General features: G+C 72.0%; 48 protein-coding genes and 1 pseudogene. 29 read left to right on the top strand and 20 right to left on the bottom strand.

Going from position 1 to position 57,671, the window contains the following annotated elements:
* Positions 1-290: 290 nt before the first annotated feature.
* The 3 genes from ACFXKZ_RS19680 to ACFXKZ_RS19690 all read right to left on the bottom strand — a co-directional run bounded on the left by ACFXKZ_RS19680 (position 291) and on the right by ACFXKZ_RS19690 (position 7,364).
* On the bottom strand, positions 291-545 hold the full coding sequence (locus ACFXKZ_RS19680) for a hypothetical protein (protein WP_380002112.1): 255 nt from the start codon (positions 543-545) through the stop codon (positions 291-293).
* A 170-nt stretch (positions 546-715) separates the two neighbouring features.
* Entirely contained in the window at positions 716-6,241 is a 5,526-nt protein-coding gene (locus tag ACFXKZ_RS19685; protein ID WP_380002114.1) for a carboxyl transferase domain-containing protein, read from the bottom strand.
* A gap of 244 nt (positions 6,242-6,485) precedes the next feature.
* Complete coding sequence (locus ACFXKZ_RS19690) at positions 6,486-7,364, bottom strand: SDR family NAD(P)-dependent oxidoreductase (RefSeq protein ID WP_380002116.1); 879 nt, start codon at positions 7,362-7,364, stop codon at positions 6,486-6,488.
* A gap of 396 nt (positions 7,365-7,760) precedes the next feature.
* Between ACFXKZ_RS19690 and ACFXKZ_RS19695 the strand changes: the two genes are divergently transcribed.
* Genes ACFXKZ_RS19695 through ACFXKZ_RS19705 form a run of 3 tightly spaced genes read left to right on the top strand, consistent with a single transcriptional unit; the run spans position 7,761 to position 10,772 of the window.
* Positions 7,761-8,093 (top strand): acyl carrier protein, encoded by a 333-nt coding sequence (locus ACFXKZ_RS19695; protein WP_380002647.1) that lies wholly within the window; start codon positions 7,761-7,763, stop codon positions 8,091-8,093.
* 1 nt (position 8,094) lies between these two features.
* Entirely contained in the window at positions 8,095-9,339 is a 1,245-nt protein-coding gene (locus ACFXKZ_RS19700) for a beta-ketoacyl-[acyl-carrier-protein] synthase family protein (RefSeq protein ID WP_380002118.1), read from the top strand.
* The gene (locus tag ACFXKZ_RS19705) at positions 9,336-10,772 is read left to right on the top strand and encodes a hypothetical protein (RefSeq protein WP_380002120.1); all 1,437 of its coding nucleotides are present in this window, start codon (positions 9,336-9,338) and stop codon (positions 10,770-10,772) included. The genes ACFXKZ_RS19700 and ACFXKZ_RS19705 overlap by 4 nt, the downstream gene beginning before the upstream one ends.
* A 245-nt stretch (positions 10,773-11,017) precedes the next feature.
* On the opposite strand, the gene ACFXKZ_RS19710 is transcribed toward ACFXKZ_RS19705, so the two are convergent.
* The 3 genes from ACFXKZ_RS19710 to ACFXKZ_RS19720 all read right to left on the bottom strand — a co-directional run bounded on the left by ACFXKZ_RS19710 (position 11,018) and on the right by ACFXKZ_RS19720 (position 14,036).
* Positions 11,018-11,407: a chaplin gene (locus tag ACFXKZ_RS19710; protein ID WP_380002122.1), complete on the bottom strand. Its 390-nt coding sequence runs from the start codon at positions 11,405-11,407 to the stop codon at positions 11,018-11,020.
* Positions 11,408-11,788: 381 nt separating this feature from the next.
* On the bottom strand, positions 11,789-13,312 hold the full coding sequence (locus tag ACFXKZ_RS19715) for a carotenoid oxygenase family protein (protein ID WP_380002124.1): 1,524 nt from the start codon (positions 13,310-13,312) through the stop codon (positions 11,789-11,791).
* Between the two features lie 184 nt (positions 13,313-13,496).
* Entirely contained in the window at positions 13,497-14,036 is a 540-nt protein-coding gene (locus ACFXKZ_RS19720) for a putative immunity protein (protein WP_380002126.1), read from the bottom strand.
* Positions 14,037-14,180: 144 nt separating this feature from the next.
* Here ACFXKZ_RS19720 and ACFXKZ_RS19725 point away from each other — a divergent pair, with 144 nt between their 5' ends.
* The 3 genes from ACFXKZ_RS19725 to ACFXKZ_RS19735 all read left to right on the top strand — a co-directional run bounded on the left by ACFXKZ_RS19725 (position 14,181) and on the right by ACFXKZ_RS19735 (position 17,367).
* Positions 14,181-14,456: a hypothetical protein gene (locus tag ACFXKZ_RS19725; RefSeq protein ID WP_380002128.1), complete on the top strand. Its 276-nt coding sequence runs from the start codon at positions 14,181-14,183 to the stop codon at positions 14,454-14,456.
* Entirely contained in the window at positions 14,457-14,891 is a 435-nt protein-coding gene (locus tag ACFXKZ_RS19730) for a tetratricopeptide repeat protein (protein WP_380002648.1), read from the top strand.
* Positions 14,892-15,009: 118 nt separating this feature from the next.
* Positions 15,010-17,367, top strand: a complete 2,358-nt coding sequence (locus ACFXKZ_RS19735; protein WP_380002130.1) for a collagenase — start codon at positions 15,010-15,012, stop codon at positions 17,365-17,367.
* 112 nt (positions 17,368-17,479) lie between these two features.
* Here the strand turns inward: ACFXKZ_RS19735 and ACFXKZ_RS19740 are convergent, their stop codons facing one another.
* Together ACFXKZ_RS19740 and ACFXKZ_RS19745 are read right to left on the bottom strand one after the other, a co-directional pair.
* Complete coding sequence (locus tag ACFXKZ_RS19740; RefSeq protein WP_380002132.1) at positions 17,480-17,665, bottom strand: antitoxin; 186 nt, start codon at positions 17,663-17,665, stop codon at positions 17,480-17,482.
* Between the two features lie 39 nt (positions 17,666-17,704).
* Positions 17,705-18,310: a helix-turn-helix domain-containing protein gene (locus ACFXKZ_RS19745; protein ID WP_380002134.1), complete on the bottom strand. Its 606-nt coding sequence runs from the start codon at positions 18,308-18,310 to the stop codon at positions 17,705-17,707.
* Positions 18,311-18,439: 129 nt separating this feature from the next.
* On the opposite strand from ACFXKZ_RS19745, the gene ACFXKZ_RS19750 reads away from it, so the two are divergent.
* From ACFXKZ_RS19750 to ACFXKZ_RS19760, 3 genes are all read left to right on the top strand, one after another.
* Positions 18,440-20,032 carry an MFS transporter gene (locus tag ACFXKZ_RS19750; protein WP_380002136.1) on the top strand — a complete coding sequence of 531 codons (1,593 nt, stop codon included), beginning with the start codon at positions 18,440-18,442 and terminating at the stop codon, positions 20,030-20,032.
* Between the two features lie 147 nt (positions 20,033-20,179).
* Positions 20,180-20,395 carry a hypothetical protein gene (locus ACFXKZ_RS19755; protein WP_380002138.1) on the top strand — a complete coding sequence of 72 codons (216 nt, stop codon included), beginning with the start codon at positions 20,180-20,182 and terminating at the stop codon, positions 20,393-20,395.
* A gap of 145 nt (positions 20,396-20,540) precedes the next feature.
* Positions 20,541-21,515 carry an alpha/beta hydrolase gene (locus ACFXKZ_RS19760; RefSeq protein WP_380002140.1) on the top strand — a complete coding sequence of 325 codons (975 nt, stop codon included), beginning with the start codon at positions 20,541-20,543 and terminating at the stop codon, positions 21,513-21,515.
* A gap of 124 nt (positions 21,516-21,639) precedes the next feature.
* Here ACFXKZ_RS19760 and menC read toward each other — a convergent pair whose 3' ends face one another.
* A complete protein-coding gene (gene menC / locus ACFXKZ_RS19765; protein WP_380002142.1) occupies positions 21,640-22,749 on the bottom strand; it encodes an o-succinylbenzoate synthase in 1,110 nt (369 codons plus the stop codon).
* Complete coding sequence (locus ACFXKZ_RS19770; protein WP_380002144.1) at positions 22,746-23,552, bottom strand: GNAT family N-acetyltransferase; 807 nt, start codon at positions 23,550-23,552, stop codon at positions 22,746-22,748. The genes menC and ACFXKZ_RS19770 overlap by 4 nt, the downstream gene beginning before the upstream one ends.
* A 700-nt stretch (positions 23,553-24,252) precedes the next feature.
* On the opposite strand from ACFXKZ_RS19770, the gene ACFXKZ_RS19775 reads away from it, so the two are divergent.
* The 8 genes from ACFXKZ_RS19775 to ACFXKZ_RS19810 all read left to right on the top strand — a co-directional run bounded on the left by ACFXKZ_RS19775 (position 24,253) and on the right by ACFXKZ_RS19810 (position 35,512).
* Entirely contained in the window at positions 24,253-25,284 is a 1,032-nt protein-coding gene (locus ACFXKZ_RS19775; RefSeq protein ID WP_380002146.1) for an ABC transporter permease, read from the top strand.
* Positions 25,285-25,364: 80 nt separating this feature from the next.
* Positions 25,365-27,194 carry an ABC transporter substrate-binding protein gene (locus ACFXKZ_RS19780; protein WP_380002148.1) on the top strand — a complete coding sequence of 610 codons (1,830 nt, stop codon included), beginning with the start codon at positions 25,365-25,367 and terminating at the stop codon, positions 27,192-27,194.
* 72 nt (positions 27,195-27,266) lie between these two features.
* Positions 27,267-28,265, top strand: coding sequence for an ABC transporter permease (locus ACFXKZ_RS19785; RefSeq protein WP_380002150.1), 999 nt, complete (start codon positions 27,267-27,269; stop codon positions 28,263-28,265).
* Positions 28,262-29,359 carry an ABC transporter ATP-binding protein gene (locus ACFXKZ_RS19790; RefSeq protein WP_380002152.1) on the top strand — a complete coding sequence of 366 codons (1,098 nt, stop codon included), beginning with the start codon at positions 28,262-28,264 and terminating at the stop codon, positions 29,357-29,359. The genes ACFXKZ_RS19785 and ACFXKZ_RS19790 overlap by 4 nt, the downstream gene beginning before the upstream one ends.
* A 23-nt stretch (positions 29,360-29,382) precedes the next feature.
* Complete coding sequence (locus ACFXKZ_RS19795) at positions 29,383-30,522, top strand: ABC transporter ATP-binding protein (RefSeq protein ID WP_380002154.1); 1,140 nt, start codon at positions 29,383-29,385, stop codon at positions 30,520-30,522.
* 44 nt (positions 30,523-30,566) lie between these two features.
* The gene (locus ACFXKZ_RS19800) at positions 30,567-33,608 is read left to right on the top strand and encodes a LuxR C-terminal-related transcriptional regulator (RefSeq protein ID WP_380002156.1); all 3,042 of its coding nucleotides are present in this window, start codon (positions 30,567-30,569) and stop codon (positions 33,606-33,608) included.
* A gap of 172 nt (positions 33,609-33,780) precedes the next feature.
* Entirely contained in the window at positions 33,781-34,653 is an 873-nt protein-coding gene (locus ACFXKZ_RS19805; protein ID WP_380002158.1) for an NAD-dependent epimerase/dehydratase family protein, read from the top strand.
* Positions 34,646-35,512 carry an MBL fold metallo-hydrolase gene (locus tag ACFXKZ_RS19810; protein WP_380002160.1) on the top strand — a complete coding sequence of 289 codons (867 nt, stop codon included), beginning with the start codon at positions 34,646-34,648 and terminating at the stop codon, positions 35,510-35,512. The genes ACFXKZ_RS19805 and ACFXKZ_RS19810 overlap by 8 nt, the downstream gene beginning before the upstream one ends.
* Positions 35,513-35,577: 65 nt before the next feature.
* Here the strand turns inward: ACFXKZ_RS19810 and ACFXKZ_RS19815 are convergent, their stop codons facing one another.
* On the bottom strand, positions 35,578-36,693 hold the full coding sequence (locus ACFXKZ_RS19815) for a serine hydrolase domain-containing protein (RefSeq protein WP_380002162.1): 1,116 nt from the start codon (positions 36,691-36,693) through the stop codon (positions 35,578-35,580).
* Positions 36,694-36,991: 298 nt separating this feature from the next.
* Between ACFXKZ_RS19815 and ACFXKZ_RS19820 the strand changes: the two genes are divergently transcribed.
* The 7 genes from ACFXKZ_RS19820 (at position 36,992) to ACFXKZ_RS19850 (ending at position 45,366) form a co-directional block, all read left to right on the top strand.
* A complete protein-coding gene (locus tag ACFXKZ_RS19820) occupies positions 36,992-38,605 on the top strand; it encodes a PucR family transcriptional regulator (RefSeq protein WP_380002164.1) in 1,614 nt (537 codons plus the stop codon).
* 42 nt (positions 38,606-38,647) lie between these two features.
* Positions 38,648-39,631, top strand: a complete 984-nt coding sequence (locus ACFXKZ_RS19825) for an STM4015 family protein (RefSeq protein WP_380002166.1) — start codon at positions 38,648-38,650, stop codon at positions 39,629-39,631.
* A gap of 115 nt (positions 39,632-39,746) precedes the next feature.
* Entirely contained in the window at positions 39,747-40,724 is a 978-nt protein-coding gene (locus tag ACFXKZ_RS19830) for an STM4015 family protein (protein WP_380002168.1), read from the top strand.
* Positions 40,705-41,910 carry an STM4014 family protein gene (locus tag ACFXKZ_RS19835; protein WP_380002170.1) on the top strand — a complete coding sequence of 402 codons (1,206 nt, stop codon included), beginning with the start codon at positions 40,705-40,707 and terminating at the stop codon, positions 41,908-41,910. The genes ACFXKZ_RS19830 and ACFXKZ_RS19835 overlap by 20 nt, the downstream gene beginning before the upstream one ends.
* A 56-nt stretch (positions 41,911-41,966) precedes the next feature.
* Positions 41,967-42,776, top strand: a complete 810-nt coding sequence (locus ACFXKZ_RS19840) for an STM4013/SEN3800 family hydrolase (RefSeq protein ID WP_380002649.1) — start codon at positions 41,967-41,969, stop codon at positions 42,774-42,776.
* Positions 42,777-43,072: 296 nt separating this feature from the next.
* A complete protein-coding gene (locus ACFXKZ_RS19845; protein WP_380002172.1) occupies positions 43,073-44,416 on the top strand; it encodes an STM4012 family radical SAM protein in 1,344 nt (447 codons plus the stop codon).
* Positions 44,413-45,366 carry an STM4011 family radical SAM protein gene (locus ACFXKZ_RS19850; protein WP_380002174.1) on the top strand — a complete coding sequence of 318 codons (954 nt, stop codon included), beginning with the start codon at positions 44,413-44,415 and terminating at the stop codon, positions 45,364-45,366. The genes ACFXKZ_RS19845 and ACFXKZ_RS19850 overlap by 4 nt, the downstream gene beginning before the upstream one ends.
* Positions 45,367-45,394: 28 nt before the next feature.
* On the opposite strand, the gene ACFXKZ_RS19855 is transcribed toward ACFXKZ_RS19850, so the two are convergent.
* The 4 genes and pseudogenes from ACFXKZ_RS19855 to ACFXKZ_RS19870 all read right to left on the bottom strand — a co-directional run bounded on the left by ACFXKZ_RS19855 (position 45,395) and on the right by ACFXKZ_RS19870 (position 49,269).
* Positions 45,395-46,612: a DUF6745 domain-containing protein gene (locus ACFXKZ_RS19855; protein ID WP_380002176.1), complete on the bottom strand. Its 1,218-nt coding sequence runs from the start codon at positions 46,610-46,612 to the stop codon at positions 45,395-45,397.
* 46 nt (positions 46,613-46,658) lie between these two features.
* Positions 46,659-46,985, bottom strand: coding sequence for a hypothetical protein (locus ACFXKZ_RS19860; RefSeq protein ID WP_126637880.1), 327 nt, complete (start codon positions 46,983-46,985; stop codon positions 46,659-46,661).
* Positions 46,969-48,104, bottom strand: a pseudogene (locus ACFXKZ_RS19865) (arylamine N-acetyltransferase). The gene ACFXKZ_RS19860 and the pseudogene ACFXKZ_RS19865 overlap by 17 nt, the downstream one beginning before the upstream one ends.
* Positions 48,004-49,269, bottom strand: a complete 1,266-nt coding sequence (locus tag ACFXKZ_RS19870) for a glycosyltransferase (RefSeq protein WP_380002178.1) — start codon at positions 49,267-49,269, stop codon at positions 48,004-48,006. The pseudogene ACFXKZ_RS19865 and the gene ACFXKZ_RS19870 overlap by 101 nt, the downstream one beginning before the upstream one ends.
* A gap of 242 nt (positions 49,270-49,511) precedes the next feature.
* Between ACFXKZ_RS19870 and ACFXKZ_RS19875 the strand changes: the two genes are divergently transcribed.
* Entirely contained in the window at positions 49,512-50,165 is a 654-nt protein-coding gene (locus ACFXKZ_RS19875; protein ID WP_380002180.1) for a hypothetical protein, read from the top strand.
* Positions 50,162-50,908: a hypothetical protein gene (locus ACFXKZ_RS19880; RefSeq protein WP_380002182.1), complete on the top strand. Its 747-nt coding sequence runs from the start codon at positions 50,162-50,164 to the stop codon at positions 50,906-50,908. The genes ACFXKZ_RS19875 and ACFXKZ_RS19880 overlap by 4 nt, the downstream gene beginning before the upstream one ends.
* Before the next feature lie 63 nt (positions 50,909-50,971).
* On the opposite strand, the gene ACFXKZ_RS19885 is transcribed toward ACFXKZ_RS19880, so the two are convergent.
* Both ACFXKZ_RS19885 and ACFXKZ_RS19890 read right to left on the bottom strand, forming a co-directional pair.
* A complete protein-coding gene (locus ACFXKZ_RS19885) occupies positions 50,972-51,907 on the bottom strand; it encodes an NADP-dependent oxidoreductase (RefSeq protein WP_380002184.1) in 936 nt (311 codons plus the stop codon).
* A gap of 82 nt (positions 51,908-51,989) precedes the next feature.
* Positions 51,990-52,397 (bottom strand): DODA-type extradiol aromatic ring-opening family dioxygenase, encoded by a 408-nt coding sequence (locus ACFXKZ_RS19890; protein WP_380002650.1) that lies wholly within the window; start codon positions 52,395-52,397, stop codon positions 51,990-51,992.
* Between ACFXKZ_RS19890 and ACFXKZ_RS19895 the strand changes: the two genes are divergently transcribed.
* Entirely contained in the window at positions 52,396-52,869 is a 474-nt protein-coding gene (locus tag ACFXKZ_RS19895) for a MarR family winged helix-turn-helix transcriptional regulator (RefSeq protein ID WP_380002187.1), read from the top strand. The two genes, ACFXKZ_RS19890 and ACFXKZ_RS19895, sit on opposite strands and share 2 nt — an antisense overlap.
* A gap of 58 nt (positions 52,870-52,927) precedes the next feature.
* On the opposite strand, the gene ACFXKZ_RS19900 is transcribed toward ACFXKZ_RS19895, so the two are convergent.
* Positions 52,928-54,091 (bottom strand): CynX/NimT family MFS transporter, encoded by a 1,164-nt coding sequence (locus ACFXKZ_RS19900; protein WP_380002189.1) that lies wholly within the window; start codon positions 54,089-54,091, stop codon positions 52,928-52,930.
* A gap of 71 nt (positions 54,092-54,162) precedes the next feature.
* Positions 54,163-54,873 carry a FadR/GntR family transcriptional regulator gene (locus ACFXKZ_RS19905; RefSeq protein WP_380002191.1) on the bottom strand — a complete coding sequence of 237 codons (711 nt, stop codon included), beginning with the start codon at positions 54,871-54,873 and terminating at the stop codon, positions 54,163-54,165.
* Positions 54,874-55,661: 788 nt separating this feature from the next.
* On the opposite strand from ACFXKZ_RS19905, the gene ACFXKZ_RS19910 reads away from it, so the two are divergent.
* A complete protein-coding gene (locus ACFXKZ_RS19910) occupies positions 55,662-56,087 on the top strand; it encodes a hypothetical protein (protein WP_380002193.1) in 426 nt (141 codons plus the stop codon).
* Positions 56,084-56,716: a hypothetical protein gene (locus tag ACFXKZ_RS19915; RefSeq protein WP_380002195.1), complete on the top strand. Its 633-nt coding sequence runs from the start codon at positions 56,084-56,086 to the stop codon at positions 56,714-56,716. Before ACFXKZ_RS19910 ends, ACFXKZ_RS19915 begins: the two co-directional genes overlap by 4 nt.
* Before the next feature lie 23 nt (positions 56,717-56,739).
* Here ACFXKZ_RS19915 and ACFXKZ_RS19920 read toward each other — a convergent pair whose 3' ends face one another.
* Complete coding sequence (locus tag ACFXKZ_RS19920; protein ID WP_380002197.1) at positions 56,740-57,495, bottom strand: DeoR/GlpR family DNA-binding transcription regulator; 756 nt, start codon at positions 57,493-57,495, stop codon at positions 56,740-56,742.
* Between the last annotated feature and the right edge of the window lie 176 nt (positions 57,496-57,671).

Here is a 57,671-nt window from a genome sequence, read left to right on the forward strand (position 1 = left end):
TCGCCGAGGGACGGGTCGACCTCGCCCGCGCCGGGGGGACAGGCGGGCGAGGGGGACCCGTCCCTTGCGGCGCCGCCCCCCCCCGCCCCGCGCCCCGGCGGGCCAGCCCCCCCCCGCCCAGGGCCCCCCCCCCCCCGACGTTCGCGTGCGGCGTCAGGAGACGAACGAAAGGACCACACGGCGGCGGAGACGAAGCGATCCGACGCCGGCGTACCGAACGGCCGCCGCTCGGGCGGACGCACGGCCGGGTCGCGCCCGGCCGTGCGTCCGCCCGGACCACCACATCGGCCCTAGCCGGCGGCGTTCCAGCCGCCGCCACCGCCGAACGGGCCCCAGCCGCCGCCACCGCCGCCGCCGTGCTCGTCACCGCCGCCGTAGCCCCAGCCGCCCAGGCCGCCGCCACCACCCCAGCCACCGTCCTGCGGAACCGACGCCGGCGCCGCGTGGTCGGCGTGCGCCGTCAGGGCAAACGCCGGGCCGGCGGCCACACCCGCCATGAGCAGCGCGGCGGCAACGGTGCCGGAAGCGCGCGTGATCCTACGCATGAGATCCCCTTCTCTTCGAAGAGACCACCTCGCCCGAGGCGGTCGGGTTCATCCTGAACGCGGATCCGCGTGCGGCGGGCATCCGAACCGCCTCGAATAACCCGACGAATACCGAGACTTCCGGCATCGTCGCTGCTCACGACGCATGTCGGCGATTTTCGAAACCACCCCTACGGACGCGCTCCGCACTGCTGCATTCGGGCGACCGGTGACGAGGACCGGTCGTCGTCGGTCGGGCGGCGCAACCCGCGTTCGATGGCCTCGATGATCCGCGGGCGCAGTTCCTCGGCGCGGATGACGGCGTCGACGGAGCCGACCTCGACGGCTCGCCGAATGTCGTGCACCCGGTCGAACTCCGCCGCCACCTCGCCGAGTTTCTCCGCTCGCACCGTCGCGCGGATCTCGTCGAGCGCCGCCTTCGCCGCGGCGCGCTCCGCGCCGAAGACGGTCGCGACATGCGCCTCCTGCGCCCGCACCCGCGAGTCGGCGATCGTCCGGGCCCGCACATCGCCCGCGAACACCACCGCGGCGGCGGGTGCGCCGCCCAGGACCGAGGCGAAGGAACCCTCCAGCGCAAGCACGGTCATGTTCGGGTTCAGCGCCTTGGAGAACACCACGAACGCGCCGCCGTGGTAGCGCGAGATCACGCAGAACACGATCGGCCCGCGGAAGTTCACGACCGCCCGGCCGATCTCCGCGCCGTACTCCAGTTGCAGCTTCCGCATCGACTCGGGCGAGCCGTCGAACCCGGACAGGTTCGCCAACACCACCAGCGGCCGGTTGCCCGACGCGGCGTTGATCGCCCGCGCGACCTTTTTCGACGACTGCGGGAACAACGTACCGGCGGTGTAGGTGTCGGGGCCGTCCGTGGGCGGGAATCCCAAACGCGGCACCGCTCGCGACTCGATCCCGATCAGGCACACCGGCACACCGCCCAAGCGCACGTCCTGCACCGCGGCGGTGTCCGCGTCGGCCATGCCCGCCCAGCGCTCCGACGCGGGGTGATCCCGGTCGGACAGCGCGCGCATCACGGTGCGAATGTCGAACGGCTTCTTGCGGTCCGGGTTGTGCTCCGCGGAGAAGATCTCACCGACGGTGGTGAAGTCGCTGCCCGCCCACGTGTGCGGGAAGTCGCGCACGTCCCGGTCGACGGGGTCGCTCGTCGGCGCCCGTCGCGGCATCGTCTCGCCGGGTACCACGTGGGTCCGGTCGTAGTGCTCCATCAACACATCCCGCGCGGCGCCCAGGTTCGGCGCCCAGTACTGTGCCTGCCCGTTCGGGCCCATCACCCGGTCGTAGCCGCCGATGCCGAAGTTGTCCTCGGCCGACACGCCCCCGGAGAAGTCCAACGACTGCTTGCCGGTGAGCACCATGGCCGAGTCGGGGGTCATCACGAGGATGCCCTTGGTGTGCATGAGCATGGTGGCCTCGGCATTCCAGTACGGCTGTGCGCCGACGTTGATGCCCGCGACCACGATGTTGATCTCGCCGCCGTCCTGGGTGAACGTGACGATCCGCTTGAGCGCGGCGGCCACCCAGTCCATGTTCTCCGTGCCCGACTCCATCGAGATCCGCGCACCCGACGACAGCGCGTACCACTCCACCGGCACCCGCATGCGCTCCGCCAGGTCCAGCGCCGCGATCACCCGACGGCACTCCGGCTCGGACAGCGCCCCGAGCGACTTCGTCGGGTCGCCGAGCAGGACGACCCGGTCGATGCCCTGCGGGTGCAGCTCGGTCGGCGTGGTGACCACGCCCGCCACGATCGCCGCCGTGTTGGTGCCCCTCGGTCGGTCGACCGGCGCCAGGACGTGCTCGTCGTCGAGGTCGTACTCGACGAAGTCGCCGAGCAGACGCACCAGTTCATACGGGTAGACGGTATTGCGTGCAGCCGCGCGGAGCACCTTGCGCCGGTATTCGTCGATCGGCTCGACGGGTTCGAACGAGCGTTCGCCGACGGTGAGTTCGGTACCGCCGGAGGCGTCCATGGAGATCCGTACGGCGATCTTGTCCAGTTCACCGGTGTGCCGGCTGCGCATCCGAGCGATGACCAGGATCTCCTCCAGACCGGCGCCCTCGGTCGTCGGCAATACACGGTCGACGAGCGTTTCCAACTCGGCACGGGTGATCTCGGTCGGCGGCCAGACGTAGATCACGATCCGGTTCGTGTCGGCGTACCCCCGCCCGGGTCGCCGGGACTGGGCGCGGCGGATCGAGTCGAGGCACGTGGCGACGACGTTCTCGGCGGTCGGCAGTGCGACCAATCGGCCCTCGTGGTCGCGCATTTCGGTGAGGTCGCGGACCTGGGCGAAGGCGACCAGGCGGTCGTCGGCGGGGTTTTCCCGGGCGACGCACTGGAAGAGGTAGACCTCCTCGTCCGAGGACGGCAGCCGGGTGAGGTCGAACTTGCTCAGCCGCTCCAACTGCATACGCTGCGCGATGTACGGGTGCAGGCCCCGGATCAACCGCTCCTCGACCATCCCGGTGTCCGACGGGCGGAACGTGAAGTGGTGGTGCATCACCGCGCCGCCGCGACCGGCCACCGTGGTGGTCAGTCGGCGCACCCGGTGTGCCAACGAGTGGGTGTCCACGACCTCGTGCAGCGCGGCGGCCATCGCGTTCGGGTTCGCCGGCTGCTTCTCCCACGCGAGATAGATGTCCGCCTCGACCGCGCCCTCGCCGTCCGCGAGTTCCGCGAGCCCGCGCAACGCGCCGCCGAGTTCGTCGAACCGCACCGCCGCGGAGACCAGGCGCGTGGCCGCCCGTTCGGCGACCACGAACGTGCAGCCGGCGACCTCGCTCGAACGCACGCCGGTGAGACCCTTGTTGCCGTAGTACCGGCGGGTCAGCACCTCCAGCATGGTCGTGTTGTCCAGACCGTCGCGGACGAGCCGCCGGCCGAGCAGGCACACCAGCGGTTCGGTGCTGCGCACCATCGACGCGATGCGCTCGGCGCGGTCCGGGGTGTCCGGGTGCGCGTCCAGATGCCGCAGATGCCGACGGACGTCGGTGTAGACCCGGGCCCGGTTGCGGCGCAACAACGGCTGGGCCAGCCACGCGAACACCAGCCCGCGCGCGAGGTCGGCGACCACCGGGAAGCGCACCTGGGTCGCCGCGACCAGGCGCTCCAGGGCGAGGCCGACCGGCTCGCGCAAGGTCGCGTCCGGCGGCGCCTCGCGCAACCACACCCGCAGCAGCGCCGAGACGACCGCGGCATCGGCGGATGCGCGTTGCCGGCCGAGGAAGATCCGGAACACCGCGGCTTCGAGCTCCGGGCACGGCTCCGGCTCGGTGACGCCGTAGTGGGCGAGTGCCTTGGCCAGTTTGGCCCGGAACGCCTCGGGCAGCCCGGCCCGTTCGACGTCGAGGCTCTGCAGGTAGGTGTGGAAGTGTTCACGGGCGCTGTGCACGTGCCCCTCACCACCCACGTCCTCGCCCGCCGGGCGGTTGCGGCCCAGTTCGGCGAGGTCGGTGAACATCTCGACCAGTTCGAGCTCGTGGGCCAGCGGCCGTTCGTCGCCGTCCGACAGCGCCGCCCGGCGCGCGGCGAGGTAGTCGTCGAGCACCCGACGCTCGTCGTGCGGATCCACGTCGAAGCCCAGCAGCAGGCCGCGCAGGTCCTCCCGGCCGCGTGCGGCGCGCTCCCGGGTCGGGATCGCCTCCGGCGCGGCCGGCAGGTCCAGCTCGACGGACGCGGTGTCCTCGGCTTCGGCTTCGGCGGCGGCGAGCGGTTCCAGGCGCAACAACGCCGCTCCGACGTCGACCTGGCTGCCCACGGAGACCGAGCATTCCTTCAGGCGTGCCCGGAACGGTGCGCGCAGCACCGTTTCCATCTTCATGCTCTCCAGCACCAGGACCGGTGCGCCGGCCTCGACCTCGTCGCCGACCGCCAGGGGGGTGGCGACGACCAGGGCGGGGGCGGGGGAGCGAACGACGCCGCCCTCGTCGCGGCCGACCCGGTGGGTGACGCCGTCGACCTCGACCAGGTGCGTCGGCCCGTGCGTGGCGGTGAGCAGCCGGTAACGGGTGCCGTTCACCACGATCTGGCCGGTGTGCCGGTCGAACCGGTCGAGCTCGACATCGGCGGTACGCACCACCTCGCCCGCCTCGATGCCGACCCGGAAGCGGTGCGGGCTCACCCGCGCCACCCGCACGCGGTAGCCCACACCGCGCAGCTTCAGGTCCAGGGGGCGACCGCTCTCGTGCCGCACCTGTGGTCGCCCGCCCGCGGCGGTGGACAACAGCCGCTGCCGCTCGGCGTGTTCCTCCTCCTCGTACGCCTCGATGGCGGCGGCGGCGAGTGCGACGGCGGAGTGGCGGTGCGAGACGAGTCGGCCCTCGCCGCGCACGCGGTCGATCCAACCGGTGTCGGCGCTGCCGTCGATCAGCTCGGGCTGGTCCAGCAGGTCGAGCACGAAGCTCTTGTTGGTGGCGCCGCCCTCGATGATCACCGTGGTCTGCGCCATCGCCCGCCGCAACCGGCCCAACGCCTCGTCGCGGTCGTGCCCGTACGCGATGATCTTGGCGATCATCGAGTCGAAGTCGGCGGGAATGGTGTCGCCCTCGCTGACGCCGGTGTCCACGCGGATGCCGGGCCCGGCCGGCAGGTCCAGGCGGGCGATCCGACCCGGGGAGGGGGCGAAGTCGCGGTCAGGGTCCTCCGCGTTCAGCCGGGCCTCGATCGCATGCCCGCGCTCCGCGGGCGGCGTGCCGTCCAGCCGCTCCCCCGCCGCCACCCGCAACTGCGCCTTGACCAGGTCGAATCCGGTGGTGGACTCGGTGATCGGGTGCTCGACCTGGAGCCGGGTGTTGACCTCCAGGAACGCGAACCGCCGCTCCCCCGGGTGGTAGAGGAACTCGACGGTGGCGGCGCCGCGGTAGCCGACGGCCAGCGCCAAACGTTCGGCGGACGCCTTGAGTTCGGCCACCTGGTCCGGCGCCAGGACGGGGGAGGCGGACTCCTCGACGACCTTCTGGTTGCGCCGCTGGATCGAGCAGTCGCGCACACCCAGCGCCCACGCGGTGCCCTGGCCGTCGGCGATCACCTGGACCTCGACGTGTCGGGCACCGGTGACCAGGCGCTCCAGGAACACGATGCCGCTGCCGAACGCGCGCGCGGCCTCCTGGCTGGTGCGCTCGTAGGCGTCGACCAGCTCGGCGTCGCTCGTGATCACGCGGATGCCGCGTCCGCCGCCGCCGGCGGTGGCCTTGAGCATCAGCGGGTAGCCGATCTCGGCCGCGGCGGCCAGGGCCGCATCCAGGGTCTCCACGGCGCCGCGGCTCCACGGGGCGACGGGGACGCCGACCTCTTCGGCGATCAGCTTCGAGCCGATCTTGTCGCCGAGTTTGCGCATGGCCTCGGCGCTCGGGCCGACGAAGGCCACGCCCAGTTCGCGGCACAACTCGGCGAACGCCGGGTCCTCCGCGACGAAACCCCACCCGACCCACGCGGCGTCGGCGCCGGTGGCCACCAGCGCGCGCTCCAGGGCCTTCAGGTCCAGATACGGGCGCGCCGACGCCGGCCCCAGGTCAAACGACAGATCGGCCTCGCGCACGAAGGTGGCCGTACGGTCGACGTCGGTGTACAGAGCGACCGTCTCGATCCGGATCCCCGTTTCCGCAGCCAGCTCCCGGACGGCGTGGATCAACCGCATCGCGGCCTCTCCACGGTTGACGATGGCAACACGACTGAACACCGGACCGAACCTCCTGTGAGTCAACGATGTGCGCGCCGCGACGGGGCGGTTCCGGCGGTGACGGCATTTCCGTCCACCGGCCGCGGCCACGTCGCAGACCGGGCAGGCTACCGGGCGCGGCGCACGGGAAATGCCCACGAGTCATCGTGCGCACGCGCCTGACCAGGGCTTATCGACGAGAGCCGAGTTCCGGGGCGTGATGATCGCCTGATTGGCGGTCGCTCGTTCGGCGCAGTAGCACCCCTCAGGATCGAGCCCGGCCGTCCCGGCGGCCCTCGACGGCGGATACCTCGTCGGCGCCTTCGTCGCGGGGCGACACCACCCGACCGGCGTCGAGGCCGCCGAGTTCGGCCGGGCCGGCGGTGAAGTCCTTGGCGAAGCCGGGGACGGTCAGCGACCGGTACGGGGCATGGCGCAAAAGCCCGGCCAGCACCCGGTAGCGCAGGCTCGGGACGCATACCACCGGCGGACGTCGCCGATGGATGGCCCGTACCGCCCGCTTCGCCACGTAGGCCGATGCGAGCGTGAGCGAGGGGGGTGGTGCGGTGATGCCGGCCCGCACGTGGAACTGCGATGCGGTGTAGCCGAGTACGAGTGCGGTGAGCGCGACGGGCGAGGTGCGGATGCGACGGGAGTAGGCCAGCGATTGGGTCATGGCCAACTCGTACGACTTGGTCGCGCCGTACGCGGTGCCCTGCCAGGCGGGCCCGAGCGCGGCCACCGAGGAGACGACCAGGATCCGGCCGAAGCCGCGCCGGAGCATGTGCGGCAGCGCGGCGTGGACGAGCCGCGACGGGGCGACGACGTTGAGCGCGAGCATGCGCTGCTCGTCCGCCCACGTGGTGCGGTCGAAGGGTGTGCCCAGGGCGGCGCCGGCGTTGTTGATCAGGATGTCGCTGCCGCACGCCGCCTCGGCCACCCGTTCGAGGTCGCCCTCGACGGTCAGGTCGGCGGGCAACGCGCGGGCCTCGACGTCGTGTTCGGCGGCCAGTTCGCTCGCGAGGCGGTCGAGGGGTTCGGCGCTGCGGGCGACCAGGATCAGATCGTGGCCGCGGGCGGCGAGGGCGCGGGCGAGGTCGGCGCCGAGGCCACAACTGGCGCCGGTGACCAGGGCCGTGGACATTACTGCCTCCTTCTCGAAACGGGCGGAAGCGAACCACCCGGCACCCGGGGGACGTCCTCGGGTGCGGAGGGACGAGCGAGTGCACCTCGTACGGGCCGGTTAACCGCACGGACTCGGCAAAGGTCACGCCACGTCCGCGGTCGTGCGTTCGCGGCCCTGATGGTTGCGTACTTGCGGGTGAACATCCGGGCGGGCTCTCGGTGCCGTTCCAAATGCATCGCCCCAGGTGAAGGGCCGGTTCGGGGGTGCGGGGGCGGTCGCGCGGGAGTTTTGCCCCCGACCTCGTCACCGATACACAAGATGCTCGATCGCATACCCGATCGGGGTTGCTGTACGGCGACGCGCCGCCGGGTGTGCCCGGTCCGACCGAGCAGGAAGGCATTCCCCGTGTACGCGATGCTGTGTGAGTTGCTGGTCGAGGAGTTCGGCATCGACGCCGCAGATATCGTTCCCGAAGCGACTTTCGCCACGCTGGAGTTGGACTCGCTGTCACTGGCGGAGCTGGCGGTCATCGTCGCGGACCGGACGGACAAGGACTTCCGCGGGCTCGGCAACCTGGACAAGGACACCACGTTGATCGAGGCCGCCGCGGCGTTCGAGGCGGCCCCGCGTTGCGAGGCGGTCGTCCCGGGCGCTCGCGGCGCCGCGGCCCCGTCAGACGCACCCGGTGGCGCCGGCGTTCCCTCCGGCTCGGCCTCCGTTGCGGGTGCCCCGTCCTCGGAGGGCTGAGGTGGCCTCGGTCGAGGTCGCGGTCACCGGTCTGGGCCTGGTCACCGCCGGCGGGATCGGCGTCGAAGCCACCTGGCGGACCCTGTGTGCGGGCGTTTCCACGGCCCGCCGCGACCCGGTCCTCGCCGGCCTGGCCGTCGACGTCTCCTGTAGCGTCCCCGACTTCGACGGGGACGCCCTCCTGGGTCGACGGTTGTCCCGTCGCATGGATCGCACGGCTCGCATGACCGTCGCCGCCGCGCGCGAGGCCCTGACCGACGCCGCCCTGGACCCGGGTGCCTGGGACCCCACCCGCGTCGGCGTGATCATCGGCTCGGGCGGTCCGGGCATGGAGTCCCTGACGGAGGCCATCGCGAGACTGACCGCGGATCGGGCCACCACCATCTCCCCCGCCGCGCTGCCCCGTTCCCTGCCGAACAACCCGGCCACCGAGGTCGCCCTCGACCTGGGCGCCCAGGGCACCAACTTCGCGCCCGCGGCCGGCTGCGCGTCGGGCGCGACCGCGCTGGGTGTCGCCCGCGACCTGGTGCGCGCGGGCACCCTGGACGTCGTCTTCGCCGGCGGCGCCGACACGATGTGCAACCGCATCACGGCGGCCTCCTTCGCCCAACTGGGCGCGCTGTCCACCCGGTCCGACGACCCGGAGCAGGCGTGTCGGCCGTTCGACGCCGACCGCGACGGCTTCGTGCTGGGCGAGGGCATCGGCGTCCTGGTCCTGGAGCGGCTGGAGCACGCACGTGCCCGTCGGGCCCGGGTGCGGGCCCTGCTGTCCGGGTACGGCTCGGCCAACGACGCCCACCACGTCACCGCGCCGCACCCCGACGGCCGCGGCGCCCGACTCGCCACGCGCGCGGCGCTGGCCGACGCCGACTGGGGCCCGGGCGACGTCGACCACGTCAACGCGCACGGCACCGGCACGGTCCTCAACGACGCCGCCGAGGCCCGCTTCCTCGCGGCCACCTTCGACCGCTGCCCGCCGGTCACCGCCGTGAAGAGCGTCCTGGGTCACTCCGGGGGCGCGGGCGGCGCGATCGAGGCGGCCGTCACCGTCCTGACCCTCGAACACGGGAGCATCCCACCCACGGCCAATCACCATCGCACCGACCCCGACATCGATCTGGACGTGGTTGCCAAGGCCCCGCGCCGCCCCACTCGCCTGAACACCGCGATCTCCACCTCGGTCGCGTTCGGCGGCCAAAACGCCGTCCTCGCCTTCCGCGCAGCAACCTCAGGAGCCCCCGCATGACCGTGACCCGAGCGGAAACAACGTCGGCGTACTGCGCCGCCCCGGCCTCCGGGCGGCGGTTGGAAGAGTTGGACTGGTGGCGTTCGTGCAGTGTCCGGGTCGTCGACCCGGCCCCCGAACTCTCCGGCGTGGTGCGGTCGTTCCTGGACGACCTGACGGCGGCGTTCGTCCGCGGCGGGCACCGGCTGATCCCGTCGGCGGATCGCGAGACCCGGCTCGACGTGGTCCTGGTGGGCGTGTCCGTACCCGATGGCCCCGCCCCGCTGGCCGACCGGATCGTGGAGGAACCCACTCCGCTGCTGCTCAGGCTCCGCAAGGACCAGGGTCGGCAGGGCATGGTCGGGCGACTGGTCGCGGTCGCGGAAGTGCCCGAGCGGATGAGCGAGATGGCGCACCCCGAGGTGGTGCGCGTCGCCCGGATCCTGATGGCCAGGGTCGGCGTGTTCACCGTCGTGTTCATCACCCCGGGCACGCTGCCCGGGGAGGTCGCCGAGGCGACGCTGTGCACGATGGAGGGCGGCCACCCCACCGAGACCGAGCACGTCGCCCAGGGCATCTGCGATCGGCTGGTCGCCGCGGCGTGTGCGCACGAGGTGGCGGGCCGGCACGACGTGGTGCGCGACGCGATCACCGCCGAGGCGTGGGCCGCGGCCCGCGCACCGCGAAGCCTGGTGGCGGCCGGGACCCGGATGGGGGACCTCGGGCTGCTGCCCGCGCCGCACGCGATGCGCGACTTCGTCTCGCCCCGGCTGAGCCGCACCTACGCGATGTATCTCAACCTCCAGGGCTTCAGCGAGGGCATGCTCTTCGCGTTCGATCCCGACCTCGACGCGCTCGTGGTCACCGCGTCCGGACGCTGGGGGGTCGACAAACGCGACCTGTCCACCGGCGACCTCGTGGCCGTCGACCATCACCTGGACCGGGGCCGGGTGCGCGTTCTGGCGCCCGAGGGCATGCAGCCGATGGCACCGTCGGTGGAGGCGTGGGAGGTCTGCGCGCTGTTCGAGGCGGCGCCCACCGTACGGGTCGGCAAAAACGCGGCGGGGCACTGGCAGTGGGATCCGAACGGTACCCGCGAGGTGCCGGCCATTCGGGCGGGCCTGCACGCGCACGTCGGTGTCTCGTACGCCGACCCGGCGCTGATCGAGAGCATCCCGCCGGACCGGGACCGCTATCCGTACGGGTTCGGCTGTGGCACCGACCTGATGATCGACGTGGCCCGCTCCACGCTGGCCGACTCGCGGGCGCTGCACGATCCCGAGGACACCCGCCACTACGTGCGCTGGCCGATGCTCTACCACGGCGAGATGGCCCTGGAACTCTGGGGCCCCGACCAGCCCGACGAGCCGCTGCGCGGGCTCCTGGACGTGTTCGACCCGCAGGTGCTGGGAGCCGTGCACTTCCACGCGGACCACATCGACCAACCCTGCTGAGCGGTACCCCGCACGCGCACGTGACGACGTCGGCCTCCGAGACCACGATTCGGGTCTCGGAGGCCGACGTCGTCGCGTGGACCGGATGACGAACGCCACGCACCGTCACCCACCAACCGATTCGCCCCGTCGGATCCGGGTGGGATCCGACGGGGCGAGGCAACGGGAACCGAATTCAACCAACGGCGTCCGTTTCGATGGTCGGGGCCGATCGCGCGAGCGCCGGCTCCCGGGTCGGCGGGTCGTCAGACCCCGACACGCTCCAGGAGCGAGCGGTGGCCGTCGTCGTGCTGGTAGCCACCGCCGCCGTGGGGGCGGTGGCCATGGGGACGGTGGTGGTCACCCTCGTGGTCGTAGTCCTCGTAATCCTCGTCGTCGTAGTCGTTGTTCTCGATCTCGGCAATGACGCATTCGCTCCCGAACGCCGGGTTGAGCGCGGCGACCGCGTTGGCGGTATTGGCGCATCCCTCGGCCGGCGTATGGAACGGAGACTGGCCGATGTTGCCGGAAAAGACACCCGAGGACTTCACCGCGGCGGCGTCGGCCTCGGAGCTCGCACTCGCGGCACCCGTGCCCGCCATCACGAGAGCGGCGGTACCGACGGCCAGGGCTCCGGCCTTTTTGAACGAGTTCACGACAATCTCCCGTATAGCGCAACATCCGCGCCGCCGGACCGCGACGCGCACCCGGTTCAACGAGAGCACCCGCCTCCGGCAACCACTATCGCCCCGGTTCACCCGAATGACTCACACCCGCGCCTTCCGGACGCCTCGACCTCACCAGAGGGTGGGATACCCGAATCATCCCCGGCGTGAGTGCCGTGAAGCGACCGGTTCGGGATGGACGCGGCCCGACGGTCGGACGGGGGTCAACCGATGTCGGGCCGCGCGGGTGCCGGCCACGGGGGGAGCCGGCACACCCGTACAACTACCCCAGTCACACAGGGCAATACACCAACAACCTTATGTATTCGCGATGTTCGTGATCGCACACCCGGCGGGCGGCGCATCGCGGCGTCAGTCCGTCGGGACCCAGCTCCCGTGGAAGCCGAGCGGGACCCGGACGGGGAGGTGGACGCGCGCCACCGGCTTGCCGGTGAAGTCCTGCGCGGACAGGACGACCAGGTCGGTGGCGTCGCGCTCGGGATTGTTCACGTAGGCGAGGATGTAGCCGTCGTCCTCGGCACGTCCCGCGGACGCGCCCCGCTCGGCCGGAACGAACACCGGCTCGCTCGCGTCCGCGCCGCGCGGAAGGCGGTGCACCGCGGTCGTACCGCGCAGCAGGTCGTGCTTGACCAGCCCATTGCCCGCCCGGATGCCACTCTCGCTCACCGCCGGCCCGTAGGCGCGGTACAGCTCGACGGACGCCGCGGTGTAACCGTATCGGTGCCGCCTGCCCAGGTACGCCTCGTTGATCCGGGGGAACTCCTGCGGGCGATCGTCGACACGTTCGGTGCGCACGACCCCGCGCACGGGGTCGATCGTCCAGCGGTGCAGCGAGGGCGGTCCGGCCGCGGCCGGACCGCCGAGTCCGCGTCCGGCCGGCTCGAAGGGCGCGGGCATGCGCGTGAAGTCGACGACGACACGGCCGGCGCCGTCGTCGTAGGCGTTGAGCGTGTGCGAGAAGTAGAACGGCGGGATGTCGAACCATGCCGTCGGGCCGCCCGCTCGTGGCAACAGGCCGACGCGCGCCGGGTGTCGTGCGTTCCAGACGTAGGGCACCAGGGCCCCCGCAGCGGCGGCGTCGGCGTCGAAGGTGATGGGGTTGTCGAAGAGGACGACGTACTTCTCGGTGAGGCCGAAGTCGTGCATCATCGGCGAGTCCGCCACCGGGACGCGCGTGGTTCGGGCGACGTGGCCGGCCCGGTCCAGCACGATGTGGCGCACGTGGTCCCAGTCGATGGCGTACGTCACTGCGTGCAGTTCGCCGGTGTACGGGTCGAACTTGGTGTGCGCCGCGAAGGATCCGTCGAGGGTGCGGTCGAAGTCGCACAACCCGACGGTGTTCAGATCGCCGTCGAGCGCGTAGGGCAGCGGCCCGCCCTCTTGACACGCCAGAATACGTCCGCGATACCCGATCACGTGTGTGTTGGCCGGGAAGTCGTCGACGGGGGGCGGCTGGGGGCCCCGGTACGGTTCCCCGAGCCGGGCGGCGACGTCGGCCGAACGCACCCAGCGACTGCGGTACCACTCGGCCCGACCATCGCGCAGCCGCACGCCGTGGACCATTCCCGCGCCGATCATCCAGTGGTGCGCCCGGGGGTCTTCCAGGCCCAGGACGTTGGGTCCGTTGCGCAGGTAACGACCGTCGAGCGCGCGCGGCAGACGACCGGTGACGGGCAGGTCGAAGGCGGTGACCTCCTCCCGCTGCGGGGCCAACGCGCCTTCCAGAAACGGGAATCGACGACGGTCGACGGCGTCGGGATCGGCCTGCGGCGCGGCGGCGAACGCCGGGCCGGTCGCGCCGAGGGCGCCCGCGGCGATCCCGCCCGCCGCGAGTGCGCCACCGCGCAGGACGGTCCGGCGTGTGGGGCTGTTCATGACGACCCTCCGTTTCGTGGGCTGTGCGTCCAGCGTGCCGCCGCCCCGGCACCACGACGATGACGCTGCCCCCCGGAGCCCGGTGGGCCTGTACCCACCCCCGGCGGGGCCCGGGCGCCGACGCCCGCCACTTTTCGATCGCATCACTCCCCCGCCTGTTGTCCAGGCCCACGCCCCGCGTGGTTCAGGCGCCCGCCCGCAGAGCGGCGTCGAGGGCGCTCATGAGCTGTCCGACGCGGTTTCTCGAGGTCGGCGCGAGGGGGTATCGCCGCAGTACGGAGACCAGTTCGGGCGTGGCGCGTCGCCGAGCCTGTTCGATCAACGCGTCCCCGACCGCCGGGTTGCCGCCCGCGCCCAGTTCGCCGATGCGGGCGGCGCTCGCTGCGGCGCGCAGGATGTGTCCGACCTGGGTGGCCCGCGATATCGGGTGCAGGTAGGCGGCGGCCGCCGCGTCGCCGGCGGACCGCGCGGCAAGGCGGGCCGCTTCGATGCCCGCGTCCTTGGCGGCCCGGTGCGCGTCCAGGGACGTGACGCGCTGCAGCCTGGTCCGCCGCGCACCGTCGACGAACTCCCAGGCGGCGTCGAGCGCCGCGCGCGGGCGAGGGTCGCCGGGAACACCTTCCTCGAACACGTGCAGGACGTCCCGCGCGCTCTCCGCCGCATAGCGCGTCACGACGCGCAACTCGTCCATGGTCAGCTCGAAGTCACCGAAAACGCTCGCCATGGCTTCGATCCTGCCACCGCCGGCCGGCGGGCGAGTTCCCCGGATACGGGCCCTGCCCGTCGGTATGGTGACGTCCGCAGGTCCGTTCGACACGCCTCTCGGATCGAGTCGACGACCGACCGGGGAAACGACGAGGAGCCAACCATGGTCGCGGACGGTCGGATCGAACGGGCCAAGGGCTCCTACGAACGCAGCGTATTCGGCGGCGACCACGCCGAACTCGATGCCGCCGATCGCGAACTCGACGCGGTGGAAGCTGAGTTGGAGCTGTCTCGCGGACGCGTACGGCACGCCCGGTTCCTGGCCCGGCGGGACGTGGACGCGAGCGAGGACCCGGCCGAACTGCCCGCGTTCGAACGCGCGTTGGCGTTGTTCCGGGCCCTGGGCCAGGTCCGGGGCGAGGCCGAGGCGCTGTTCTGAATCGGCGCCGTCCATCAGGTCGTCCGACGCGACAACGCCACGGCCGTACCGTTCCTCGAACGCTCCCGCGACCTCGCGGCACAGGTCGACGACCGGGAGACCCTGGCCGAGGCGCTGCGCCACCTCGGCGTCGCCGACCACGCCGCCGGTCGCCTGGAGGCGGCCCGGGAGCACCTGACCAGGTCATCCGAGATTCGCCGGACGGCCGGACACCAGGCGGCAGTCGCGGCGAACATGGTGGGCCTCGGCTACATCGCCGCCGCAGCGGGGCGCCGCGACGACGCGCTGCGCATTCTCACCGAGGCGGATGCGCTCGCACGGACCCACGAGGCGCACGCCATCGTGCGCCAGGTCGCGCAGGCCCGAGCGCACCTTGGCCAGTCACCACCCCAACCCCCGTACGGGGCCCGCAATGTGACGGCGTTTCAGGCGTAGCGGGTGGCATTCCGGTCGAGACTCTTCCGGCGCGGTGCGACATGTGCCATGTTACATGTCGCACATCGGAAGGCTGCGTCCCGGTACGCGGCCACAACAGCTCCGGAGGCCCCCGCACATGCGTCTCTCCCGGATATCTACGGCCCACGCGCGAAGACTCCCCGCGCTCGGCGTAGCCCTGTTCCTGACCCTCGGCCTGTTCGCTCCACAGGCCCAGGCCCAGGCCCAGACCCAAGCCCAGGCCCAGGCCCAGTCCCAAGCCGCCACCGCCCCGGCCGCGGCCCGCGCAAGCGCCGGCAAAACCCCGCCCACCGCGCCCCGGTCGATCCCGGTCCCCAAGTCACCCGACGCCCGGGCCGACGCCTCCGGCTTCAACATCTCCTCGCAGGAAGGCACCGAGGAGCACGCCCGGTCGGCCCCGCCGACCACCGAACCCGGCGCGGACGCCAGGCAGTTCTCGGCCGCCGCCAACGGATGCGGCGACCTGTCCGCAGTGATCGACGCGAGCGGCCCCGAGCTGATCCGACAACTGACGGCCCTCCCCGACGTCACGTGCACGTACCCGCTGTTCAACCTCACCGGCCCGACCGCGGGAACGGCCTTCCGCGAAGCCAAGATGGTCACCGTCGCCGACGCGCTCCGCGACGCCTCCGCGGCGTACCCCGGCACCAACGACACCTCCATCGGGCAGCTCGTGCTGTTCCTGCGCGCCGGCTACTACGTGCAGGACAACAACACGAACGCCGTCGGCGCCTACGGCCCGGCACTGGACACCGCCGCCCGCGCCGCACTGGACGCCTTCTTCGCCTCCCCGCACAGCAAGGACGTCACCGACGCCAACGGCGCGACCCTCAACGAGGTCGTCACGCTGATCGACAGCACCGGCACCGCCGGCCGGTACGCCGGCGTCGTCAAGTGGCTCCTCGCAAGCTACGACGCCACATGGCCCGACGCGATGACCCTCGCCGTGGCGCACGTCGAGTGGATCGCCGAGAACGGCTTCAAGGCCAAGAACGACGCCCGCGGTTGGCGGGCCGCCCTCAAGGCCGACCCCACCATCACGAACACCTGGGCCGACTTCATCACCCGCAACAACGCCCAACTCAACCGCCTGGACGTGGTCAGCAACGTCGGCCGCTTCCTCGGCTACGCCCTCGACATCCCCGAGTTGAAGGATCGGGTCCGACCGCTGCTGAAGGACCTGATCAACCGCTACCCGAACATCGGCCCCACCGGACCGATCACCATGAACCTGGCCTGGTACACCCGCGCGTTCGACCGGAACAACTGTGCGGCGTACGCCATTTGCGACCTGGGTGCCCGGGTGCTCCCGGTCGTATTGCCGACCCAACACACGTGTAGCCCGAACCTGAAGATCCGCGCCCAGGACATGTCCCCCGCGCAACTGACCGGCACCTGTACCAGTCTGATCAACCAGGACGCCTACTTCCACCGGGTGATCGGCGACAAGGGCGCGATCCCGGGCGATGTGAACACCAACCTCGAGGTCGTCGTCTTCGACGACTACACCCAGTACTCGCTGTACGGCTGGGCCATCTACGACATCGACGTCGACAACGGCGGCACCTACGAGGAGGGCAACCCGAACCTGGCCGGCAACCAGGCCCGCTTCATCGCCCACGAGGCCGACTGGCTGCGTCCGTCCTTCCAGATCTGGAACCTCAATCACGAGTACACCCACTACCTCGACGGCCGCTACAACATGTACGGCGACTTCGAGGCCGGCATGACCACACCGACCATCTGGTGGGTCGAGGGCATCGCCGAGAACATCTCGTACGGCTACCGCAACCAGCGCAACGCCGACGCGATCGCCGCGGCCGGACAGAAGACCTACACGCTCAGCCAACTCTTCGACACCGTCTACGACCAGGACGACAACCCCGACGTCAACTCGGCCCGGGTCTACCGGTGGGGCTGGCTGGCCGTGCGCTACATGCTCCAGGCGCACCCCGCCGACGTCGAGACCGTGCTCGCCAAGTACCGCACCGGCGACTGGGCCGGCGCCCGCACCTTCCTGAAGCAGACCATCGGCACCGGCTACGACGCCGACTTCGCCGGCTGGCTGACGACCACCTGCGCCACCGCCGACTGCGGCCCGCTGCCGGAGGCCGCGGCCATTGCGCTGTGCACCAACGCCGATCCCCGGCAGTTCGACAAGAACTGCCGCCGGGACAATCTCGCGGCCACCACCGGCAACGCCGCCTACCACTTCCTGTACCTGCCGGCCGGCGTCAAGGAGTTGACCATCACCACCACCGGCGGCACCGGCAACGCCGACCTGTACTACGGCGGCGGCACCTGGGCCACCACCACCGACTACCGGGCGAAGTCCACCAACGCAGGCAACGCCGAGACCCTGACGATCGCCGATCCCCCGTCCGGCTGGGTCTACTTCACCCTCGCCGCCGCACAGAGCTTCACCGGCGTGACCGCGAGCACGCAGTACCGGTGAGCCGGTCCGCCGGCCATCGTTGATCCGGGGTGAGCCGGCACAACCCCGAGCACGACGGCGGTCCCCGCCATCCGATGTCGGATGGCGGGGACCGCCGCGTGGCTCTCCACCGTTACTGCGGCGGAGTGTCCTGATCCCCGCCGAGTCGGTCCTTCAGCTTGTCCTGGGCAGTGTCGACCTGACCGCTGTACCTGCCCTGGGTCTTGTCGTCGACGAAGTCGCCCGCCTTGTCGACGCCCTGCCCGGCCTTGTCCTCGTGGCCCTTCAGCATCTGCTTGAGCTTGTCCATGACGGACATCGTGGCCCTCCTCGAACGTGGTGGTCCCGCACTCCAGCGTCACACTCGTTCGAGCGGGGTGCATCCGGAGTCGCCGCCCTCGCGCTGGTGGCTGCGCCGGGCGTCGCGGTCGAAGATGCCCAGGATCTCGCAGGGCCCGCCGGCCGTACCGATCGCGTGCGGCAACATCGTGGGGAACTCGGCGGCCTGATTCGTCTCGATGCGGAGGCGGCGGTGGCCGAGCATCAGGATCGCCGTGCCGGACAGCACGACGAGCCATTCCCGGCCCGGGTGGGCGCGCATCCGCGCGGGATTGTCCGGCGGCGGCTCCGTCATGCGCTGACGCACCACGCTCATGCCCGGATCGCCCTTGATGGGCCAGCGCATCAGGCCGTGCGCGCCGTCGATCATCGGACTGACGACGACGTCGTCGGTGGCGGTCTCCACGAGCTGGTCCAGCGTGGTGTCCAGTGCGCGGGCGAGGGTGACCAGCTGATCCAGCGCGAGCCGGCGCCGCCCGTTCTCGATCCGGCTCAGCGAGGACTGACTGAGGTTGGCGCGCCCGGCCAGCTCCTCCAGGGACCAGCCCTGCGCCACCCGCAGGGCACGGATGCGTTTGCGCACGAGGCTGTCCAGCTCCCCATCTTCTTGCGTCATGGGCAACATCGTATGCCTGTGATGCAAATCGGGCCTAGCGTCGAGAGTGCTTGACCCCCAGCCTTCGGCCCCACCCGCCGGCAACCCGCCACCGGTCCTACCGGCGTCTGTTCGGCATGCCGTTTTCGAGAGGACCCCATGAGTACGAACCAGCCCGAACCGACCGCAGCGGCCGGCGGGGACGGTGTACCCGACACGCGTCGGCTGCGCGCCATCCTGATCGCCGTATCCGTCGCCCTCATGGCCGTCATCGCCTCGGTGTCCGGGTTGAACGTCGCCCAGACCCACATGGCGGTCGCGTTCGACGCCTCGCAGGGCACGGTCCTGTGGATCATCAACATCTACACCCTCGCCCTGGCCGCGCTCCTGCTGCCGCTCGGCGCGATCGGCGACCGTCTGGGCCGCAAACCGATGCTGATCGCCGGGTTGGGCGTCTTCGCCGCCGCGAGCGTCGCGGCGGGCCTGGCCCCGACGGCGGAGGTCATGCTGGCCGCGCGCGTGGCCGCCGGTGTCGGAGCCGCGATGATCATGCCGATCACCCTGGCCGTCATCACCGCCACCTTCCCCGAGGCGCAGCGCGGCAAGGCGATCGGCGTGTGGACCGGTGTCGCCGGGGGCGGCGGCATCCTGGGCATGTTCCTGTCCGCGCTCCTCGTCGATGTCGCGGACTGGCGTTGGTTGTTCGTACTGCCCGTCGTGCTGAGCGTCGTGGCGCTGGCGATGACGCTGAAGTCGGTCCCCGACTCCCGGGAGAAGTCGGCCCATCGTTTCGACACGGTCGGCGCGCTGGTCTCCGTCGTCGCCGTGGTCGGCCTCATCTTCGTCCTGCAGGAGGGTCCCGAGCACGGTTGGACGGCTCCGGCGACGGTGATCGGCCTCGCCGTCGGCGGGATCGCCGCCCTCGGTTTCGTGGCCTGGGAATTGCGCCGGCGGGACGCCTCGCTGCTGGATGTACGGCTGTTCCGCGAGCGTGGCCTCGCGGGCGGGTCGCTGACGCTGCTGGTGGTCTTCGGGGTCCAGGCGGGTATCGCCGTGGTCCTGTTCCCGTTCTTCCAGGCCGTGCTCGGGTGGTCGGGCCTGCTGTCCACGCTCGCGCTGATGCCGATGGCCGTGATGATGATGACGGCCTCGGGCCTGGCCCCCGGGCTCGCGGCACGGATCGGCTCCCGCGCGACGATGGCCGTGGGCATCGCGGTGGCCGGGATCGGCCTGGCCCTGATGGCCCTGTTCGTCTCCGCCACCGGCGGCTATCCGACCGTCCTGCCCGGCATGCTCGCCATGGGGATCGGCATGGGCCTGTCGATGACGCCCTCCACCGAGGCGATCACCGGATCCCTGCCGCGCGAGAAGCAGGGTGTCGCCTCCGCGCTCAACGACGTCACCCGCGAGTTCGGCACCGCCCTCGGCGTGGCCCTGCTCGGCGCGCTGCTGTCCGCGGGATACCGCAGCGCCATCGCGGACCGGCTGACCGGCATCCCCCAAGGGCCCGCGGACACCGCCCGGGAAGGCATCGCCAACGCCGTCGAGGTGGCGGACGACACCGGCCCGCATGCGCCGGACCTGCTCCACGCCGCCCGGCAGTCCTTCGTCGACGCCTGGCAGCAGGCCATGTGGGCGGGCGCGGCCGTGCTGGGCGCGCTCTTCCTCTACATCGCCCTCCGCGGCCCGCAAACCCAAGCCCCCACCGCCGTACACGAGCCGGAGACCCCCGACACGGTCACCACCCGATGAACCTCGAAGCGCCAGGGCTCGCCGCCCTTGCCCGCTGGCATCAGCAGCAGGTCGTCCGGGACGAAGTCGGCACGCAATCGTCCCGCCCCCTGGGCACGCGCGGCCGGGTCACCGACCGCCCACATGGCGACGACACGCTCCCCGGCGATGTCCGCCGCCCCCGAATCGGACGCGCGGGCGGTCGCGAACCCACCGGAGGTGGCCCGGGCGTTGGCACACCGCACGGTGGTGCTCATGGACGGATTCCGCCAGGACATGTCCTCGAACGGACTGCGCCCCGAGCACCTGCTCACCACGTTCGCCGAGCACGCCCACCCCACGACCCACCCCCGCCGCTGCTTCACCCCGAGCCGGCAACCGTAGCGACCGCCTCGAAGGCGAACCCGGCCGATATGTACCAGGATGGACCGGGGGGCTCGTCCCGTGAGCGGCCGTCCGCACCCGAGCGGTCGGCCGTCGGCGCGGGACCGACATTCCAGGCCACGCAGTGCTCGTGATCGGAGCCGACATGACCCCGCTTCCCCCGCCGATCAAGCCTTACCTCGAACCCGCCGCGCAGGAGTTGTGCAACGCCACCGCCCCGCATCCGCGAATCTACGAAGTGCCTCCGGAGAAGGGCCGCGAGATCCTGCTGGGGCTGCAGAGCGACCCGACGGTGCCCCGGCCGGACGTCGACGAGGAGTGGGTCGACGTGGACGCCGGCGAGTGGGGCACCGTCCGCACCCGCATCATCCGGCCCAAGGAAGCCGTCGGCCCGCTGCCCGTGGTCTTCTACATCCACGGCGCCGGCTGGGTCTTCGGCGACGACAAGACGCACGACCGCCTCTTCCGCGAACTCGCCGTCGGCGCCGGCGCCGCGGGCGTCTTCCCCGTGTACGACCGGGCGCCCGAGGCGAAGTACCCCACCCAGGTCGAGCAGAACTACGCCGTGGGGCGGTGGGTCCTGGAGCACGGCGCGGAACACGGCCTGGACACCTCACGGATCGCCGTCACCGGCGAATCGGTCGGCGGCTGCATGTCGACGGTGTTCGCGCTGATGAACAAGGAGCGCGGCGGCATCGACCTCAAGGCCCAGGTCCTGCTCTACCCGGTGACCGACGCCGACTTCGACACCCCCTCGTACCTGCAGTTCGCGGAGGGCTACTACCTCACCCGCGACGGCATGAAGTGGTTCTGGGACGCCTACACCACCGACCCCGCCCAACGCGCCGAACACCACGCCTCTCCCCTGCGGGCGAGCCTCGACCAGCTCAAGGGCCTCCCGACCACCCTGGTCATCACCGACGAGGCCGACGTGCTGCGCGACGAGGGCGAGCAATACGCCAACAGGCTGCGCGAGGCCGGCGTCGACGTCACCTCCGTCCGCGTGGCGGGCATGGTCCACGACTTCCTCCTCCTGGACAGCCTGCGCGACACCCGCGCCGCGAACGTCGCCCGCACACTCGCCGTCAACGCCCTGCACACAGCCCTGCACGGCAACTGACCCGCCGCGGCGCACCCCACCACACGCCGAGACCGGACCCGGCGCCTTCCCGGGCCCGGTCTCGCGGCCCCGTACCGCCACTACGCCGACCGGGTCGACCGCAGGGCGATCGGGGCCGCGGCCCCTACATCTTGATCCACTCGACCGACGTGGTCACCGCGTCGAGGACGTCGGGCAGGGGTTCTACGCCGAGTCCGGGGCCGGTGGGGACGTCGAGGTGGCCGTCGGAGAGCACGAATGGCTTCGTGATGTCGGTGGCGAAGTATCGGCCGGACGCGGATGTGTCGCCCGGGAGGGTGAAGCCGGGCAGCGCGGCCAAGGCCACGTTGGCGGCGCGGCCGAGGCCGGTCTCCAGCATCCCGCCGCACCAGACGGCGACGCCGTGGGCCCGGGCGAGGTCGTGGATGCGGCGGGCTTCGAGATAGCCGCCGACGCGCCCCGGCTTGATGTTGACGACGGAGCAGGCGCCGAGGGAGATGGCCGCCGCCGCGTCGGCCGCGGACGTGATGGATTCGTCCAGGCAGATCGGAGTGCGCAGCCGCTTGGCCAGTGCGGCGTGCCGGACCAGGTCGTCGTTGGCCAGGGGCTGTTCGATCAGCTGGAGGCCGAAGTCGTCCAGTGCGGCGAGGTGTTGCGCGTCCGAGAGGGTGTAGGCCGCGTTGGCGTCGACCTGCAGCGGCAGTTCGCCGCCGAAGCGCTCGCGCACCGCGCGGACCGGAGCGAGGTCCCACCCGGGCTCGATCTTCAGCTTGATCCGCACATAGCCCTCGGCGATGTACCGCTCCACGGCGTCGAGGAGTTCGGGCACGGAGTCCATGATCCCGACCGAGACACCGCAGGGGACCCGGTCCCGCGCGGCGCCCAGGTAGGAGCCGAAGGACTCGTCGGCGGCGCGCAGATGCGCGTCCAACACCGCCGTCTCCAGCGCGGACTTCGCCATGCGGTGGCCGGTGAAGGGTGCCATGACCCGGGCCGGCTCGTGCACGTTCAGGCCGTCCTTCGGCAGGGCGGGGATCAGGAACCGGCGCAGCACGTGTTGCACGCTGTCCACGTACTCGGAGGAATAGCGCGGCTCGGACATGGCCCCGCACTCGCCCCACCCTTCGTGGTCGGCGGTGACGACGCGGACCAGCAGCACGTCGCGGGTGGTCTCCACGCCGAAGGAGGTGCGGAACGGGGTGACGAGCGGCATCGCGATCCGACGCAGTTCGATGCCGGTGATCTTCGTCTTCATGACTGGTGCTCCTGTACCGGGGGTCGGACACGGGTGGTGCCGGTGGCGGTGGTGCGTTGCACCACGTAGCGGCGGCGTTCGTGGAAGCCGACGACGCGGGCGCCTTCGGCGAGCAGACCGCCCAGGGTGGCCCGTACGGCCAGCCGCCAGGCCCGGGCGGTGCCGGGGTCGGTCAGGCGCAGCGCCTCGATGTCGTCGGGGAGGTCGACGAGTACGGTCTCGGCGTCGGTCGAGGCGATCTCCGGGCGGCCCCGGTGATTGCGCACGCCGTGGGCGGCGCCGAGCGGCGGCTCGACCACCTCGGGCGGGGTGGGCGCGGTGAGGTCCCAGGCGACCAGGACCCGGTCGGACTCGTCACCGCCGTTGATGGTGTCGTGCATCGCGCCGTAGAAGGACGGCACGTAGTCCTCCGGCAGGGCGCCGAGTTTGGTCAGATTGAAGTGGGCGTTTCGGCGGATGAGCGGGTCGTAGGTCCAGGTGATGCGGCGTAGTCGATGCGCGAGCGCCCACTGCCGCTGGTGCATCTTGAGGGCCAGGCCCACGCCGCGCCCCACGACGGAGCCGGTGATGTGCGAGTGCAGGCTGGTGCCGACGGGTTCGCCGAAGAAGCCGACCGACGCTCCCACCAGGCGGCCGTCCTCGTACGCTCCCGCCACGTAGTTCCCGGTGTGCGCGAGTGCCCGCAGGACCTCGGCGGAGATGGGTGAGTTGCCGGGTCGGGACCCCCAGATGCCGGCATAGAGGAGGCTGACGGCATCGAGGTCCTCCATCATGCGCAGTTCTCGGATTGTGGATCCGTTCATCGCAGTGCTCCGACTGGGTGGGCCGGCGGCCGGGCAGGGGCCGGCACGGTGGCGGTGAGGGCATGTGGGTGATCGGTGTGCGCGGCGCAGCCGGCCGCGCACGGGGCCGCCGGGCGCGGAACACCCCACCCCGGCGGGGTGGTTGCCGTATCGAGCCGCACGGAGGCCGGCCGCCGCGGTGGACCGTGGCCGTACGCGTTCACGTCACTTCCGCAGGTTAAAACCGGCGGGGTTCCGGCGCCTTTGTTTCGGGCTACCGGGATACGCCCGCCGATTTGTACGCCGGAACAATCGGGGCGGGTTGGCCGCGCGGCGGAATTCGTGCGCGCCGGAGATTCGGTATTCCCGTGCCCGCGCGCGGTTCGGGCGCGCGCGTATCCGATAATTCCGGGAGTTTTCCGGTATCCAGGCCCTCGGTATCGCGCCGGCGCGCCTCTTTGGCCGGACATACAAAGCATTCGAGGAATCTCTGGACGGGCATCACATGCCTCCGGCGGATCCAGGGGCCACGCTTTCCGCAGGCACAATCCGGCAAACGTACGGCGGGCCCGTCCCGCCCCGCGGGAAGTGCCGGTGTGAGCGGTGGCGAATCCGCGCTCCGGTCCCGATGGCCGAGCTCCGCGGCGCGGTGTGGTCGTCCCGCGCCCGGTGCGCATCCATTACGGTCCGGCCGGCGCCGGTCGAGAGGGGTCCCTGGCAGATGACGGCACCATTGCACGAGCCGAGCGCGAAGGCGGCCCCGAACCCGGTCGCGGCAGCGGCCCCCGGCGCGGTCGACGAAGCGGCGGCGGTCGGGGGCGACACCGAGCCCGTACAGGGCCGTTCGCCGGCGCGAATCGCCTGGGAACGACTCAGGCGGGACAGGTTGGCCCTGGCGGGCGGCGCCGTCATCCTCGCGCTCGTCGTGATCGCGGTGTTCGCGCCGGTGATCTCGAACCTGATCGGACAGGATCCGAACGTCTTCCACGAGGACACGATCGACCCGCTGTTCGGCACCCCCAAGGGATCCCTCGGCGGCATCGGCGGCGAGCACCTGCTGGGCGTGGAGCCGGTCAACGGCCGGGACATCCTCGCCCGTATCCTCCACGGCGCCCGGATCTCGCTGCTCGTCGGCTTCCTGTCCGCCCTCGTGGCGGTCGTCCTGGGCACGGTCCTGGGGATTGTGGCGGGCTTCTTCGGCGGTTGGGTGGACGCGGCCATCAGCCGCGTCATGGACGGTCTGCTCGCCTTCCCACAACTGTTGTTCATCATCGCACTGGTCTCGGTCATGCCGAACGACATGCTGGGCATGACCGGTTCGAGCGTCCGCGTCTTCGTGATGATTTTGGTCATCGGTTTCTTCGGATGGCCCTACATCGGGCGCGTGGTGCGCGGCCAGACGTTGTCGATGCGCGAACGCGAGTACGTCGAGGCCGCCCGAGCCCTGGGCGCCGGGCGTTTCCACATCCTGGCCAAGGAGTTGCTGCCCAATCTCGTGGCCCCGATCGTCGTCTACACGACGATGATGATCCCCACGAACATCCTGACCGAGGCCGCGCTCAGCTTCCTGGGTGTGGGCGTCAAGCCGCCCACCGCCTCGTGGGGACAGATGCTCTCGAACGCGATCGACTACTACGACTCGGATCCGCTGTACATGATCGTTCCGGGCGTGGCCATCTTCACCACCGTTCTTGCCTTCAACCTCTTCGGCGACGGCGTGCGCGACGCGCTCGACCCCAAGGGCTCGCGCTGAACCGCCGTACCCCACGCCACCCGAGGCGACCCGCGGCACTTCACCCCGGGTCCCGCACGCAATCCGGAGGATCCGAGATCGTGACTACCCGACACGCCCCAGGGCGACGCACGCAGGCACTGGCCGCCGCGGCCGTGGTCGCAGGACTGCTGACCACGACGGCGTGCGGCGGTGGTGGCGACGACAAGGCGAGCGCGGCGGGCTACGACGCCGCCACGACCAAGGTCGTGAACGCCGCCACGACGAAAGGCGGCACCCTGAGATTCGCCGGCACCCAGGACGGCGACTCGTGGGACACCACCCGCAGTTACTACGGCTTCGCCTGGAACTTCATGCGCTTCTACAGCCGCCAACTGGTCACCTACAAGACCGAACCCGGCAAGGCGGGCGCCGGGCTGACCCCCGACCTCGCCACCGACGGGGGCAGGGTCTCCGACGACGGTAAGACGTACACCTTCACCCTGCGCGACGGGGTCACGTGGGAGGACGGCAAGCCGATCACCGCCAGGGACGTCAAGTACGGCATCGAACGCCAGTGGGCGCAGGACGTGTTGTCGGGTGGTCCGGTCTACCTCAAGGACGTCCTCGACCCCGACGGGGAGTACCACGGCCCCTACCAGGACGAGTCCGCCGACAAACTCGGCCTGAAGGCGATCGAGACGCCCGACGACAGGACGATCGTCTTCCGTCTGCCGCAACCCAACAGCGACTTCCCGCAGATGCTCGCGATCCCGTCGGCGTCCCCGGTGCGCCAGGACAAGGACACCAAGTCCAAGTACGGCCTGCGCCCGTTCTCCAGCGGCCCGTACCGGTTCGAGTCGTACGACCCGGGCAAGGGCCTGGAACTGGTCCGCAATCCGCAGTGGAAGGAGGCCTCGGACCCGGTCCGCAAGGCCTACCCGGACGCCGTGAGTGTCAAGTTCTTCTCCAACGCCAACGACATGGACCAGCGGCTGATCGCCGGCGACTACGACCTGGACCTCGGCCAGTCCGGCCTGTCGCCGCAGGGCCGCCAGACCGCGCTCAAGCAGCACAAGGGCCACCTGGACAACCCGCTCTCCGGCTACGTCCGCTACGCGACCTTCCCGCAGAACGTGAAGCCGTTCGACAACGAGCACTGCCGCAAGGCGGTCATCCACGGGGCCGACCACCTGTCGCTGCAGACCGCGCGCGGCGGCCCCGTGGCCGGCGGCGACATCGGGACCAACATGTTGCCGCCGACGGTCCCGGGCTCCCAGGGCGTCACGTACGACCCATTCGACATGGCGGGCACCGACCGCAACGGCAACGTCGCCAAGGCCAAGCGGGAGTTGGCGGCCTGCGGCAAGCCGGACGGCTTCACCACCACCATCGCCGTCCGCAACAACAAGCCGGTCGAGGTGGCCACCGCCCAGTCCCTGCAGGCGTCGTTGAAGAAGATCGGCATCGACGCGCAGATCGACCAGTACGACGGCTCGCAGACCTCCGGCATCGTCGGCAGCCCCGACAACGTGGCGAAGAAGGGCTACGGCATCGTCATCGACGGCTGGGCCGCCGACTTCCCGTCCGTCCAGGGCTTCGGCCGGCCGCTGTGGGACGGCAAGTACGTGCTGGAGAGCGGCAACGTCAACTACGCCCTGATCAAGGACCAGGCGATCGACGACCTCTTCGACGCCTACGCCAAGGAGCCCGACGAGGGCAACAAGGGCCGGATCGCCGCGCAGATCAACCACAGGGTCATGGAGGGCGGGTACTACCTGCCCTTCACCTACGAGAAGTATCTGAACTGGCGCGGCGGGCGACTCACCAACGTCTACATGACGGACGCCTACAACGGCTACGACTTCGTCAGCCTCGGTCTGCACTCCACGAAGTCCGCCGACTCCGCCGACTCAGCGAACTCCGCGCAGTCGTCGAAGACTTCGCAGTGAACCCCCGGCCACCCGTCGAACGGCACGAAAGGCAGGTGAAGGCCGGCGCGGCATGACCGCGGGCCGTCAGCTGTGCTCACTTACCTGATCAGGCGGCTGTTCGCCGCCGCAGTGATGCTGGTGGTCATCATCATGGTGGTCTTCGGCATCTTCTTCCTCGTCCCCAAGTGGACGGGCGTCGACATCGCCGCGAGCTTCGTGGGCAAGCAGGCCGACCCCGCCGCCGTCGAGGCCGTGCGGGACAAGCTCGGCCTGAGCGAGCCCATCCACGTCCAGGCGTGGGAGTTCTTCAAGGGCATCTTCGCGGGCCGCACCTACTCGACCGGCGGTGACGTCGTGCACTGCTCCGCACCGTGCTTCGGCTACTCGTTCAAGAGCGAACAGGCCGTCTGGCCGGTGTTGACCGACCGTTTCCCGGTGACCCTGGGACTCGCGCTCGGCGCCGCCGTGTTGTGGCTGGTCTTCGGTGTCGCGGCGGGCGTGCTCTCCGCGCTCAAGCGCGGCAGCCTGTGGGACCGCGGCGCGATGGTCGCCGCCCTCGCGGGGGTATCCCTGCCCATCTACTTCACCGGCATGCTCTCCCTGGCGACCTTCGCGTTCGGACTCGAGTGGCTCGACGCGCAGTACGTGCCGTTCGGCCGGGATCCCGGCGGCTGGTTCGGCGGCATGATCCTGCCGTGGATCACCCTCGCCTTCCTGTACGCGGCGATGTACGCGCGGATCACCCGCGCCACGATGATGGAGGTCCTGGGCGAGGACTACATCCGTACCGCGCGCGCCAAGGGCCTGCCGGAGCGGACCGTCATCGGCAAGCACGCCATGCGCTCCACGATGACGCCGATCCTGACCATGCTGGGCATGGACCTCGGCGCGCTCATCGGCGGCGCGATCCTCACCGAGTCGACATTCAACCTGCCCGGCCTCGGCCAGGCAGTGCTGAACGCCATCCGAAACCAGGACCTGCCGATCATCCTGGGCGTCGTCCTGATCACCTCCCTCTCGGTGCTGCTGGCCAACCTCCTGGTGGACGTGCTCTACGCCGTGATCGACCCCCGAGTGAGGCTCGCATGACCATCCCCGACACGAGCACCGCCGTATCCGACCGGCCCGCCGGCGCCTCGACCGCGCCGCGCCCCTTCCTGGACGTGCGCGACCTGCGGGTGCACTTCCCGACCGACGACGGCCTGGTCAAGTCCGTCGACGGGCTCAGCTTTCACCTGGAGAAGGGCCGGACCCTGGGCATCGTCGGCGAATCGGGCTCCGGCAAGTCGGTGACCTCGCTCGGCATCATGGGCCTGCACACGACCGGGCAGTACGGCAGGCGCAAGGCGCGGATCTCCGGCGAGATCTGGCTGGACGGCACCGAGTTGTTGTCGGCCGGACCCGAACACGTACGCAAGCTGCGGGGCCGGCGGATGGCGATGATCTTCCAGGATCCGCTGTCCGCGCTGCACCCGTACTACACGATCGGCCGGCAGATCGTCGAGGCGTACCGGATCCACCACGACGTCGACCGCAAGACCGCCCGCAAACGGGCGGTGGAGATGCTCGACCGGGTCGGCATCCCGCAGCCGGACAAGCGGGTCGACGCCTACCCGCACGAGTTCTCCGGCGGCATGCGCCAGCGCGCGATGATCGCGATGTCCCTGGTGAACAACCCCGAACTGCTCATCGCGGACGAGCCCACCACCGCCCTCGACGTCACCGTCCAGGCGCAGATCCTCGACCTCGTCCTGGACCTGCAGAAGGAGTTCGGCTCCGCGGTCATCGTGATCACCCACGACCTGGGCGTCGTCGCCGAACTCGCCGACGACATCCTGGTGATGTACGCTGGCCGCTGCGTCGAACGCGGCCCGGCGGAACGGGTGTTCCACGAACCCCGGCACCCCTACACCTGGGGTCTGCTCGGCTCGATGCCGCGCCTGGACCGCGAGCAGCAGGACCGGCTCGTCCCGGTCGAGGGCTCCCCGCCGTCCCTGATCAACCTGCCGTCCGGCTGCGCCTTCCACCCGCGTTGCCCGTACGCGGACGTGCCGAAGGACGACGTCACCCGCACGATCCGCCCCGAACCCACCGAGGTCGGCGAGCGGCACTGGGTCGCCTGCCATCTGACCCGGGAGCAGCGGGAGCGGATCCGGGCCGAAGAGATTGCGCCGAGGTCGTGAGCGAGAACGCGGAGGACGACGCAGTGAGCAACCGTGTGCAGGGCGACGGCGAACGGGCCGGTGGGGTCGGCTCGTTCGACACCGGCGGTAGGGCCGGCCGCGCCGAGGACGCGGCGCCCGGCGAGGTCCTGCTGAAAGTGACCGGGCTGCAGAAGCACTTCCCGATCCGCAAGGGCCTCTTCCGGCGCCGGGCCGGCGCGGTGCGCGCCGTCGACGGCATCGACTTCGAGGTGCGCTCGGGCGAAACGCTCGGGGTGGTGGGCGAATCGGGCTGCGGCAAGTCGACGATGGGCCGGTTGATCACCCGCCTGCTCGAACCGACTTCGGGCACGATCGAGTTCGAGGGCGAGGACATCACGCGCCTCGGCGTGCGGGGCATGCGCCCGCTGCGCCGGGACGTGCAGATGATCTTCCAGGACCCGTACTCGTCGTTGAACCCGCGCCACACCACCGGCACGATCATCGGCGCGCCCTTCCGGCTCCAAGGGGTCGAGCCCGAGGGCGGCATCAAGAAGGAGGTACAGCGACTGTTGTCGGTGGTCGGCCTCAGTCCCGAGCACTACAACCGCTACCCGAACGAGTTCTCCGGCGGTCAGCGCCAGCGCATCGGCATCGCCCGCGCGCTGGCGCTCAGGCCGAAGCTGGTGGTGGCGGACGAGCCGGTGTCGGCGCTCGACGTGTCGATCCAGGCCCAGGTCGTCAACCTCATGGACGACCTGCAGCGCGAACTGGGCCTGACCTACGTGATCATCGCGCACGACCTGTCCGTGGTCCGGCACGTCTCGGACCGGATCGCGGTGATGTATCTCGGCAGGATCGTCGAACTCGCCGATCGGGAACTGCTCTACCGGGCGCCGATGCACCCGTACACCAAGGCGCTGATGTCGGCCGTGCCGATCCCGGACCCGCGGCGCAGAAGGGATCGGAGCGAGCGCTTGCGGCTCGAAGGCGACGTACCCTCGCCGATCGACCCGCCGAGCGGCTGCCGCTTCCACACCCGGTGCTGGAAGGCGACGTGGGTCTGTACGACGGCCGAGCCGCCGTTGGAGGAGCTGCGGCCGGGGCAACAGGTGGCCTGCCATCACCCGGAGAACACCACCGAGCAGGCCCCGCAGGACACCGGTGCGGCCACGCCGGCACGGGTGGCGCCGACTCGTCGGTAACACCCGTGCGGGCGGGGCCGAGGGCCCCGGATAAGTTGACCTTCGTGCTCCACGGACGAACGCCCCACACCGCCGCCCTCGAAGCCCTGGTCCGCGCCGCGGCCCGGGGCCGCGGGGGCGCGGTCGTGCTGGTCGGCGACATCGGCACCGGAAAAAGCGCCCTGCTCGACGCCGCCGCCGAGGCCGCGAGGGGACTGGGGGAGCTGCGCGACGCCGGGGCGGAGGCCGGGACGGGGCTGCCGGTGCTGCGCGACGCCGGGGCGGAGGCCGGAACCGGGCTTCCCGTGCTGCGCCGTGCCGGGGCGGAGGCTGGGACCGGGGCGCGCGTACCGCGTGGCGCCGACGCCGACGCCGGGACCGCGGTGCGCGTGGCGCGGGGTGCCGCGGTGGAGGCCGAGACCGGGGCGCGCGTACCGCGTGGCGCCGATGCCGACGCCGGGACCGGGGTACGCGTGGCGCGGAGTGCCGGCGTGGAGGCCGAGACCGGGGTGCGGGTGTTGCGGGGGGCCGGGGTCGAGTCGGAGGCTCGGTTGCCGTATGCGGGGCTGCATGTCGTGCTTCGGGAGGCGCTGCATCTGGCCGACCGGCTTCCCCGGCATCAGGCCGAGGCGCTGCGCCACGCCGTGCACGGGACCGCCGCGGATCCGGCCGCGCCGGGCGATTACGACCGGTTCCTCGTCGGCGCCGCCGCGCTCAGCCTGCTCGGCGAACTCGCCGACGAGCAGCCGCTGCTCGTGCTCGTCGACGACGCCCACTGGCTCGACCAGGAAAGCGCCGACGCCCTGCTGTTCGCCGCGCGCCGGCTCGCGGCCGAGCCCGTGGCGATCGTCTTCGCCGCGCGCGACGGGTCGGCCGACTTCGACGCGCCGGGGCTGCCCGTGCACCGCCTGGAGCCGCTCGACGACGACGCCGGCACCGCGCTGCTCGACCGGCACGCCCCCGGCCTCACCCCGGCCGTGCGCCGCAGGCTGCTACGCCGGGCGGCCGGGAATCCGCTCGCCCTGGTCGAACTCGCCGCCGCGCTCACGCCCGGCCTGCGCCCCGAGGCGGACCTGCTGGACGACCACGAGATCGCCGTGCTGCCCGCGTCCTGGCGGGTGCGACGCCTGTACGACGAACGGATCGCGACCCTGCCCGCCGCCACCCGCACCCTCCTCACCCTCGCCGCGGCCGACGACACCGGCGACCCCGCGCTCGTACTGCGCGCGGGACGCGAACTCGGCGCCGTGCCCGACGATCTCGAACCCGCCGAACAGGCGGGGCTGATCCACCTCACCGCCACGCATCTCGCCTTCCACCATCCGCTCGCCCGCGCGGCGGCCTATCACGGCGCCACCCTCGGCCGGCGCAACGCCGCCCACCACGCGCTCGCCGCGGCGCTGCCCGAGAGCGACCGCGACCGGCAGACCTGGCACCTGGCCGCCGCCACGGTCGGCCACGACGCCGCCGTGGCCGACCGGCTCGAGGAAACGGCCGAACACTTCCGCGCCCGGGGTGGGCGGGCGACAGTCGCCACCGCGTACCGGCGAGCGGCCCAACTCACCGAGGACCCGCGACTGCGCGCCCACCGGCTCACCCAGGCCGCGCTCGCCGCCGCCGAGGCGGGCCGGCCCGAGACCGCCGCCGCGCTCGCCGAGGCCGCCGCGCCGTACGCCGACGATCCGGCGGTGACCGCCAGGCTCGCGTCGATCCGCGCCACCGTCGAACACACCGCCGGACGCCCCGACGCCGCCCGCCTCATCCTCGTCGAGGCCGCCCGCACCACCGCGCCACACGACCCGGACACCGCCGCCGGAATCCTCTTCGAGGCCGTCGCCGCCGCCTGGGACACCCCGGATCCCGCCGGCGCCACCACCGGCATCCTCGACACGCTCGCGGGCCTCGACTTCGGCGCCGGTCCCGCGCACACCGGCGCCCTCGCCCTCCACCACCTCGCCACCGGAAACCCCGAGGCCGGCCACCCCCTCCTGCGCCGTTTCACCGACGGCACGCGGGCCGCGGGCGGCACCCGCCCGCTCGCGGACGAAACCCGCCTCCAGGGCTGGGACATGCTCCTCGGCGACTACCGGGGCGTGCACGACCGGGCCGAAGTCCTCGAACGGCGGGCCCGCGAGCAGGGCGCGATCGGCATCCTGCCCACGCTGCTGCTCCGGCTCGCCCGCTGCCGCCTGTTCCTCGGCCGCCACGAGCACGCGCACAGCACCGCCGTCGAGGGTCTCGACATCGCCCGAAGCACCGCCAACCACCACCACGAGGCCATGCTCCACGGCGTGCTCGCCGTCCTCGCCGCGATCGACGGCGACGAGGACGGGTATCACGCCGCCGCCCGCCACGCCGGCGCCGGCGGCGGGCCAGCCGTCTGGACGGCCTGCGCGGAAGCCCTCCTCGACCTCGGTCGGGGCCGCCACGAAACCGCGCTGACCCGGCTCACCGACATCGCCGACGGCCCCCGCGCCCACGTCGCCGTCGCCATCCACGGCCTGGCCGACCACGTCGAGGCCGCCGCCCGTCTCGGCCGCCCCGACGAAGCCCGGCGCACCGCCGAACGGTTCACCACGTGGGCGCACGGCACCGGCACCCCGTGGGCGCACGCCGTCGCGCTGCGCTGCCGGGCCCTCCTCGCCGCCGACGACACCGCCGGCGACCTGTACCGGTCCGCCCTCGAAGCCCACCGCGGCGACGGCCGGCCCTTCGAAGCCGCCCGCACCGAACTCCTCTACGGCGAATGGCTGCGCCGCAACCGGCAGCGCGCCGCCGCCCGCACCCACCTCACGGCCGCCCTCACCGCCTTCGAAACGCTCCGGGCCGGCCCGTGGCAGCACCGCGCCGGCGCCGAACTCCGCGCCGTCGGCGCCCCCGTGGCCGGCCCGGTCGACACCGGCGGCCACGCCGACGCCACCGCGCGGCTCACCCCGCAGGAGCTGCACGTCGCCCGCCTGGCCGCCACCGGGCTCAGCAACCGCGACATCGGCGCCCGCCTGTTCCTCAGCCCCCGCACCGTCGCCTACCACCTCTCCAACGCCTACCCCAAACTCGGCATCACTTCCCGCGCAGCGCTGGGCAGCCTCGACTGGCCGACCGCCTGACCCGCCGCCCGGGAGATCGCAAAGGCGTCCGCGACGATCGACAGCACCCCGGCAGCCCGGTACCCACCCCGGTCATTCGACGGATCCGCCGCGCCCCGCGCGCCCCTACTGTCGTGCTCGCAACGCCGATCACCACATCGGCCCACGAACCCACACGCACCAGGGGCACACCATGAAGGTCCTCGTCCTCGGCTCCACCGGCTACATCGGCACCGCCGTCACCCGCCGCCTCATCGAGGACGGCCACACCGTCGTCCCGTTCCTCAAGACCGGCACCCCCTCCGAGCCCGGCGTCGACGCGCGCTTCGGCGACCTCACCGACCCGGACAGCCTCATCGACGCCGTCACCGACGACATCGAGGCCGTCGTCAACCTCGCCACTCCCACCGGCGACGAACAGGCCGACGCCGCCGCCGTGGACGCCCTCACCTCACCGCTGCACGGCACCGGCCGCGCCTTCGTCTACACCAGCGGCATCTGGGTGCTCGGCGCCACCGGCGACCACGCCGTCGACGAGGACGCCCCCACCAACGCGATCGACATCGTCGGCTACCGCCCCCGCACCGAGCAGCAGGTCCTGGCCGCCGCCCGGAACGACGTGCGCAGCGCCGTCATCCGCCCCGGCATCGCGTACGGCCACGGCGGCGGCATACCCGCCCTCATGCTCGGCTGGGCCAAGGAGCACGGCACCGGCCGCTACGTCGGAACGCCCGGCACCCGCTGGCCGATGGTCCACATCGACGACCTCGCCGCCCTGTACTCCCTCGTCCTCACCAAGGCCGACGCCGGCACCCTCTGGCACGGCGTCGCCGTCCAGGCCGTCGCCACCCCGGCGCTCGCCGCAGCCGTCGACGTCGCCGCCGGCGGTGTCGGCCGCGCCGAGCCCTGGCCGCTCGAACAGGCCGCCGAAGCCCTCGGGTTCCCGTTCGCCGAGGCGCTCGCGCTCGACCAGACCGTCTCCGGCGAGCGCGCCGTGCGCCTGCTCGGCTGGCGGCCCACCCAGGCCCACCCGACCACCGACCTCACCGCCGGCACCCGTGCCTGAGGTCGACAACGCACCGGCCGCCACATCCGCCCGGCGCAGCTTTCCCGGCGCCCATCTCCCCATCTGCACCGCCTGCGGCACCCAGTACGCCGGCCCCCGTCCCGACTGCCCCGTCTGTCGGGACGACCGCCAGTACGTCCCCGTCGCCGGCCAGCGGTGGACCACCCTCGCCGAGCTGCACGCCGCGGGCCACACCGCGAAGTTCGCCGAACAGGGCCCCGACGTCCTCGGCATCGGCACCACGGAGTCCATCGCCATCGGCCAACGCGCACTGCTGCTGCGCACCACCGAGGGCAACATCCTCTGGGACTGCCCGCCCTACCTCGACGACTCCATGGTCGAGGCCGTCGCCGACCTCGGCGGCATCACCGCCATCGCGATCAGCCACCCCCACTTCTACTCCGTGATGGTCGAGTGGGCGCACGCCTTCGACGCACCCGTGCACCTGCACGAAGCGGACCGCTCCTGGGTCGGGCGCCCCGACCCCGCGCTGCGTTTCTGGTCCGGCGAGACCCATCGGCTGACCGACGAACTCACGCTGATCAACCCGAGGATCCACTTCCCGGGCAGCGCCGTCCTGCACTGGAGCGCGGGCGGCGGGGCGCTGTTCTCGGGCGACGTCCTCAATGTCTGCCCGGACTGCCGCTGGATCACCGTGATGCACAGCTACGCCAACCACATCCCCGAACACCCCGACGCCGTCCGCCACGCCGCCGAACTGCTCGGCCGTCACCGCTTCGAACGCATCTACGGCGCCTGGTGGGACCGTGTGGTCACCGCCGACGGCAACGCGGTCCTGCGCCGCTCCGTCGAGCGCTACCTCGCCTGGGAGGGCGCCATGACGGACCGTACCGCCTGACCGCACCACCCGACACGCGTCGTCGCGGCGGAGCCGAAACCGGCCCCGCCGCGACGATGTCGCCGTCAGCGCAGGTCGCGCAGGAGCCTGCTCATGATGGCGTCGACGCGGTCCGAGTCGAACGACTCCGAGCCGATCAGCAGCGTCACCGCCCGTCGGCCGTCGTCGGTGACGGCGTTCCGGAACTTGTGGCCGCTGGACATGCTGCCGCTGTGTCCCCACAACACGAAGCCCGGGTAGGGCTCGTGGCGCTCGACGCCCAGCCCGTAGCGCTCGTTCGCGACGTCCTCCGCGACCGTCCGCTTCAGCTCCGCGAGTTGGGCCGGGGCCAGCAGCTTCCCGGTCAACAGCGCGGTCCAAAAGGCGGTGGTGTCCGCGCCGTCGGAGATCAGCGCGCCCGACGCGTCGGCCTCCGAGGTGTTCCATTCGGTCCGATCCACCAGGGTCTTGCCCCGCTGCGCGTAGCCGCGCAGCTCCGGCTTGGGCAAGGTGGTGCGATCGCCGGCCCACTGGGTCTCGCACAGTCCGAGCGGTCGGATGATCCGCTCCTCGATCTCGGTGGCGATGCCGCGGCCCGTGACCTCCTTGACGATCAGACCGACCAGGTTGTAGTTCGTGTTGGAGTAGGCGAAGCCCGACGGCGCGCGCTCGGGCCTGGGCAGGGCGAGCGCCTGCCGGACCGTCTGCAGGGGCTCGATGTGATCCCAGCGGTGCGCGTCCTCGTCCTCCCAGAACGGCGCGTCCAGGTAGTCGGGCAGGCCGCTGGTGTGCTGCAGAAGCTGTCGGATCGTGATGGTGCGCCCGTCGTAGAGCCTGGTGCGGATCAGACCCGGCAGGTAGTCGTCCACGGTGTCGTCGAGGGCGATCCGGCCCTCCCCGACGAGTTGCAGCACGACCGTGGCCGTCCAGGTCTTGGTGTCGCTGCCGATGCGGCTGTGCTCGTCGCCGACGACCTTGCGGCCCGTTCCACGATCGGCGACACCGACACCACCCGTTCGGACCCCGCAGTTCGGGCTCTTCACCGTCACGCTCATCCCCGTGGCGCCGACACCCTCCAGTGCCTTCATCGCCGTCCGGATGGGCGTGGTGTCACACTGCGGCGCCGCGCCCGCCTTGGCCGGCACCGTCAACAAAGACGCCGCACACGCCAAGGCCACGACCGCACTCGTCCTGTATCGCACAATGTCTCCTTCTGCAGCACTTATACGTGTGCCGTAATCGATAACGCCCGACGGATACGGATTTCGATATCGGTGAGCGGGCAAACAGTCGACGGTCACCTGCGGCATTCGGCTCGTCACGGCCGGCTGCGGCCGGTTGCGCTCCATGGGGTCACAGCAGGTACGGTCACCGGAAGTGCCCGCCGCACGCCTGCCGAATTGTGCATGCGGAAAGCGTGGCGCCCGGATCGGCCGGGGGCATGTGACGCCGGTCCAGAGATTCCCCGAATGCTTTGTGGGTCCGGCCAAAGAGGTGAGAATGCTCGGTACCGGGGTTCCCGATCTCGGACAGGTCCTGGAGGTATTGGGCTCGTCACTGTTGCGGCCGTTGACCGAACCGCCGGAAAAGCCGGTGCCGGTCTCGGGCGTACTCATCCTCGAACGACGCGCCCCGCTCCCCCTCCCCGCCGTCACCGACGCGATCCTGCTCGCCGTCGGTGTGGGGATGGACGAGGCGCGGGCGATGGACCTGATCGGCTCGGCCGCACAGGCCGGGTACACGTGCGTGGTGGTGAAGAGCTTCGGCGAGCCGGTCACCGCGTTGGTGGAGGCCGCCCGGCAGGGCGGCATCGTGCTCCTGGCCGCCAACGAGGCGGTGGCCTGGCACCACCTGGACGCCATGATCTCCTCGGCCCTCACTCCCACCGTGCGCTTCGGACAGGCCGCCGGCGCCCCCGCCTTCGGCGACCTGTTCGCGCTGGCCAACGCGATCGCCGGCATGGTCGGCGGAGCCACCGTGATCGAGGATCCGCACCGGCGCATCCTCGCCTACTCGACCCTGCCCGGCCAGGCCGTCGACGAGGGCCGCCGGCAGGGCATCCTCGGCCTCCAGGTGCCCGACGGCCCGGACTACGACGAGCAGTACCGGGTGCTCACCCGGCTCGGGCGCACCTGCCGATTCCCCGCCGTTCCCGGCGGACTTCCCCGGCTCGGCGTCGCCGTGCGCGTGGGCAGCGAGGTGTTGGGGTCGATCTGGGTCGTCGACGCCGGCGAACACCTGGACTCCGTCGCCGAACAGGCCCTGTCCGATGTGGCGGACAACGTCGCGCTGCACCTGCTCGCGGCCCGCACCACCGAATCCGCCGTCCGGCGCAGGTACGCCGACCTGCTGCGGCGACTGCTGGCCGACCCGAGCAGTGTCACGGCGGTGGCCCCACAACTCGGTCTGGACCCGAACCTGCCCGTTGCCATGGCCGCGTTCGCCGTCGCCTCGGTCGACGCCGAGGACGCGCTCACCGCACACGCGGCCACCCGGCTGGCGGACCTGGTCAGCCTGCACTGCGAGGCGCGCTACGGCAGGCACGGCTGCGCGTTGATCGACGGAACGGTCTACGCGCTGCTCCCGAGCGAACCGTCGCCGAACGCGCACCGCGAACTCGTCGCCTACATCGCGCGGCGGGCGCACAGCGCGCTGCGGGTGCCGGTCCGGGCCGGACTCGGCGCGCTCGTCCAGGAATTGCGCTCGATCGAGAGTTCGCGCGCCGACGCGGATCTGGTGCTGCGTGCGCTGTCCGAGCGGCCGGGTGAGCCGGAGCCGTGCCAGGTGGCCTCGATCGACGAGATGTGGGCCGGCGCGACACTGTCCGCGCTGGCCGCGATGCTGGCCACGCACGAGGTGGTCCCCCACAGGCTCGGACCGGCGATCCGCGCCCACGACCTCGAACACGGCACCACCTACGCGTCCACCATCCTCGCCTACCTGGACGCCGACGGCGATGTCGCCGCCGCCTCGCAGCTGCTGTCCGTACACCCGAACACGATCCGCTACCGGCTCTCCCGGGCCACGGAGATCTTCGGATTCGATCTCGCCGACCCGGACGAACGCCTGGTGTTGTGGCTGCGATTGCGCCTCGGCGGCCGGCTCGACTGGTAGACCCCCCGCCCCGTGGTCACCGGGCTCTGGTAGGCATGGCCCATGTCGAACTACGACGGCGACGAGCGGTTCGCCGGACTGCCCATAGCCGAGCTCCACCCGTCGGCAAATCCCAAGGCCACGCGAGCCGAGAACGCGGCGGCGCGGAACGCGAAGCCGCTCCCCGCGGCGGCCGACGCGGCGTGGCGGTTGCGGATCGAGGGGTATCGGAGCACGGAGAAGTTCACCGAGCACGTCGCGCGTTTCCTCGACACCGTCGACACCACGCGGGTCACCGCCCTGCTGGTCGGCATGTGGGAGCCGGGTGAGGACTCGACGGAGGCGGTGCGCGCGCTCGTCGACGCCGCCGACCGGCTGCCCGCGCTGCGCCACCTCTACTTCGGCGACATCGCGCAGGAGGAGAACGAGATCTCGTGGATCCTCCAGTCGGACATCACGCCGCTGTTCGAGACGTTTCCCCGGTTGGAGACGCTGATCGTCCAGGGCGGCCAGGACCTCGTGCTGGAGCCCGTGCGGCACGAGAGCCTGCGGCACCTGGAGTTCCGCACGGGCGGGCTCCCCGCGCGCGTGGTGCGCGCGGTCGGCGCGAGCACCTTCCCGGCGCTGCGCACGCTGGAGCTGTGGTTGGGCACCGACGAGTACGGCGGCGACGCGACCGTCCGCGACATCGAGGGCATCCTGCGCGCCGGCGGCCTGCCCGCGCTCACTCGGCTGGGCCTGATGAACAGCGAGATCCAGGACGAGGTCGCGGCGGCGGTCTCGGCGTCCCCCGTCCTCGGGCGGCTGACCGAACTCGACCTGTCCATGGGCGCGTTGGGCAACGAGGGCGCCGAGGCGCTGCTCCTCGGCCAGCCCCTCGGACACCTGCGGGTGCTCGACCTCAGCCACCACTTCATCACCCCCGCCATGCAGGAGCGACTCACCGCGGCCCTCGCGACACCCGGCCTCAGGCTCGACCTCGGCGACCCGCAGCAGCCCGACGACGACGGCGAGGAGGCCTGGCGCTACATCGCCGTCGCCGAGTAAGCGACCCGCATCGCCGTCGCCGAGTGAGCGACCCGCTCGCCCCGCACACCGCCCTCCGGCCGAAGGCACTCCGCCGCCCGGCCGTTCGAACCCGCCCGGAAGCCAGGAACAGCACATGTCACTCTACGAGTTCACCTCACACTTCGGCGGCCTCCCCGTCGCCGACCTGCGGCCCCTCGACTCCACCGCGACGTCGATCACGCCGGGCGACCCGCCGGACGCCGTCGCCTGGCGAATCCGGGTGGACCCGTGGGAACACGAGGAGGCCGAATTCGAGAAGGACTTCCGGTACTTCCTCGACACCGTGGACACCACCCGGGTCACCGCGCTGCTGTGTGGATGCTGGACCGACGACCTGTCCGCCGAGAGTCCCGCGCTCGGGCTCCTGGTGGAGCACGCGGACCGATTCCCGAATCTGCGTCACCTGTTCCTCGGCGACGTCGTCCAGGAGGAGTCCGAGATCTCGTGGATGAACATCGGCACCCTCACTCCGGTGCTGCACGCATACCCGCGGCTCGAAGAACTCGTCGTGCGGGGCGGCGCCTTCGACGGCAACCCGGATGTCGCGCCGGCGCTGGAGCCGCTGCGGCACGACGCGCTGCGTGCCCTGCGGTTCGAGAGCGGCGGCCTGTCCGCACGCCTCGTCGGCGCCATCGGCCTCTGCGACCTCCCGGCGCTGGAGAACCTGGAACTCTGGCTGGGCGTAAGCCAGTACGACGGCACCGCGACCGTCGACGACCTCGCGGAGTTGTTGTCCGGCGTACGCGTCCCGGCGCTGCGCCGGCTCGGCCTGATGAACAGTGAGATCCAGGACGCCGTGGCCGCGGCCGTGGCCGCCGCGCCGCTGACCGCCCGTCTGGAATCCCTCGACCTGTCGATGGGGACCCTGGGCGACGAGGGCGTCGAGGCACTGCTCGCGGGTCAGCCGCTCACCCACCTGAAGACGCTGCGCATCAACCACCACTTCGTGTCCGAGACGATGGCCGCGCGCCTGCGCGAGACGCTTGGCCCGCACGGGGTCACCGTCGACATCGACCGCGCCGAGGAACTGCGGGACTGGGGCTCGGGCCGCTATGTCGAGGTCTCCGAATGACCCGCCGCGCGGGAGTGGCGGCGTGAGCGAGCGTCCGGCCGTCACCGTCGTGGGCAATCCCGGCCACCGCCGCATGGCCGGGTTCGCGGCGGCGGCCGAAGCTGCGGGGCTGCCGGAGCCGCGGCTGGTCGCCTGGCGCGATGTCCTCACCCGGGAGCCGCTCGCCTTCGCCGCCGGGCCGGTGCGGATCGACTCGCCGGGCGAGGACGCGGACGTGCACACGCTGCTGAGCGGCGCGCCCGCCGACCCGTTCCGGGTCGAGGGCGGCAGCGCCCGGCATGCCGCGTTCGTCGCCGCCCTCGGGCGGATCGAGGCCGCCGTGGCGGCCTCCCCGGGGGCGTGGTCGGTGAACGACGCCGGGGAGATCGCGGTGATGTTCGACAAGCGCCGGGCGCACGCGGTGTTGGCGGCGCGCGGCGTTGCGCTGCCGCGCGCGCTGACCGGGCCCGGGGCGGCGCCGGTGCGGTCCTACGCCGATCTGCGGCGGCGGATGGCCGACGCGCGCTGTCCTCGGGTGTTCGTCAAGCCGCCGCACGGGTCGTCGGCGTCCGGTGTGGTGGCCCTGGAGACGCACGGGACGACGCGCGTCCAGGCGACGACGTCCGTCGAACTCGTGCGCGAGGCGGGCGGCGTCGCCCTGTACAACTCGCTGCGGATCAGCAGATATCGGGACGAGGCCGATATCGCGGCGCTCGTGGACGCGCTCGGCGGGGACTGCGACGCGGGCGGCCTGCACGTCGAGGCGTGGTTGCCGAAGCTGACCCTGGACGGGCGCGCGACCGATCTGCGCGTCCTGGTCGTCGCGGGGCGGGCCACGCACGTCGTGGCCCGGTCGAGCCGGTCGCCGATGACGAACCTGCACCTGGGCAACGCGCGCGGCGACGTCGCGGCGGTGCGCGGCGCGGTCGGGGAGGACGCGTGGGCGCGGGCGATGGCGACCTGCGTCCGGGCGGCCGGGTGTTTCCCCCGTACGCTGCACGTCGGCGTCGACCTGCTGTTCGCGGTGGACCGGCGCCGGCACGCCGTGGGCGAGGTCAACGCGTTCGGGGACCTGCTGCCGGGTGTGCTGCATCAGGGTCGGGACACGTGGGGGGAACAGGTCCACGCCCTGGTGGCGGGTTGGCGGCCGGCCGGATCCACCGGGGCGGCGCCACGAGACGAGGATCGAGTTCCGTGTCCGAGATGACGACACCACCATCACCCGACCCCGGGAATCACGGCGGCCGATCCGCGCCCGCGGACATGAACGCCGTCGTCGGCCGGCACGACCTGCTGATGGTGACCCTGGACACGCTGCGCTACGACGTCGCCGCCGAACTCGTCGCGGCGGGGCGCCTGCCCAACCTGGCGCGGGTGCTCCCGGACGGCCGGTGGGAGCGCCGGCACACGCCGGGGAGCTTCACGTTCGCCGCGCACACCGCCTTCCTCGCCGGCTTCCTGCCGACGCCGGTGGGCCAGGGGCCGCATCCGCGGTTGTTCGCCGCCCGGTTCGGCGGGAGCGAGTCGACCGCGCCGCACACGTGGGTCTTCGACGACGCGGACCTGCCGACCGCACTGGCCGGGGCCGGCTACCACACGGCCTGTATCGGCGGCGTCGGGTTCTTCAACAAGCGGGGCGCGCTCGGCTCGGTGTTGCCCGACATGTTCGCGGAGAGCCACTGGGATCCGGAACTCGGCGTCGCCTCGCCCACCTCGTTCGAGGCCCAGGTCGCGTGCGCCGAGCGGGTGGTGGGCGCGCTGGACCCCGACCGGAGGCTGTTCCTGCTGGTCAACGTCTCGGCGCTGCACCAGCCGAACTGGTTCCACCTGGCGGGCGCCGACCCGGCCGACGGCGACACCCGGGAAACGCACGCCGCGGCGCTGGAGTACGTGGACCGGCACATCGGCCGGCTGTTCCGGACGATGAGCAGCCGCCGTCCGTGCTTCGCGATCGTCACGTCCGACCACGGCACGGCCTACGGCGAGGACGGCTACACGGGCCATCGGCTCGGCCACGAGGTGGTGTGGACGGTCCCGTACGCCCACTTCACCCTCGCCCCCGGCCAGTGGTGAGCGCGGCTCCGGGACGACCGGAACGGGCCCGGCCGGCGGCGGTGTCGGGCCCGGGTGCCCATCGTGTCGGGCCCGCCGCCTAGCGCGTGTCTTCAGACCCCCGTCGGGCTCCGCGGCGTTCGGTGCCGTGCATCGGCGTGCCGGAGAAGCAGGTGCATAGTGGTTCTATTCGCCTGTTTTTCCGGGGCGGCGAGGTGCGGTGCCGGGCGTCGTGGAGCTCGGCGGGGGTCTGAAGACGCGCGCTAGGCTCGCGGGGTTCGCAGCACCACCCGTCGCACGTCCGGAGGTACCCGTCCATGGCCCCGACCGCCGCCGAGGCCCCGTCCGTGGCCATCGGGTCGCCGTACACCGGATACGTCTACTCGTACCCGCACAAGACCGCCTACCGGCCGCTCGAACCCGCGCCCGCGTTGCGCGAGGTGTGGGCGGGGCAGGATCTGTCCGCGCTGTTCCTGTACCTGCACATACCGTTCTGCGAGATGCGCTGCGGGTTCTGCAACCTGTTCACTCGTACCGGCGCGCCGCACGAGTTGGTGGCGCGCTACCTGGACGCACTGGAGCGGCAGGCGCACGCGGTACGCGAGGCCGTGCCCGACGCGCGGTTCGCGGTCGGGGCGATCGGCGGCGGCACGCCGACCTACCTGGAAGCCGCCGAGCTGACCCGGATGTTCCGCATCGCCGCCGAGGTGATGGGCGCCGAGTTCGGATCCATGCCGCTGTCCGTGGAGACCTCGCCGGCGACCGCGACGCCCGACCGGCTCGCGGTCCTGGCCGCGCACGGCACGACCCGGGTGAGCATCGGCGTGCAGTCGTTCCTCGACGCGGAGGCCAGGGCCGCCGGACGGCCGCAGAAGCGCGCCGAGGTCGAGGCGGCGCTCACCGCGATCCGCGAGGCGGCCGTCCCGACACTGAACATCGACCTGATCTACGGCATCGACGGCCAGACGCCCGCCAGTTGGCTCGGCTCCCTCGACGCGGCGCTCGCCTGGCGGCCCGAGGAGATCTACCTGTACCCGCTGTACGTGCGCCCGCTCACGGGCCTGGGTCGACGCGCCGTCTCGCGCGCCGACTGGGACGACGACCGGCTCGCGCTCTATCGCGCGGGCCGCGACCACCTGCGCGCGGCCGGATACGAGCAGGTGTCGATGCGGATGTTCCGCCGTCCCGGTGCCCCGGCCGACGCGGACACCGGGTACCGGTGCCAGCGCGACGGGATGGTGGGCCTTGGCTGCGGGGCCAGATCGTACACGAGCGAGCTGCACTATTCGTTCGACTACGCGGTGAACGTGGGCGAGGTCCGCGGCATCATCGACGAGTACGTGGCCCTGGACCGGGACGCCTTCTCCCGAGCGCGGTTCGGCTACCGCCTCGACGCGGCCGAGCAACGACGCCGGTACCTGCTGACCTCGCTGCTCCAGGCCGACGGCCTGGACGTCGCCGAGTACCGCGCCCGGTTCGATTCCGACGCCGTCGCGGACTTCGCCCGGGAGCTGGAACCCCTGGCCGACGGCGGCCTGTTGAGCGTCGACGCGGATCGCGTCGTGCTCACCGAGGACGGCCTGGGCTGGTCCGACGCCATCGGCCCGGCGCTGTTCTCCTCGGCCACGGCGGCGCTCATGGACGGGTATCGGGCGCGGTGAGCGTGCCGCTGTCGCTCTCCCTCGCCTCGACCCGGGACGCCGCGCGGCCGTTGACGATCCTGTATCGCGGGCCGCTCGCCTCCTGCGACTACGACTGCGGCTACTGCCCGTTCGCCAAACGCCGCGACTCGCGGGCGCGACTCCTGGCCGACCGCGAGGCGTTGGCGCGCTTCGCGGGCTGGATCGCGGCGGCCCCGGAGCGGATCTCGGTGTTGTTCACGCCGTGGGGCGAGGCGCTGGTCCGGCCCTGGTATCGGCGTACCCTCGCCGAGTTGACCCACCTGCCGAACGTCGACCGCGTCGCCGTGCAGACCAACCTGGGTGCCCGGCCGTCGTGGACCGAGGCGGCGGACCTGCGGCGGTTGGCGCTGTGGGGGACGTACCACCCGGACCAGGTCCGGTACGAGCGCTTTCTCGATCGTTGCCGCGAACTCCGCGCGCGCGGCGTGCGCTTCGCCGTCGGGATCGTCGGGCTGCCCGAACACCTGGCCGCCGCCCGGAGGTTGCGTGGCGACCTGCCGACCGAGGTGTACCTGTGGGTGAACGCCGCCGAGGGCCGCACGTACACCGACGCCGAGGCCGCGGCATGGACCGACCTCGACCCGCACTTCGGCTTCAGCCGGCACGCCCACGTCTCGGCGGGCGCGGCCTGCCGGACCGGGGACACGGTGGTCAGCGTCGACGGCGACGGCATGGTGCGTCGTTGCCACTTCGTCCCCGAGGTGCTGGGCAACCTCTACGACGGCTCGTTCCGCGCGGCCCTGGGGCGCCGCCCGTGCCCGCGCCCGCTGTGCGACTGCCACATCGGCTACGTGCACATGGACGCGCTGCCGCTGTACGACGTCTTCGCGGGCGGGATCCTGGAGCGCATTCCGGCGGGGTACGGCACCGAACCGCGCCCGGACGGCGACCCGGCCCGACCAACCGGTGCCGGAGCGGAACTCGCTTGATTCCGCTGCCTGTCGCCGCGTCGGCGGCTCAGGTCTCCCGGGCCGGGCGGTATTCCTGTTCGGTCAGGCCGAAGGTCCAGGCGACGCCGGCGCGGGCGGTGCGCGTGGTCGGCGGCACGCGCAGCCAGTAGACGCGGACCGAACCGTCGGGCTCGGGCGTGGAGTTGAGCACCTCGACCATCACGATCGGCTCGTCGCCGGGCAGTTCGATACGCCACAACACGCCGGTCTCGTCGCGGTGCAGCGGGCGGGCGCCGACCTCGGCGAGGTATCGGTCGTAGCCGTAGATCTCCAGCATCACGCGGCGGAGTTCGGCGTTGTCCTCGTCGCGGATCCGCTGGGCGTTCAGCGCACCGCCGGCCGGGCCGAGGGTGGTCACGAAGTCGGCCGGCACGGGCATGCCGCGCCACGCGTGCAGCGCGAAGCCGTCGGGGAAGGCCAGCGCGGCGCCCTCGCCGTTGTGCAGGCGCGCGGACTCGTCGCGGTGCAGCACGGTGGGGCGTTCGGCGACCAGGACGACGTTCTCGTACGGCCACCACCAGCCCGCGGACCGCGCGACCTCGGCGACCGCGTCCAGCGCCGCCGCCGACGGGGAGTCGTCCAGTCGCGGGAAGCACCGCCGCAGGCCGTCGAACGCGGCGAGCCACGCGGCGTCGTGCTGTCCGCCGAGCGCGTCGAGCGTCGCGGCGCGGGCCTCTCGGGCCACGGGAGCCGTCGGGGTGACCGTGCCCCGCCGGGCCGGGCCGCGGTCGGTGCCGGTCGCGGACAGCACGGCCTCCTCGATGCCGTCGCGGATGCGCGCGGACAGGCTCGTGGTCGGGTCCCACAGGCGTTCCGCGATCTCGCCCCACGCCTGCGCCCAGCCGGTGTGCCCGAGCAGCGCGACCGCGTCGGTCCGGGCGCGTTCCCAACTCGCCGACCGGATCCGGTCGCGCACGCTCGCCCCGGCGCGCGATGCCATGGGGGCGCGCACGGGCAGCCGCAGCGCGGCGAGTTCCTGCGGCTTGAACGCGCCGGACACCACGGTCGCGGCCACGGCGGCGGCGAGCGGAGAGTCGTACCACAGGATCTTGCCGGGTTCGGCCAGTCCGGCGGCCCGGTAGGCGTCCCGGATACCGCGCTCGGCGGCGTCCCGATCGGCGGGCCGCGCGGCTGCGGCGACCTCGGCCCACGCGTCGGCGGACTCGGCGAGGCTCGCCCGGTGCGCGAGCGTGAGCTGCGGGAAAACGGTCGGGGCGGCGGTCACGGAAGGCTCCCGGGGAAGTGGCGGGTCGGCGGTCGGGGCGTGGGGGTCAGTCCGCGATGATGCGGACGGCGCCCGGGATGTATTCGCGCTGGCGGACCACCTTGTACCAGCCCTTGGGCAGCGAGATCGTCGCGTGCTCCTCGTGCACGAGCCGGGTCGGCGCGTCGAGCTTGAGGTGGCCGATGGTGGTCGGCTCCGGGTCCAGGAACAACGTGCCGGCCCCCACGACGGCGTGTGCGTGTCCGGTGACCTCACCCAGCGCGAGCACGATCCGACCACGCCCGTCGCGCGGCTTGGCCGGCAATCCGGTCACCCCGACGGGCACCGCGCCCTCGTCGACGGGAAGCAGCAGAATGTCACCCTGGCGATACATGAATTCCCCTCACGGCTCCGCGAATTCGAGGCCCACCCCCGACACCCCGAACGCTACGCGCCCCAACCGACAAGCCACGCGCCGACGAACGCCGCCGGCGCGTGTCCTCCTCGGCGGCGCGAGTGAGCAGGCGTTGCTCCTCGTCCGGTGTGAGCGGGACCTCCAGTACGCGCAGCCAGTCGGCGAGTTCGCCGTCGCGGAGCGGGCGGTGCTCGGTGGGCGCGTCGGTGCGGCGCACCGTGAGCGCGGCGTGGGTGACGGTGACGTGCCGGTCGGGCAGGTGGCGGGTGATCATCAGGGTGCGCTTGAAGTGCGACGTCGGATGGGTGCTCGTGTAGTAGTGGGCGATCTCGACATCGACGGGCAGCACGAGCAGTTCGTCGACGGAGTGCATCATCTGCCGGCCGCCGTCGCGCCAACGGCGCATCCGCCACACCTCGTCCTCGCGGTCGATGCGGTAGCGCCAACCGAGGTGGTCGTCCTGCGCGCCGTGCGCCACCGGCATCGGGCGCAGCACGCTCATCCCGAACCCCGGGTCGCACAGCAGCCGTTTCCGTCCAGGGCGACCTCGACGGCCATGTGGGTCCGGCCCTGCAGACTGCCGTCGGCCGGATCGCCGACCCGCCCGAGCCGGCGGACCACGTGGTAGCCCAGCGGCTCCAGCGCGGCCGCGAAGAGCGTCGAGTGCTCGAAGCAGTGGCCGCCCCGCCCCCGGCCCACGAACTTCTCCTGCACGGCCGCCAGATCCACCCCGCCGGGCTGCCCGAGGAACACGTCGATGTCGTCGAACGTGAACGTGCGGACATGCGCCTCGTGCAACTCGTCCAACGCCTCCCGCCCCGGCGCCCTCGCCGGGAGACCGAGCCGCCCGAGATAGCCGCCGAGGTCGAGATCGTCCACTTGCCAAACGTCGGTACTCACGGACCCAAGTCGACCAGTGCCGGCCGGCACCGCCCCGGCGGGCCCGCGGAAGCACCTCGTGGTGTCGGGAGGGGCACGGGACGACGACCGAGCGCCGTCAACCGCGGCGACCGCCCCCGCCGCTGCCCGCGAGCCGGTCCACCAACGCCTCGACGGGTGCGATGGAGTCCTCCACGGCGAGCCGCGCGGCGATCGCACCGGCGCGGTCGCGGTAGCGCGGTTGGCCCGTGGCCGCGACGAGGGCCACCCGAAGCCGGTCCGCCGAGAGCCGGCGCAGCGGTACCGCGCCCGGTGCGACACCGAGTCGCACGAGCCGATCGCTCCAGAAGGCGCCGTCGAGCTGGATCGGCACGGGTACGCTCGGCACGCCCGCACGCAGCCCGGCGGCGGCGGTGCCGGCCCCGGCGTGGTGGACGACCGCGGCCACGCGGGGGAACAGCAGGTGGTGGGGGACGTCGTCGATGGTGAGCATGTCGTCGCCCGTGGCGCCGAGATCGGCCCACCCCCGCTGCACGATCCCGCGCAGACCCGCGGCGCGCAACGCGCGTACCACCTGCTCACTGACCCGTCCGGGATCGGGAACGGTGGCGCTGCCCAGGCCGACGAACACCGGCGGCGGACCGGCCCGGAGGAAATCCTCGACAGTCGCAGGCAGTTCGCGCGCGTCGTACGGCCACCAATACCCGACCGGATCCAACCCCGGACGCCAGTCCGCGGGCCGCCGCACGACGATCGGGCTGTACCCGTACGCCACCGACCAGCCTCGACGCTCCCGCGCCCGGCGCGCCGTGGTCGGGCCGGCCGCCGGCAGTCCCAGGCGTTTGCGGAGGTCGCGGGTCACATCGGTGTAGACCCGGTCGAGAGCAACGTCGACGGCACGCGCGGCCAGCCGATTGCCCACCCCGCCCAAAGAGCGTTCCGACACCATCGCCGGTGCGAACTCCCGTGTGGGGTGCAGTGGTTGCAGATAGGCCCCCGCGCACGGCACCCCCAACCCCAGGGCGATCGTGCACGCCGCCGGCGCCAGTGACGCCGACGCCACGATCACGTCGTGCCCCTGCGCGGCCTCGACCAGACCGTCGGCCATCTCGCACGCCAACGACCGGGCCAGCGCGAGCACCCGAATCAGCTTCCCCGCACCGGTGTTGCTGCGATGCAGCGCCCTGCCCTGCTCCGAGTGCATCTGCTCCTGCGGATCGATCGGCAACGCATGGAACCGCATCCCCGTATCCGCCACCAACGGCTCGAACCGCCCGTGCGTCACAAGGGTCACCTTGTGCCCGGCGGCAACAAGCCCGGCCCCCAGCCCGGTGAACGGAGCGACATCACCCTGGGAACCCGACGTCATGAGAGCAACACGCATAGCGACACTATCCCCCGCCGCCTCCGCCCACCCCAACCCCGACCCACCCCTCACCCACAAGGCAAGTCCCCTGAAAGCAGACCCGTTTCCCCCCTGCGAAGGGTCGTGACAGCGATGCGGTCGGCCGGTTTCGGGCGAGGTGGGGCGTAGGTGGGGGCGGGTCTTCGCGGCATGTCACTCGAAAGTGGGGTTTCGATGGGGTTTGTCGTAGTGAGTCGAGGCGGCGTCGTCACTCTGATGTCATGGGCAACCCTCGATGTGCGGCTCGGTGTCTGGTGGTGGTGTGTGCCTGCCTGCCGGTCCTGGCCGCGGGCGGTGCGGCGTTCGGGGCCTCGGCCGGCGACGCCGTCGCGGTGACCGTGTCGGCCGACGACCGACCACCCGACGGGACTGCGCCCGGCACGACGCGCACAGAGGTGCACGCCGGCCGGGTGCACGTCGTGTACCAGCCGGGGGTGGTGACCTCGGTCCGGATCGGCGACGACGTCGCGGTGACCGTACGACCCGGATGCGGGTGCCCGAGCCGGCCGGCCACACCGCCGCCCTCGTCCCGGCCGTCCCGGCCACCGAGCGCCCACCCGCCGTCGACCGAACGGGCCCCGGCCGCACCGATCCGGACCGGAGCGCCGCCTCCCGCCACGCCCGCCGGCGCCAACGCCCCCGCCGAAGCCCCCATCGGGGCGGCCCCCACCCCGGAGCCGCCGAACACCCGGGCGCCCGCTGCCGAACCACCACCCGCGTCCCGGCCCTCGCGACGCGCCGCCGCGCCGCCCGACGACAACGCCACACCCTCGGGCTTCGCCGACGGGTTCGCCCCGGCCCTCGTCGTATCGATCCTCCCCGCCGCCCTCGCCGCGCTGCTGCCGGGCCTGAGCCGACGCGGAGTGCGCCCGTGATCCTGTGGATCCTCGCCGCCCTGCTCGGCGCCGGCGTCGCGGCGGGAGCCCTCGTGCTCCTGAGCCGCGGCGAGAAGACGAGGTCGAGCGGAACCGACGGTCAACTGTTGTCCTTCTGCGGCGGCGCCGTGTTGTCCTCCTTCGTGCTCCTGACGAGCTTTCAGATCGTCGGCGCGTGGGAACTCCAGGCCACGGTCCGCCAACACGCGAGCGACGAGGCCCGGGTGCTGACCAAGACCTACGCGGCGGCCGGCGCCCTCCCGCCCTCCGATCGCGAGGCCGTGCGCGCCGGACTGCGCGACTACACCCACACGGTGATCGACCAGGAGTGGCCGGCACTGGCCGACGGGCACGACACCCCGCGCGCGTGGCGCCAACTCGACCTGATCGCCTCCCGCGTCGCCGCCCTCGCCGCCACGGCGCACGACCGGACCGCCGACACCGAGGCGGCGGTGGCCGACCTGTACGTCAAACGCCACGCCCGCCTCGCCGACCCGTCCTCGATCAACCCGATCGTGCTCCCGGTCGCCATGATCGTCACCGGCGTGTTCGCGATCGTCTTCCCGGCCCTGGTCGGCCCGACCGCGGACCGCCGCCACACGACCGCCCTGGCCTTCGTCGGCGCGATCATCGCCTTCGCCGTCCTGTTCGTCCTGCAACTCCGCAACCCCTACACCGACCCCCTGGCCGTACACCCGACTTCCTTCCGCACGGCCCTGACCCGCTACACCCAACTGGGCTGACACTCCGCTCCTCACCGGCCGGGTCAGGGCACGTCGGATCACGTCGGGCCGCCTCGACCCGAATCAGGGAACGATCACAACCGTCTTCCCCGGCAGCCGCCCGGCACCGGCGTCCTCGTGCACCGCGGCCAACTCCGCCACCATGCGGCGGGACGCGATGTGGAGCCGTAGGCTGCCGGCATCCACCTTCGCCACCAGCTCGGCCGGCTGGGCGGCGTCACTGCGGACCCACAGGCTCGCGCTGCGCACCGACCGGGCGGGATCCTCGGGAATCGGCCCGGCCGTACTGGCCGCGACCCCACCGTCGGCGACGTAGTCCGACAACCGCGCGAGCTCCTGCGGCGAGACCCGTACATGGTTGACCACGACGTGGAACGGACCACCCACGGCCGCGGGCCCCTCGGCAAGATCGAGGGGACCGACGACCCGGTCCGCACCGTAGCCCCGAAGCCGCTCCGCATTGTGCGGCGCGTCCACCGCCGTGACAATCGCTCCCGCATCGACCGCGAGCTGCACCACGAGGCTGCCCACCGCGCCGCCCGCCCCGTTGACCAGTACGCTCTGCCCCGGCTTCACCTCGGCGAGCTCGAACACCGTCTGCCAGGCCGCCAGACCGCTCAGCGGCAGCGCCGCGCCGTCGACCAGGTCCACCGTGCGAGGCGCGGGGGCCAGGGACTCGGCCGGCACGAGCACATACTCGGCGGCACCACCGGCACAGTCGAGCGGCAACATCGCCACGACCCGGTCGCCGACCGCGAACCCTCGCACGTCCGCGCCGAGTTCGGCGACGGTGCCCGCCAGGTCGATCCCGGGCACATACGGAAGGCTGATCGGGATCATCTCGGCCAACACACCCGCGCGGATGTGGTCGTCGACCGGGTTGAACGACGTGGCCGCGACCCGCACCCGCACCTGCCCGGGGCCCGGGATCGGGTGCTCGACATCCTCGTAGCGCAGGACTTCACTGCCGCCGAACTCGTGGAAACGTATTGCCTTCATGACACTTTCCTCCGATATATATCGATGAGGGAGAGCAAGGGGAGGCAAGAGGAGCAGCCGCAACGCATCGCGCCGTCGGCCGTCAGTTCAGCTGCACGGACCGGGTCGAGTTGCCCATCACCACACGATCGATCGCACTCACGGCACTCCCCGGATCGGCCGCGGCGCCGACCGTGAGCAGCAACGGCACGAAGTGCTCGGCCGTCGGGTGGGCGACCGCGGCGCCGGGGGCCTTGTCGCGGTAGTCGACGAGCGCGTCGACGTCGCCCCCGGCGAGTGCGTCGACCGCCCAGGCGTCGAAGGCCGCGGTTTCGGCGGCGAGTTCCGGGCGGTGGAAGACGGCGAAGCTGTGCGTCATGAATCCCGAGCCGAGAATCAGCACACCCTCCGCACGCAACGGCCGCAAAAGCGCCCCGAGTTCGGACAGCGCGCCGGGATCGAGGCCAGGCATCGAGAGCTGCACGACCGGCACGTCGGCCGCGGGATACATGGACACCCAGTCACCATGGCTCGACGAGGACCAGCAGGACGTGTGGCAGGCCCTGCTCACGGTCGTGATCGCACTCCCGGCGGCCCTCGATCGGCAACTGCAACGAGACTCGGGCATCTCCAACTTCGAGTACGGCGTGCTCGCCCGACTGTCCATGGCCGACGAGGTCACGATGCGGCTCAGCGACCTGGCCCGGGAATGCGACAGCACGCAACCGCGCCTGTCGAAGGCGATGGACCGCTTCGAGGCGCGCGACTGGGTCGTCCGCCGGCCCGACCCCGGCGACGGCCGGTACACCCTCGCCACCCTGACCGACGCCGGCAGGCAAAAGCTCGTCGCGAGCGCGCCGGAACACGTCGCACAGGTGAAGCGGCTCGTGTTCGATCCCCTCGGCACCGCTCAACGCCGCCATCTCGGCGCCGCGCTCACCCGCATCGCCGCCACGGTGCGCGCTGAACTCGAAGGAGGGTGATCACGCCCCCGGCCGGGGGCGTGCGCGCCGCGTCCGAAGCGCACGTGCATGCGCGCGGTCAACGAGCGGAGTACCGCACTTGGCGATCCCGGCCCGCGCCGTACCCGGCACCCGCCATCGCGACGCAGAGCACGATCAGGACCACGAGCGGCAGGGTCCAACTGTTCGTGGCGTCGTGCAGGATGCCGAGGAGGAGCGGCCCCGACGCGGCCACCAGGTAGCCGATCGACTGCGCCATGCCCGCCAACGCGGCGACCTCGCCGGCGCTGCCGGCGCGTTGGCTCTGAAAGGTGAGTGCGAGGACGAGGCACACGCCTCCGCCCAGGCCGAGCAGGGTGCACGCGACGACGGACAGCGCGGGCGCGCACAGCAACACCACGAAGCCGGCGGCCAGCACGATCGACCCCCCGGCCGCGGTCCGGCGTTGGTCGCGCCGGCCCCGGGTGAACAGGGGCAGGAGACTGCCGGAGGCCAGTGACATCAGCTGGTAGTAGAAGAGCATCCATCCGGCCGTGGTGCTGCCGGCGCCATGGTGGATCAAGATGCTGGGCAGCCACGCGACGGCGGTGTAGAAGGCCAGGGACTGCAGGCCCATGAACATGCTGACCTGCCAGGCGAGTCGCGACCGCCAGGGGACCGGACTGCGGGTCACGCCGGCGTCGGTCTGCGGCTTGTCCCCCCGCATCCGGGGCAGCCAGACGAAGAACGCCGCGACGCTGAACGCGACGCCCCAGGCCAGAGCGGTGTGCCAGGAACCCGGCAGGGTGTGCGAAAGCGGCGCGGAGATCCCGGAGGAGACCGCGGCCGTGACGCCCATGACCGTGATGTAGAGGGCACTGACGCCCTGAATGCGGTGCGCGGGCACGCTGCGCCTGATCAGCGCGGGCAGCAGCACATTGCCGAACGCGATGGCCGCGGACAGGATCACGGTGCCGGCGAACAGGCAGATCACCGAGGGCAACGAGCGGACCACGGTGCCGACGGTCAGCGCGCCGAGGGCGGCCACCAGCAGGCGCGCGCTGCCGAACCGGTGCGAGGCCCGGGCCACCAGCGGCGATGTCGCGGCGAAGGTCAGCAGCGGGAGGGTGCTCAGCAGGCCGCCCCAGCTCGCGGTCAGGCCGCTGCCGTGCTCGATCGCCGGCAGCAGGGTGCCGACGCCGGTGAGACTCGTGCGCAGGTTCGCCGCCACGAGGCAGATCGCGACGACGAGCCCGATCGACACGGCGGGCAGGGTCCGGTCGGGGGCCGGCGATGTCGAGGGGGTGAGCGGGCGGGCCGTCGACGACCGCGGGTTCACCTCGCCTCCGCCGTTCGGGACACCTCGGCCTCGTGGTCGCGGGTGAGCCCGACGATCGCCGCCGCCGCGTCGCGGGCGCCGCTCTCGTCCCGGGCCTCGATCGCGTCGACGAGCCGCCGGTGCAGTCCCGCGTGCTTCTCGGCGCCGGCGGCGTCCCAGGACAGGCCGCCGAGGTGGGCGGTGAGGGCCGTACCGAGATGGTCGTACACCTCGATCAGCAGGTCGTTTCCGCTCGCCCGGACGACGGCCCGATGGAACAGCGCGTCGACGTTCCCGGCCGCGGTCACGTCCGCCCCGGCGCAGGCCGCGTCGGCGTCGGCCAACAGCTCCCTGAGTTGGCCCAGTTGCTCCTCGGTGCGGCGCAGCGCGGCGGCTCCCGAGGCGTACTCCTCCAGGACGGTGCGCAGTTCGAGCACGTTGTCCCGCTGCGCGGAACCCGCCCGCCGCACCATGACCGACTGGAGCTCACTCGACGCGCGGACGTAGGTGCCGTCCCCGACCCGGGCTTCCAGCAGGCCCAGGTGCACGAGCGCGCCGAGTGCCTCCCGCAGCGTGCTGCGGCCGACCCCCAGCTCCTCCATGAGGGCCTGCTCCGGCGGGATTCGGGTGCCCACGGGCCATCCCCCCGCCTCGATGTGCGAACGAAGGCTGTCCACGAGCTGCGAGGCCAGGCTCGCGGACCGTTGCGGTGTACTGATGCGCTTCATGGAAAGAGCATACATACAAACGTCAGACATTTGAACATCGCATATATCGAGGCCCGAGCGCCCGCCACTCACCCGAAGAGATCCGGCGCTCCGCCATACCGGCGTATCCGGATGCGATGCGTGCGGGCCCATGTTTGGCTGGACGGGAGTCGCGCCGGTGCGTCGCGTACCGGAACGCGCTTTCGTACGGCCCCGATCGAGTCGCGAGCCTGCTCTCGGGTCGCGGACACGCGGAAGGATCGGCATCGGCGGTGAAGGAGTCCGAGGATCCCACCCGACGCCCGGGGACCGGGCGGAGCAGGCGAGTCGTCGTGGTCTCGGGGTTGTTGGGTGCCCTGCTCGGCGTCGGGGCCGCAGTCGTGGCGCTGCCGGGTTTCGCGCACGCCCACGTGGCACCGAACCCGCCACCGGCGCCACCCCCTCCGCCGCCTCCACCTCCACCACCGCCACCGCCACCCCCTCCGCCGCCACCGCCACCGGTCACCTATCCGCCGTACAGCCCCTCCCCCGTGGTGCCGCGTCCTCAGGGGACGACGACGCCACCGCCTTCGAAGAGCGCGCCGCCGTCCGGCCGGACCACGCCCCCGACCACCCCCGACCCCCGATCGCGGCCCGCTCTGGTCCTGGCCCCCGCGACGGGTGGCGCCGGTACGACGGTGACGGTCACCGGGTCGGGCTTCCCGGCGTGTGGTCCCGGGTCCCGGGTCGACGTCCTGTGGGACGGTGCCGCGATCGCCGCCCGCGATGTGCCGGCGGCCCCGAAGGGGGGCGGCTTCAGCGTCCGGCTCGTGGTTCCGAAGGACGCGTCGAAGGGGGCCCACAAGGTTTCGGCGCGATGTGGCGGCGGCGACGCCTCCGCCTCCTTCGGGGTCGGCACGGGCGTCGGACCCGGCTCGTCCCGGCCGACCGCGACCGGTACTTCGTCGTCGGCGACCGCGGTGCCGGGCACCGGTGCCGGCGCGAGTTCGGGCTGGATGATCGGGTCGGTGGCGGCCGGCGTGTTCCTGGTGGTGGCCCTCGTGGGCTACGTGGGCGTCTTCCGCCGGGGGCGCGGACCACGCTGGACACGTCGGCACTTCCGCGCCGTCATGCGATCGGGGCTCGTATCCGACGGGGTGCAGGACGTCGCGGACACGGGCGGAACGAGCCGAACGGTGCGGCTGGAACCGCGCTCGGACCCCGGGGAACAGACCATCAAGGAAGTGGATCCATGACCGACACCGTGCCGCTTCCCACATCCGTACGCGAACTGCTGTTCGGTGGCGACGGTGAAGCCGCCGCGGAAACGCTCGTCGACGCGGCTCACGACCACGAGGTCGCCGCGATGCTCGGCCGCGGCGCCCGGGGCCTCACGGACGATGCCGGGCGGACCGTCGAGCGTGAGGTCGCCTCGATGGTCGACGGCTTCCTGAGCATGGATCTCGTCGACCTGCTGGCCGCCGGATGGGTCAAGCACGGCGCGCTCGTCGCGGCGGCGCGACGTACTCGGGCCGCACCGGACACGGAGGAGGTCGTCGCGCTGGCCACCCACCGGGTCACGTCCACGCATCGTCCCTGTGTGGACCTGAAGGTCGACGGCGTCCGGGTCGGCACCCTGGACCTCCGCCTCACCGTCGCGTTCGACGTCGAGGGCATGCTGGCGGTCGTCCGCCGGGCCCGCCTCGAATCGCTGCGCTGCGGCACCTGTACGACCACCGGCACGCTGGCCATGCAGGAGGCGGTCGTCGCCAGTCGCCGATGCGGCCTGGATCTGCCGGGCGCCGTGCGGCTCAGGTCGGGCATCGCCCTGCTCCCGGCGCAGGACCCGGCCGCGCCACCGGCACCGCGCACCGACCCCGCATAGGGCAGCGCTCGCGTGATGCCCCGTCAGGGGGAGGCGGGCTCGACCGGGTCGACCACGACGAGGTCCTCGATGTGCTCGCCCAGTTGCTCGCGCGCCTCCTGGGGCACACCCGTGTCCGTGATCAGCGTGTCGGCGTCGCCGAGTTGGGCGATCGTACTGATCCCGATCAGGCCCCACTTGGTGTGGTCGGCGACCACGACCAGGCGGCGGGCCGCGCGTACGAGGGCGTGATTCGTCTCCGCCTCCAGGAGGTTGGGCGTGGTGAATCCGACGCGCGGGCTGATGCCGTGTACACCCAGCATGAGCATGTCGACGTTGAGGCTGCGCAGGGCCGCGACCGCGACCGGGCCCACCAGCGCGTCCGAGGGTGTACGTACGCCACCCACGATCACCACGGTCTGGTCGGAGCGGCCCGATTGGTGGAAGACGTCCGCGACCGGAATCGAGTTGGTGACCACGGTCAGTCCCGGGACGTCGACGAGTTGCCGGGCCAGTGTCCAGGTCGTCGTCCCCGCGGACAGCGCGATGGCGCTGTTGGGCGCGACCATCGCGGCGGCGCGGCGGGCGATCGCCTCCTTCTCCGCGGCCTGGAGTCCGGACTTGCGGACGAACCCCGGTTCCTCGGTCGAGCTGCCGTCCCGCGAGGTCGCGCCGCCGTGCACCTTGGCGATCAGTCCCTGCCCGGCCAGCACCTCGAGGTCGCGTCGAATCGTCATGTCCGAGACGCCGAATTTCCGCACCAGCGTGGCGACCCGGACGGATCCTTGATCGGCGATCATCTCCAAGATCGTGTTTTGTCGCTGCCGTGCCAACATCCCCGATCCTCCCGCCCCTGGATGTCCAACAATTTCCAACATAGCAGTGTTCGTTTATCACACCCGGCTTCGGCATCGGGAAATACTCGCGTGCGCACGGCCATTCCCGCACGTGAGGAGCGATCCCGGCAGGAGTTTTA

This window comes from Embleya sp. NPDC059237 (assembly GCF_042754105.1).
In the GTDB taxonomy this organism is placed as follows: Bacteria; Actinomycetota; Actinomycetes; order Streptomycetales; family Streptomycetaceae; genus Embleya.

Excerpts from the sequence above, each read along its gene's own strand:
- ACFXKZ_RS19680 (WP_380002112.1), bottom strand. The coding sequence starts at position 545 with ATGCGTAGGATCACGCGCGCTTCCGGCACCGTTGCCGCCGCGCTGCTC.
- ACFXKZ_RS19690 (WP_380002116.1), bottom strand. The coding sequence starts at position 7,364 with ATGTCCACGGCCCTGGTCACCGGCGCCAGTTGTGGCCTCGGCGCCGAC.
- ACFXKZ_RS19695 (WP_380002647.1), top strand. The coding sequence starts at position 7,761 with ATGCTGTGTGAGTTGCTGGTCGAGGAGTTCGGCATCGACGCCGCAGAT.
- ACFXKZ_RS19705 (WP_380002120.1), top strand. The coding sequence starts at position 9,336 with ATGACCGTGACCCGAGCGGAAACAACGTCGGCGTACTGCGCCGCCCCG.
- ACFXKZ_RS19715 (WP_380002124.1), bottom strand. The coding sequence starts at position 13,312 with ATGAACAGCCCCACACGCCGGACCGTCCTGCGCGGTGGCGCACTCGCG.
- ACFXKZ_RS19720 (WP_380002126.1), bottom strand. The coding sequence starts at position 14,036 with ATGGCGAGCGTTTTCGGTGACTTCGAGCTGACCATGGACGAGTTGCGC.
- ACFXKZ_RS19725 (WP_380002128.1), top strand. The coding sequence starts at position 14,181 with ATGGTCGCGGACGGTCGGATCGAACGGGCCAAGGGCTCCTACGAACGC.
- ACFXKZ_RS19735 (WP_380002130.1), top strand. The coding sequence starts at position 15,010 with ATGCGTCTCTCCCGGATATCTACGGCCCACGCGCGAAGACTCCCCGCG.
- ACFXKZ_RS19740 (WP_380002132.1), bottom strand. The coding sequence starts at position 17,665 with ATGTCCGTCATGGACAAGCTCAAGCAGATGCTGAAGGGCCACGAGGAC.
- ACFXKZ_RS19745 (WP_380002134.1), bottom strand. The coding sequence starts at position 18,310 with ATGTTGCCCATGACGCAAGAAGATGGGGAGCTGGACAGCCTCGTGCGC.
- ACFXKZ_RS19750 (WP_380002136.1), top strand. The coding sequence starts at position 18,440 with ATGAGTACGAACCAGCCCGAACCGACCGCAGCGGCCGGCGGGGACGGT.
- ACFXKZ_RS19755 (WP_380002138.1), top strand. The coding sequence starts at position 20,180 with ATGTCCGCCGCCCCCGAATCGGACGCGCGGGCGGTCGCGAACCCACCG.
- ACFXKZ_RS19760 (WP_380002140.1), top strand. The coding sequence starts at position 20,541 with ATGACCCCGCTTCCCCCGCCGATCAAGCCTTACCTCGAACCCGCCGCG.
- menC (WP_380002142.1), bottom strand. The coding sequence starts at position 22,749 with ATGAAGACGAAGATCACCGGCATCGAACTGCGTCGGATCGCGATGCCG.
- ACFXKZ_RS19770 (WP_380002144.1), bottom strand. The coding sequence starts at position 23,552 with ATGAACGGATCCACAATCCGAGAACTGCGCATGATGGAGGACCTCGAT.
- ACFXKZ_RS19775 (WP_380002146.1), top strand. The coding sequence starts at position 24,253 with ATGACGGCACCATTGCACGAGCCGAGCGCGAAGGCGGCCCCGAACCCG.
- ACFXKZ_RS19790 (WP_380002152.1), top strand. The coding sequence starts at position 28,262 with ATGACCATCCCCGACACGAGCACCGCCGTATCCGACCGGCCCGCCGGC.
- ACFXKZ_RS19805 (WP_380002158.1), top strand. The coding sequence starts at position 33,781 with ATGAAGGTCCTCGTCCTCGGCTCCACCGGCTACATCGGCACCGCCGTC.
- ACFXKZ_RS19820 (WP_380002164.1), top strand. The coding sequence starts at position 36,992 with ATGCTCGGTACCGGGGTTCCCGATCTCGGACAGGTCCTGGAGGTATTG.
- ACFXKZ_RS19825 (WP_380002166.1), top strand. The coding sequence starts at position 38,648 with ATGTCGAACTACGACGGCGACGAGCGGTTCGCCGGACTGCCCATAGCC.
- ACFXKZ_RS19830 (WP_380002168.1), top strand. The coding sequence starts at position 39,747 with ATGTCACTCTACGAGTTCACCTCACACTTCGGCGGCCTCCCCGTCGCC.
- ACFXKZ_RS19835 (WP_380002170.1), top strand. The coding sequence starts at position 40,705 with ATGTCGAGGTCTCCGAATGACCCGCCGCGCGGGAGTGGCGGCGTGAGC.
- ACFXKZ_RS19840 (WP_380002649.1), top strand. The coding sequence starts at position 41,967 with ATGAACGCCGTCGTCGGCCGGCACGACCTGCTGATGGTGACCCTGGAC.
- ACFXKZ_RS19845 (WP_380002172.1), top strand. The coding sequence starts at position 43,073 with ATGGCCCCGACCGCCGCCGAGGCCCCGTCCGTGGCCATCGGGTCGCCG.
- ACFXKZ_RS19860 (WP_126637880.1), bottom strand. The coding sequence starts at position 46,985 with ATGTATCGCCAGGGTGACATTCTGCTGCTTCCCGTCGACGAGGGCGCG.
- ACFXKZ_RS19870 (WP_380002178.1), bottom strand. The coding sequence starts at position 49,269 with ATGCGTGTTGCTCTCATGACGTCGGGTTCCCAGGGTGATGTCGCTCCG.
- ACFXKZ_RS19875 (WP_380002180.1), top strand. The coding sequence starts at position 49,512 with ATGGGCAACCCTCGATGTGCGGCTCGGTGTCTGGTGGTGGTGTGTGCC.
- ACFXKZ_RS19885 (WP_380002184.1), bottom strand. The coding sequence starts at position 51,907 with ATGAAGGCAATACGTTTCCACGAGTTCGGCGGCAGTGAAGTCCTGCGC.
- ACFXKZ_RS19895 (WP_380002187.1), top strand. The coding sequence starts at position 52,396 with ATGGACACCCAGTCACCATGGCTCGACGAGGACCAGCAGGACGTGTGG.
- ACFXKZ_RS19890 (WP_380002650.1), bottom strand. The coding sequence starts at position 52,397 with ATGTATCCCGCGGCCGACGTGCCGGTCGTGCAGCTCTCGATGCCTGGC.
- ACFXKZ_RS19905 (WP_380002191.1), bottom strand. The coding sequence starts at position 54,873 with ATGAAGCGCATCAGTACACCGCAACGGTCCGCGAGCCTGGCCTCGCAG.
- ACFXKZ_RS19915 (WP_380002195.1), top strand. The coding sequence starts at position 56,084 with ATGACCGACACCGTGCCGCTTCCCACATCCGTACGCGAACTGCTGTTC.
- ACFXKZ_RS19920 (WP_380002197.1), bottom strand. The coding sequence starts at position 57,495 with ATGATCGCCGATCAAGGATCCGTCCGGGTCGCCACGCTGGTGCGGAAA.